Origin of the sequence: Roseomonas mucosa ATCC BAA-692 (genome assembly GCF_000622225.1) — a bacterium.
GTDB lineage: Bacteria > Pseudomonadota > Alphaproteobacteria > Acetobacterales > Acetobacteraceae > Roseomonas > Roseomonas mucosa.
Window position 1 is genome coordinate 1 of the sequence record NZ_JHWD01000018.1, and the last position, 55,572, is coordinate 55,572.

52 protein-coding genes and 1 tRNA gene (1 of these 53 only partly in view) are annotated in these 55,572 nt (G+C 69.3%); 23 read left to right on the forward strand and 30 right to left on the reverse strand.

Annotated features, from left to right (window positions below; genetic code table 11):
* Positions 1-317: 317 nt before the first annotated feature.
* The 6 genes from BT98_RS24620 to BT98_RS0115470 form a co-directional block, all read right to left on the reverse strand.
* Positions 318-1,520 (reverse strand): fatty acid desaturase, encoded by a 1,203-nt coding sequence (locus BT98_RS24620; RefSeq protein ID WP_019462965.1) that lies wholly within the window; start codon positions 1,518-1,520, stop codon positions 318-320.
* Positions 1,521-2,164: 644 nt separating this feature from the next.
* Positions 2,165-3,664: a Na+/H+ antiporter NhaA gene (gene nhaA / locus BT98_RS24625; RefSeq protein ID WP_019462964.1), complete on the reverse strand. Its 1,500-nt coding sequence runs from the start codon at positions 3,662-3,664 to the stop codon at positions 2,165-2,167.
* 345 nt (positions 3,665-4,009) lie between these two features.
* Positions 4,010-5,677, reverse strand: coding sequence for an ABC1 kinase family protein (locus BT98_RS0115455; RefSeq protein ID WP_019462963.1), 1,668 nt, complete (start codon positions 5,675-5,677; stop codon positions 4,010-4,012).
* Between the two features lie 53 nt (positions 5,678-5,730).
* Positions 5,731-6,441 carry a DNA polymerase III subunit epsilon gene (dnaQ, locus tag BT98_RS0115460; RefSeq protein ID WP_019462962.1) on the reverse strand — a complete coding sequence of 237 codons (711 nt, stop codon included), beginning with the start codon at positions 6,439-6,441 and terminating at the stop codon, positions 5,731-5,733.
* A gap of 10 nt (positions 6,442-6,451) precedes the next feature.
* Entirely contained in the window at positions 6,452-7,090 is a 639-nt protein-coding gene (gene coaE / locus BT98_RS0115465; protein WP_019462961.1) for a dephospho-CoA kinase, read from the reverse strand.
* A gap of 179 nt (positions 7,091-7,269) precedes the next feature.
* The gene (locus BT98_RS0115470; protein ID WP_019462960.1) at positions 7,270-8,115 is read right to left on the reverse strand and encodes a shikimate dehydrogenase; all 846 of its coding nucleotides are present in this window, start codon (positions 8,113-8,115) and stop codon (positions 7,270-7,272) included.
* Positions 8,116-8,425: 310 nt separating this feature from the next.
* Here BT98_RS0115470 and gshB point away from each other — a divergent pair, with 310 nt between their 5' ends.
* A complete protein-coding gene (gshB, locus tag BT98_RS0115475) occupies positions 8,426-9,379 on the forward strand; it encodes a glutathione synthase (protein ID WP_019462959.1) in 954 nt (317 codons plus the stop codon).
* A gap of 55 nt (positions 9,380-9,434) precedes the next feature.
* Here the strand turns inward: gshB and BT98_RS0115480 are convergent, their stop codons facing one another.
* Positions 9,435-10,430 (reverse strand): aldo/keto reductase, encoded by a 996-nt coding sequence (locus BT98_RS0115480; RefSeq protein ID WP_019462958.1) that lies wholly within the window; start codon positions 10,428-10,430, stop codon positions 9,435-9,437.
* A gap of 132 nt (positions 10,431-10,562) precedes the next feature.
* Here BT98_RS0115480 and BT98_RS0115485 point away from each other — a divergent pair, with 132 nt between their 5' ends.
* Positions 10,563-11,471, forward strand: a complete 909-nt coding sequence (locus tag BT98_RS0115485; protein ID WP_019462957.1) for a LysR family transcriptional regulator — start codon at positions 10,563-10,565, stop codon at positions 11,469-11,471.
* 9 nt (positions 11,472-11,480) lie between these two features.
* Here the strand turns inward: BT98_RS0115485 and BT98_RS0115490 are convergent, their stop codons facing one another.
* Complete coding sequence (locus BT98_RS0115490) at positions 11,481-11,690, reverse strand: hypervirulence associated TUDOR domain-containing protein (RefSeq protein ID WP_019462956.1); 210 nt, start codon at positions 11,688-11,690, stop codon at positions 11,481-11,483.
* Positions 11,691-11,918: 228 nt separating this feature from the next.
* Here BT98_RS0115490 and BT98_RS0115495 point away from each other — a divergent pair, with 228 nt between their 5' ends.
* Entirely contained in the window at positions 11,919-12,551 is a 633-nt protein-coding gene (locus BT98_RS0115495) for an LbetaH domain-containing protein (RefSeq protein ID WP_019462955.1), read from the forward strand.
* A gap of 406 nt (positions 12,552-12,957) precedes the next feature.
* Here the strand turns inward: BT98_RS0115495 and BT98_RS0115500 are convergent, their stop codons facing one another.
* Both BT98_RS0115500 and BT98_RS0115505 read right to left on the reverse strand, forming a co-directional pair.
* Complete coding sequence (locus tag BT98_RS0115500; protein ID WP_019460449.1) at positions 12,958-14,307, reverse strand: glutamate--cysteine ligase; 1,350 nt, start codon at positions 14,305-14,307, stop codon at positions 12,958-12,960.
* A gap of 37 nt (positions 14,308-14,344) precedes the next feature.
* A complete protein-coding gene (locus tag BT98_RS0115505; RefSeq protein ID WP_019460450.1) occupies positions 14,345-15,094 on the reverse strand; it encodes a 16S rRNA (uracil(1498)-N(3))-methyltransferase in 750 nt (249 codons plus the stop codon).
* 28 nt (positions 15,095-15,122) lie between these two features.
* On the opposite strand from BT98_RS0115505, the gene ubiA reads away from it, so the two are divergent.
* On the forward strand, positions 15,123-16,022 hold the full coding sequence (ubiA, locus tag BT98_RS0115510; RefSeq protein WP_019460451.1) for a 4-hydroxybenzoate octaprenyltransferase: 900 nt from the start codon (positions 15,123-15,125) through the stop codon (positions 16,020-16,022).
* A gap of 58 nt (positions 16,023-16,080) precedes the next feature.
* Positions 16,081-16,833: a class I SAM-dependent methyltransferase gene (locus BT98_RS24630; protein WP_019460452.1), complete on the forward strand. Its 753-nt coding sequence runs from the start codon at positions 16,081-16,083 to the stop codon at positions 16,831-16,833.
* Here the strand turns inward: BT98_RS24630 and BT98_RS0115520 are convergent.
* From BT98_RS0115520 to cyoA, 7 genes are all read right to left on the reverse strand, one after another.
* Complete coding sequence (locus BT98_RS0115520) at positions 16,751-17,284, reverse strand: response regulator transcription factor (protein WP_019460453.1); 534 nt, start codon at positions 17,282-17,284, stop codon at positions 16,751-16,753. The genes BT98_RS24630 and BT98_RS0115520 overlap by 83 nt on opposite strands.
* Positions 17,274-18,608 (reverse strand): ATP-binding protein, encoded by a 1,335-nt coding sequence (locus BT98_RS0115525; protein WP_019460454.1) that lies wholly within the window; start codon positions 18,606-18,608, stop codon positions 17,274-17,276. Before BT98_RS0115525 ends, BT98_RS0115520 begins: the two co-directional genes overlap by 11 nt.
* Positions 18,609-18,773: 165 nt before the next feature.
* Positions 18,774-19,568: an SURF1 family protein gene (locus BT98_RS0115530; protein ID WP_019460455.1), complete on the reverse strand. Its 795-nt coding sequence runs from the start codon at positions 19,566-19,568 to the stop codon at positions 18,774-18,776.
* A gap of 9 nt (positions 19,569-19,577) precedes the next feature.
* Positions 19,578-19,991 (reverse strand): cytochrome o ubiquinol oxidase subunit IV, encoded by a 414-nt coding sequence (gene cyoD / locus BT98_RS0115535; protein ID WP_019460456.1) that lies wholly within the window; start codon positions 19,989-19,991, stop codon positions 19,578-19,580.
* Entirely contained in the window at positions 19,988-20,620 is a 633-nt protein-coding gene (gene cyoC, locus BT98_RS0115540; RefSeq protein ID WP_019460457.1) for a cytochrome o ubiquinol oxidase subunit III, read from the reverse strand. The genes cyoD and cyoC overlap by 4 nt, the downstream gene beginning before the upstream one ends.
* A 7-nt stretch (positions 20,621-20,627) precedes the next feature.
* Positions 20,628-22,601: a cytochrome o ubiquinol oxidase subunit I gene (gene cyoB, locus BT98_RS0115545; RefSeq protein WP_410528001.1), complete on the reverse strand. Its 1,974-nt coding sequence runs from the start codon at positions 22,599-22,601 to the stop codon at positions 20,628-20,630.
* Between the two features lie 181 nt (positions 22,602-22,782).
* Positions 22,783-23,865, reverse strand: coding sequence for a ubiquinol oxidase subunit II (cyoA, locus tag BT98_RS0115550; protein WP_019460459.1), 1,083 nt, complete (start codon positions 23,863-23,865; stop codon positions 22,783-22,785).
* A 232-nt stretch (positions 23,866-24,097) separates the two neighbouring features.
* Here cyoA and BT98_RS0115555 point away from each other — a divergent pair, with 232 nt between their 5' ends.
* Entirely contained in the window at positions 24,098-25,438 is a 1,341-nt protein-coding gene (locus tag BT98_RS0115555) for an MFS transporter (RefSeq protein ID WP_026033075.1), read from the forward strand.
* A 200-nt stretch (positions 25,439-25,638) separates the two neighbouring features.
* Here BT98_RS0115555 and BT98_RS0115560 read toward each other — a convergent pair.
* Positions 25,639-25,714: transfer RNA gene (locus BT98_RS0115560), tRNA-Ala, on the reverse strand.
* A gap of 148 nt (positions 25,715-25,862) precedes the next feature.
* On the opposite strand from BT98_RS0115560, the gene BT98_RS0115565 reads away from it, so the two are divergent.
* From BT98_RS0115565 to BT98_RS0115580, 4 genes are all read left to right on the forward strand, one after another.
* A complete protein-coding gene (locus BT98_RS0115565) occupies positions 25,863-26,153 on the forward strand; it encodes a YggT family protein (protein WP_019460461.1) in 291 nt (96 codons plus the stop codon).
* 60 nt (positions 26,154-26,213) lie between these two features.
* Positions 26,214-26,540: a DUF167 domain-containing protein gene (locus BT98_RS0115570; protein WP_051004763.1), complete on the forward strand. Its 327-nt coding sequence runs from the start codon at positions 26,214-26,216 to the stop codon at positions 26,538-26,540.
* On the forward strand, positions 26,537-27,382 hold the full coding sequence (gene folD, locus BT98_RS0115575; protein ID WP_026033077.1) for a bifunctional methylenetetrahydrofolate dehydrogenase/methenyltetrahydrofolate cyclohydrolase FolD: 846 nt from the start codon (positions 26,537-26,539) through the stop codon (positions 27,380-27,382). The genes BT98_RS0115570 and folD overlap by 4 nt, the downstream gene beginning before the upstream one ends.
* Positions 27,383-27,528: 146 nt before the next feature.
* The gene (locus BT98_RS0115580) at positions 27,529-27,786 is read left to right on the forward strand and encodes a hypothetical protein (protein WP_019460464.1); all 258 of its coding nucleotides are present in this window, start codon (positions 27,529-27,531) and stop codon (positions 27,784-27,786) included.
* Between the two features lie 36 nt (positions 27,787-27,822).
* On the opposite strand, the gene BT98_RS0115585 is transcribed toward BT98_RS0115580, so the two are convergent.
* Complete coding sequence (locus BT98_RS0115585) at positions 27,823-29,058, reverse strand: argininosuccinate synthase (protein ID WP_019460465.1); 1,236 nt, start codon at positions 29,056-29,058, stop codon at positions 27,823-27,825.
* An 86-nt stretch (positions 29,059-29,144) separates the two neighbouring features.
* A complete protein-coding gene (locus BT98_RS28455; RefSeq protein ID WP_081798617.1) occupies positions 29,145-29,702 on the reverse strand; it encodes a transposase in 558 nt (185 codons plus the stop codon).
* 327 nt (positions 29,703-30,029) lie between these two features.
* Between BT98_RS28455 and BT98_RS26685 the strand changes: the two genes are divergently transcribed.
* On the forward strand, positions 30,030-32,099 hold the full coding sequence (locus tag BT98_RS26685) for an ATP-binding protein (protein ID WP_157223133.1): 2,070 nt from the start codon (positions 30,030-30,032) through the stop codon (positions 32,097-32,099).
* A gap of 177 nt (positions 32,100-32,276) precedes the next feature.
* On the opposite strand, the gene BT98_RS24635 is transcribed toward BT98_RS26685, so the two are convergent.
* Positions 32,277-33,224, reverse strand: a complete 948-nt coding sequence (locus BT98_RS24635) for a LysR family transcriptional regulator (RefSeq protein ID WP_051544287.1) — start codon at positions 33,222-33,224, stop codon at positions 32,277-32,279.
* 115 nt (positions 33,225-33,339) lie between these two features.
* On the opposite strand from BT98_RS24635, the gene BT98_RS28460 reads away from it, so the two are divergent.
* Positions 33,340-34,299 (forward strand): DMT family transporter, encoded by a 960-nt coding sequence (locus BT98_RS28460; protein WP_208852658.1) that lies wholly within the window; start codon positions 33,340-33,342, stop codon positions 34,297-34,299.
* A gap of 118 nt (positions 34,300-34,417) precedes the next feature.
* On the opposite strand, the gene BT98_RS0115610 is transcribed toward BT98_RS28460, so the two are convergent.
* A complete protein-coding gene (locus BT98_RS0115610; RefSeq protein WP_027297268.1) occupies positions 34,418-35,464 on the reverse strand; it encodes a Bug family tripartite tricarboxylate transporter substrate binding protein in 1,047 nt (348 codons plus the stop codon).
* A gap of 228 nt (positions 35,465-35,692) precedes the next feature.
* On the opposite strand from BT98_RS0115610, the gene BT98_RS0115615 reads away from it, so the two are divergent.
* Entirely contained in the window at positions 35,693-37,024 is a 1,332-nt protein-coding gene (locus BT98_RS0115615) for an esterase-like activity of phytase family protein (protein ID WP_027297269.1), read from the forward strand.
* Between the two features lie 105 nt (positions 37,025-37,129).
* Here BT98_RS0115615 and BT98_RS26215 read toward each other — a convergent pair whose 3' ends face one another.
* Positions 37,130-37,714: an NADPH-dependent FMN reductase gene (locus tag BT98_RS26215; RefSeq protein ID WP_202801255.1), complete on the reverse strand. Its 585-nt coding sequence runs from the start codon at positions 37,712-37,714 to the stop codon at positions 37,130-37,132.
* 56 nt (positions 37,715-37,770) lie between these two features.
* Between BT98_RS26215 and BT98_RS0115625 the strand changes: the two genes are divergently transcribed.
* Both BT98_RS0115625 and BT98_RS0115630 read left to right on the forward strand, forming a co-directional pair.
* The gene (locus tag BT98_RS0115625) at positions 37,771-38,232 is read left to right on the forward strand and encodes a MarR family winged helix-turn-helix transcriptional regulator (RefSeq protein ID WP_027297270.1); all 462 of its coding nucleotides are present in this window, start codon (positions 37,771-37,773) and stop codon (positions 38,230-38,232) included.
* 281 nt (positions 38,233-38,513) lie between these two features.
* Positions 38,514-38,993 carry a glutathione peroxidase gene (locus tag BT98_RS0115630; RefSeq protein ID WP_027297271.1) on the forward strand — a complete coding sequence of 160 codons (480 nt, stop codon included), beginning with the start codon at positions 38,514-38,516 and terminating at the stop codon, positions 38,991-38,993.
* Positions 38,994-39,230: 237 nt separating this feature from the next.
* Here the strand turns inward: BT98_RS0115630 and BT98_RS0115635 are convergent, their stop codons facing one another.
* The 6 genes from BT98_RS0115635 to BT98_RS0115660 all read right to left on the reverse strand — a co-directional run bounded on the left by BT98_RS0115635 (position 39,231) and on the right by BT98_RS0115660 (position 44,321).
* Positions 39,231-39,602 carry a carboxymuconolactone decarboxylase family protein gene (locus tag BT98_RS0115635; protein WP_226945993.1) on the reverse strand — a complete coding sequence of 124 codons (372 nt, stop codon included), beginning with the start codon at positions 39,600-39,602 and terminating at the stop codon, positions 39,231-39,233.
* Complete coding sequence (locus BT98_RS0115640; RefSeq protein WP_027297272.1) at positions 39,565-39,990, reverse strand: MerR family transcriptional regulator; 426 nt, start codon at positions 39,988-39,990, stop codon at positions 39,565-39,567. The genes BT98_RS0115635 and BT98_RS0115640 overlap by 38 nt, the downstream gene beginning before the upstream one ends.
* A gap of 127 nt (positions 39,991-40,117) precedes the next feature.
* Positions 40,118-40,420 carry a putative quinol monooxygenase gene (locus BT98_RS0115645; RefSeq protein WP_019462337.1) on the reverse strand — a complete coding sequence of 101 codons (303 nt, stop codon included), beginning with the start codon at positions 40,418-40,420 and terminating at the stop codon, positions 40,118-40,120.
* A gap of 95 nt (positions 40,421-40,515) precedes the next feature.
* Positions 40,516-41,088, reverse strand: a complete 573-nt coding sequence (locus tag BT98_RS0115650; RefSeq protein WP_019462338.1) for a hypothetical protein — start codon at positions 41,086-41,088, stop codon at positions 40,516-40,518.
* Positions 41,085-42,857 carry a transglycosylase domain-containing protein gene (locus tag BT98_RS0115655; RefSeq protein ID WP_019462339.1) on the reverse strand — a complete coding sequence of 591 codons (1,773 nt, stop codon included), beginning with the start codon at positions 42,855-42,857 and terminating at the stop codon, positions 41,085-41,087. The genes BT98_RS0115650 and BT98_RS0115655 overlap by 4 nt, the downstream gene beginning before the upstream one ends.
* Positions 42,858-43,049: 192 nt before the next feature.
* Positions 43,050-44,321 carry a methyltransferase gene (locus tag BT98_RS0115660; RefSeq protein ID WP_019462340.1) on the reverse strand — a complete coding sequence of 424 codons (1,272 nt, stop codon included), beginning with the start codon at positions 44,319-44,321 and terminating at the stop codon, positions 43,050-43,052.
* A gap of 327 nt (positions 44,322-44,648) precedes the next feature.
* Between BT98_RS0115660 and BT98_RS0115665 the strand changes: the two genes are divergently transcribed.
* From BT98_RS0115665 to BT98_RS0115675, 3 genes are all read left to right on the forward strand, one after another.
* Positions 44,649-45,179, forward strand: coding sequence for an invasion associated locus B family protein (locus tag BT98_RS0115665; RefSeq protein WP_026033422.1), 531 nt, complete (start codon positions 44,649-44,651; stop codon positions 45,177-45,179).
* Complete coding sequence (rlmN, locus tag BT98_RS0115670; protein WP_019462342.1) at positions 45,176-46,396, forward strand: 23S rRNA (adenine(2503)-C(2))-methyltransferase RlmN; 1,221 nt, start codon at positions 45,176-45,178, stop codon at positions 46,394-46,396. The genes BT98_RS0115665 and rlmN overlap by 4 nt, the downstream gene beginning before the upstream one ends.
* A 171-nt stretch (positions 46,397-46,567) precedes the next feature.
* Positions 46,568-47,449 (forward strand): NAD-dependent protein deacetylase, encoded by an 882-nt coding sequence (locus BT98_RS0115675; RefSeq protein ID WP_079253488.1) that lies wholly within the window; start codon positions 46,568-46,570, stop codon positions 47,447-47,449.
* Positions 47,450-47,818: 369 nt separating this feature from the next.
* On the opposite strand, the gene lhpI is transcribed toward BT98_RS0115675, so the two are convergent.
* Positions 47,819-48,751 (reverse strand): bifunctional Delta(1)-pyrroline-2-carboxylate/Delta(1)-piperideine-2-carboxylate reductase, encoded by a 933-nt coding sequence (gene lhpI / locus BT98_RS0115680; RefSeq protein ID WP_019462344.1) that lies wholly within the window; start codon positions 48,749-48,751, stop codon positions 47,819-47,821.
* Positions 48,752-49,031: 280 nt separating this feature from the next.
* Between lhpI and BT98_RS0115685 the strand changes: the two genes are divergently transcribed.
* The 5 genes from BT98_RS0115685 to BT98_RS0115705 form a co-directional block, all read left to right on the forward strand.
* Positions 49,032-50,054: an amino acid ABC transporter substrate-binding protein gene (locus BT98_RS0115685; protein WP_019462345.1), complete on the forward strand. Its 1,023-nt coding sequence runs from the start codon at positions 49,032-49,034 to the stop codon at positions 50,052-50,054.
* Positions 50,055-50,149: 95 nt separating this feature from the next.
* Positions 50,150-51,352: an amino acid ABC transporter permease gene (locus tag BT98_RS0115690; protein ID WP_026033426.1), complete on the forward strand. Its 1,203-nt coding sequence runs from the start codon at positions 50,150-50,152 to the stop codon at positions 51,350-51,352.
* A gap of 16 nt (positions 51,353-51,368) precedes the next feature.
* Positions 51,369-52,502 (forward strand): amino acid ABC transporter permease, encoded by a 1,134-nt coding sequence (locus BT98_RS0115695; RefSeq protein WP_019462347.1) that lies wholly within the window; start codon positions 51,369-51,371, stop codon positions 52,500-52,502.
* Positions 52,503-52,524: 22 nt separating this feature from the next.
* Complete coding sequence (locus tag BT98_RS0115700; protein ID WP_019462348.1) at positions 52,525-53,319, forward strand: amino acid ABC transporter ATP-binding protein; 795 nt, start codon at positions 52,525-52,527, stop codon at positions 53,317-53,319.
* A 482-nt stretch (positions 53,320-53,801) separates the two neighbouring features.
* A protein-coding gene (locus tag BT98_RS0115705; protein WP_369699837.1) for a potassium transporter Kup crosses the window boundary here: on the forward strand, positions 53,802-55,572 show its 5' portion. The gene runs 125 nt beyond the window's last position; only the first 1,771 of its 1,896 coding nucleotides appear in the window; its start codon is at positions 53,802-53,804; its stop codon lies off the right edge, out of view.

The window sequence follows — 55,572 nt, forward strand, 5'->3', positions numbered from 1 at the left end:
GTGATGGCCGCTGTTCTGCGGGACGATCCCTGGGGACAGGTGGAGACGCGGGGCTCCCGAGGCGGCGGAAAACACCTTTTCCGCCCTGGTGGCGCCCGCAGTCGCCGGAGAGCCAGGCTCTCCGGCGCGACCCGGCCGTTGGCGAGCGCCAGCGAACCGGATCAAGGACCCGCCGCGCCCCGGCGGATCGTGCGGCCCGGGGGGCCGGCGCACTGCGCCGACGGCGGAGCCTTGCCCCCCGGAAAGCGGAAGGGCAGCCCTGATGCCCGGCTGGCGGAAGGATGCGGGGCAGGCCTGTCCGGGGAATATGGTGCCGCTCAATGCACCAGACCCGGAGGGGTGGCGGCGAGGGTGGCGAGGTTGCTGTCCACGGCGCGGATCAGGCCCCAGTTCTCGGTGTAGCCGACAGGGAAGCCGGGGGAGCCGGCATCGGAATCCTGCTGCCGCGCATGGGCGTAGCTGGTCCACTTGCGGTTGGCCGGGCGGCGATGATGGAAGTCATGGCAAGGGGCGTCGCCGACCAGCACGAAGGCGCGGGAGAAGACCGTGACGGTCAGCATGTTGGCCCACCACAGCGCCCAGGCCAGGATGCCGCGCAGGGTGTTGGCGCGGGCGTCCGGCGGCATGGCGCCGGGGAAGACGCCGGTGGTGGAGGCGCAGACGAAGGCCTTGCCGCGGGCGGCGATCAGCTCTGGCTCGGGGAAGCGGTGCTCGCAGAGGATGCGGAAGACGGTCGCGATCTGCAGCAGCACGGTGAGCGGCAGGACCCAGGCCACCAGGAACTCGGTCATCGTGCCGGTCGCGGCGGCCAGGGCGAAGGCGGCGAGGTAGGCCGAGCGGCTCATCCAGTTGTGCTGCCGGTCCTGGCCGAACATGGCGGCCTTGACGCGGCGGCGCAGGAAGCGGGCGTGGAAGAGCGGCGAGACGAGGTTGGTGACCACCCGGCGCCACAGCTCGCGCTTGCTCACCCCCGGCTCCAGCCGGCAGACGCCGAAGACGAAGCCGGTGAACTCGTCCTCGTCGGTCAGCATCTTGTTGGCGCTGTGGTGCAGCATGTGCTCGCGCTGGTAGTCCTCGAAGCGCGCGAAGAGCAGCAGGCTGGAGACCAGGCGGCCGATGGCGCGGTTGCGCTCCCGCGTCGGGAAGACGGTGCCGTGCGAGCAGTGGTGGAAGACCACGACCTGATAGAGGCCGAGGCCGGAGGCGGTGGTGGTCAGCCCCACGAGGAGCAGCAGGCAGGCCAGCCAGAGCGGCATCGTCACGGCGATGGCGGCGGCACTCAGGCCCGCGCCACCGAGCATGGCCAGCAGGCCGCCCGCGACGAAGGCGATGGGGGAGCGCTCGGGCGTTTCCTCGCCGGGGGCCGGCTTGGCGGTGATCAGCGTCAGCAAAGGCTGTAGGAAGGCCGGAAGACGGGCCGCCATGTGGGCGCGTGGGTCATCGCGCAGGAAGGTGGCGGACTCCAGGCTCTGTGCGAGTCGGGAACGGTCCAGGGTCTGTCGGTTGGGGAGGAAGGACATGGTCTTTTTTCCTTTTCATGCTCTCAGTGGCGATCACCCGTTCCAGTGCAGCGAAACGGGAATGAACATTTCGTTGCGAGCAAAATAGATACTATTAACAATATTAAGGAGCATCTGCCTTGCGACAAACTACTCCTAATTGATTTGCTCGCAGTAGTAGCTCTTATTGCGTGTGCTATTTTCTGCAATACTATTTTTGCTCTGCAGAAGCGGTAATGTCCGGCCGGGTGCAGCCGATCCCGATCTTTCGAGCGTGCAACCGCCGCGAAAGGTGATCTGCCTTATGGTGAGCATGCTTCGCAATCGAATGGGAGGCGGTGATGGAAAAGGATCCATCCTCCGGCCAGCCTTGCTTTCGACGGAAGGAAGAGACGAACTCGCCTCATGGTTGTAGCCGATTTGGGGCAACCCCCGGCGGACTGGCCATGCAGGGGCGGAACCGGCCGGCCGCTGCCGCGCCAAGGGGCCGGGCGGATGAGAGCCGCGCAGGTGCCTGAGGCAAGACGCCGGACCTTGCATCATCGGGGCTGCCGGCAGGAGCGATCGTCCGGATCACGCCGTGTGAAGCGGCGGGCCGGAGCGGATGCACGCCCCAGCGCATATCCGCCTCAGGGCGCTCCGTTCCGGGCTCCCGGCGGAGGGTATCAGCCCGGCGTGTGTTCGTTCTGCTGCGTGCCGGCCCCCCGGACCCTCCGCCTGCGAGGGGCCTTCGCCCGGCCGGGCTCTTCCGCTCGATCGGGATTCTCCCCGGCACCGGTATCCTTGCCGGAGGCCAGGGCCCAGCGGAGCGTGACATAGCCGAGCAGGCCCGCCACCACGGAAGAGGCGAGGACGGCGATCCGGGCCAGTTCCTCGTGCCGGGTGCCGCCGAAGGCGAGGTGCGAGATAAAGAGCGAAACGGTGAAGCCGATGCCGGCCAGGATGCCCAGGGCGGCGATCATGCCCCAGCTCGTCGCTTCCGGCAGGCGGGCAAGGCCTGCGCGACAGGCCAGCCAGGTGGCGCCGAGGAAGCCCACCGGCTTGCCCAGGAGCAGGCCCGCCACGATGCCCAGGGCGACGGGGCTGGCCACGGCGTCGCGCAGCAGGTCGGGCGAGATGGCGATCCCGGCATTGGACAGGGCGAAGAGCGGCAGGACCACGAAGGTGATCCAGGGATTGGCGATGGCCAGGACGCGCTCGGCGGCTTCATAGGTCGCGTCCGAAAGCTCGCTGAGCGTGCCGAGGGCGCGGGCGGCGTCCTCGTGGCCCTCCTGCTTCCTTTCCTGCGAGTCGGATTCCATCTGGCGACGGGCCCGGCGGAAGAGGCGCAGGGGGTGGCGCACCTTGTGGGCGAAGCTGCCGGACGAGACGCGGGGGACGGTGGGCACCAGGAACCCCAGCGCGACCCCGGCCAGGGTGGCGTGGACATGGGCCTGCTGCATCAGGAACCAGACGACCAGGCCGAGCAGCACATAGGGAACACTGGAGATGACGCCGGTCCGGATCAGGCCCAGCACGGCGCCATAGGCGAGCAGCGCGCCCAGCAGCGGCCAGAACTGGACGTCCGGCGTGTAGGCGAAGGCGATGACCAGCAGCCCTCCGACATCGTCCACCGCGGAGAAGGCCATCAGCAGGACGCGCAGGATGCGGGGCATGCTGTGCCCGGCGAAGCCGAGAATGCCCAGGGCGAAGGCGGTGTCCATGGTGACGGGGATGCCCCAGCCCCCCTGCCCCTCCCCGCCCAGGTTGAAGGCGAGGTAGATGAGCACGGGCACGAGCAGGCCGCCGACGGCGCCGAAGAAGGGAAAGGCGGCGGTGGCGCGCTCCGAGAGCAGGCCCTTGGTCAACTCCCTCTTCACCTCGACGCCGATGCCGAAGAAGAAGATCGGCAGCAGCGCCTCGTTTGCCCATTCGGCGAGGCTGTAGCGGAGCTCCGCCCCGCCGAAGGAGAGGGCAAGCGGCGTTTGCCAAAAGGCGGCATAGGCCTCGGCCCAGGGAGAGTTCATCGCCAGGATGGCGACGGCCGTGGCGATCAGCAGCGGGCCGCCGGCGACTTCCGGGGCGAAGAAGAGTGGCGCGATGTTCTGGAAGTAGTGATGTGCGAAGCGGGAGTAATGCGCGCGTGCCCGCAGCTTTCCGTGCAGGCGGGGCGGAATTTTGGGCAACCGGGCTTCCTTCCTCCATCTGCCGCCACCCCGGCCAGGGCGGATGCCTGCCGGCAAGGATGTCCAGGGTGCAACGACCCGGCCCGGCCAAGGTTCAGTGCGGCACCTCATGGAGGGATGCGGGCAGCGGCCTGCGCCTCCTGATTGCGTGGCGCCGTCCCGGGGGGACAAGGCTCCACCTGCAGCCGGGGATCGGGCCGCGGGACAACGGCATCCACCGGAACCCACGAAAGCCCGGGGTCCGGGGACCGGCTTCGGTCCGCGGCGGAGGGGGGGTCCGGCGGGAAAGGCGGCGCCTCTCCCCCGGCGGCCAGCCACGGAGAGCGACGCCCACAGCGGATCGTGTCAGTTCCGCTGGCGGCTGAGGATCACCAGCCAGACGATGCCGCCGATGGTGGCGGCGATGCCCAGCAGCACGAAGAGGGGCACGCCCAGCCAGCGCGGGCCGTGCTGGCCCAGAAGGGGGGCGAGGCCGATGGCGAAGGCGCCGGTGACGACGGCGACGGCGACCTGCAGGGCCGCATGCTCGATGCGGCGGCCGAGCTTCTCCAGCTGGACGACCTCCAGCCGGGCGGAGAAGCGGCCGTACTGCATCCGGCGCAGCACGGTGCGGAGGATGCCCGGCATGTCCTGCGCCAGGCCCTGCATCTCCAGCAGCGCCGCTTCCGTGCGGTTGCGGAGCGCGCGGGGCGTGTAGCGCTGGCGCATCACCTGTTCGACCATCGGGCGCATGGAGCCGACGAGGTCGAAGCCCGGCTCCATGCGGCGGACCACGCCCTCGGCGGTGACCAGGGCCTTGAAGCCCTGGGCGAGGTCGGCGGGCAGGGCCAGGCCGTGGTCGCGCATCAGGCCCATGAAGTCCGGGATGGCCTGGCTGAGCAGGAGCGGGCCGGTGCTGTGGCGGGCGACGAAGGCATCGGCGGCCTCGGCCACCGCGACGGGGTCCACCTCCGGCTGGCCGGCCCAGTCGAGCAGGACGTCGCTGACGCCGGCCGACTTGCCGCGGGCCAGGGCGGCGATGAGGGTCAGCACCTGGTCCCGGCGGCGGAGCGAAAGGCGGCCGATCGTGCCGAAGTCCAGCAGGGCGATGCGGTTGCCGCTCTGGCAGAGGACGTTGCCCGGGTGCGGGTCGGCGTGGAAGAGCCCGTCCACCAGGGTCATGCGGAAGAAGGCCTCGGCGCCCCGGTGCGCCAGGATGGCGGTGTTCATCCCGGCCGCCTCCAGCGTCGCGCGGTCGCGCGGGTGCTGGCCCTCCAGGTGGTCCTCCACCAGCAGCCTTTCGGTGGTGTATTCCCAGTGGATGCGGGGGAAGACGATTTCCGGCCGGTCCGCGAAGCCGGCGGCGATGGCCTCGGCGTTGCGGCCCTCGTTGACGAGATCCAGCTCCTCCCGCATGGCGCCCAGGAGCTGGCGCAGGATGTCGCGGGCACGGTAGCGGGCGAGTTCGGGCCATTCGGCTTCCAGCATCCCGGTCAGGTGGGACAGGAGGCGCAGGTCGGCCTCCACCAGCGGGCGCAGGCCGGGACGGCGGATCTTGACCACCACCTCCTGCCCGTCGCGCAGCGTGGCGCGGTGGACCTGGGCGATGGAGGCGGAGGCGAGCGGCAGGGGTTCGAAGCGGGCGAAGACCTCCTCCGGCGGGGCGCCCAGGTCATCCTCGACCTGGGGGCGCAGGGCCTCGAAGGGCAAGGCGGGGACGTGGCTATGGAGCCGTTCCAGCTCCTCGATCCAGTCGGGCGGCAGCAGGTCGGCGCGGGAGGCCAGGACCTGGCCGAGCTTGATGAAGGTGGGGCCCAGCTCCTCCAGCGCGCGGCGCACGCGGGCGGGGAGCGAGAGGAGGCGGGCCTCCGCATCGGGCGGTTCCTGGCGCAGGCCCAGCTGGCGCAGCAGGCCGCGCAGGCCGCGCAGGCCGGAACGCTGCACGAAGTCGTCCAGCCCGAAGCGGACCAGCACCGTGCCGATCTGCTGCAGGCGGCGGCGGTCCCGCGCGGCGACGAGGGCGGTCTGGAGCATCTAGAACAGGCCGCGCCGGTGGCGGGCGTGGCCGGAGGCCCGGGCGGACAGGGTCACGGGGTGCCGGGGGAGGTGCTCGGGGCGGCGCCCGTCGCCGCCCAGGGATTCTCCTTGAACCGTGCCATGAAGGCGGCGTGGCGCTCCAGCTCCCCGGGCGACGGGACGATGGGGCGGGGCTGGCGCGGGCCGGCGGGGCCGGTGGAGGCGACCAGCACGGGGCCCGTGGCCTGGGCCGCCAGGGCGAGGCCCGGCTGCTTGCCGCCCATCAGCTCCAGATAGACCTGGGAAAGCAGCTTCACGTCCAGGAGCGCGTTGTGCGAGGTGCGCATCGAGTTGTCGACGGCGAAGCGCCGGCACAGCGCATCCAGGCTGTTGGGCAGGCCGGGGAAGCGCGCCTTGGCGATGGCCAGCGTGTCCACCATGCGGCGGCGGTCGATCACCGGCGCGCCGCAGCGGCGGAACTCGTGGTCCAGGAAGTTGAAGTCGAAGGGCGCGTTGTGCGCCACCACCGGATCGTCGGCCAGGAAGTCCAGCAGATCCGGCAGGATGGCGTCGAAGAGCGGCTTGCCGGCCAGCATCTCGCGCGTGAAGCCGTGGATGCGGGCGGCTTCCTCCGGCACGTCGCGCTGCGGGTCGATCAGCCGGTGGAACTCGCGGCCGGTGGGCATGAAGTTCACCACCTCGATGGCCGCGACTTCCAGCACCCGGTCGCCGGTGGCGGGGTCGAGGCCGGTGGTCTCGGTGTCCAGGATCAGGGCTCGCATGGCCCTGCCCCTAGCACAGAGTGGCGGCGGGTGGCAGCGGCCGTGCCTCCGGCCCTGCGTAGCGGTGCACCAGGGCGCGCACCGCCCGCTGGGCGGCATGGCGCGACAGGCCGGTATGGATGACGTGGTCGGCCAGGCGGCGCTTCTCGGCATCCGGCATCTGGCGGGCGAGGATGGCGGCGAGGCGTTCCGGCGTCATGCCCCGGCGGCGGAGCACGCGGGCGCGCTGCACGGCGGCCGGGGCGGAAACGACGACGACCGTGTCCACGCGCCGCTGCCCGCCGCCTTCCAGCAGCAAGGGGATGTCCAGCACCGCGAGGCGGCGGCCGGCGCGGCGGGCGCGGGCCAGGAAGCGGCGCTCCTCGTCGCGGACCAGCGGGTGGATGATGCGCTCCAGCCGGTTCAGCGCCGCGTCATCGCCGATCACCGCCCGGCGCAGGGCCTCCCGGTCCACCCGCCGGCCGCCGGGCAGGTCGCGCACCGTGCCGGGAAAGGCGGCCTCGATCGCGGCCAGGGCGCGCCCGCCCGGCCCCTGGAGGCGGTGGACCGTGGCATCGGCGTCGAAGACCGGCACGCCCAGGCGGCGAAAGGCAAGGGCGGCGGTGGACTTGCCCATGCCGATGCTGCCGGTCAGGCCCAGGACCTTCATGCGGACTGCCCTCCGCGCCCGGGGCGGCGGGGGCGGATCGTGGTGGCGGAGCGCGAGTCCCGGCTGGCGTGCATGGCCCACCCTAGGTGGCATCGCCCCGTAAGCCTGGGAAGCCGCCGAGACGATTTGTGGCAGGGGCGGGGAAATGTGACGCGGGGATGTTCCGGGCGGACGCCGGATCAGCGCGGCGGGATATCCGCCGCGACATGGGCGCGGAGGGCGGCATCGACCTCCGGCATCACGCCGAACCAGGCCGCGAAGCCCGGCCGGCCTTGGTGAAGCAACATGCCGAGCCCGTCCACGGCGCGCAGCCCGCGCGCCCGGGCGGCGGCCAGCAGGGGCGTTTCCAGCGGCACATAGACGATGTCGCAGACCACCGCCGTATCCGGCAGGGGCGAGAGGTCGATCTCCAGCGGCGGCTGACCCCGCATGCCGAGCGGCGTGGTGTTCACCAGCAGGGCGGTTTCCGCCAGCGGCGGGGCGGCGGCGACCTCGATGCGGCCCTCGCCGGGGCGTTCCAGGTCGCGCGCCAGCTTCTCCGCCCGCCAGGTGGCGCGGTTGACCAGCACGACGCGGGGGCAGCCGGCCTTCAGCAGGGCCGCGGCGATGGCGCGCGCCGCGCCGCCGGCGCCGAGCAGGGTGACGGTGCCGTCCGTGGCGCGCCAGCCGGGCGCCTGTTCCTCCATGCTGGCGAGGAAGCCCCAGCCATCGGTGTTGGAGCCGATGATCAGCCCGCCCTGGAAGACCAGCGTGTTGACCGCCCCGGCGCGGTGCGCGGTGTCGTCCACCTCGTCGCAGCAGGCGAAGGCGGCTTCCTTGTGCGGGATGGTGACATTGGCGCCGGCGAAGCCCGCCAGGGTCAGGGCGCGGGCGACTTCCGGCAGGCGGCCGGGTTCCACCGGCAGGGGGATATAGGTGCCGTCGATGCCGTAGCGTTCCAGCCAGAAGCCGTGCAGGCGGGGCGAGCGGGAATGCGAGACGGGCCAGCCGAACACGCCGGCGACCTTCGACCTGCCGGTCAGCATGGGCTGCGCCTCTTCCGCCGCGTCATCGCTGCTGGTCCTTCCTCCTGGTGCGGCGCCTTTCTTGGCACGCCACGTAGCGAATTCCGAATCCCCGCTCCGGGATCGATGGGGTGGCGGGAGGGCCGCCCGCCCCCTGCTAGGGAGCCCCGGCGGGGGCCTGAGGGAGCTGCCTTTCCGGGGAGGCTCCTCCCTGACGGGGCTGGGCCGGAGCGGATGCGGGACGAAACCCCTCTGGCATTGCCGGCCCGGGAATGCGACCAAGATCGCATCCCGGACGGACTTCCCCAACGGGCTTCAGGGAATGGAAGGCATGACGCGCACGCTGAAGGTCGCGGTCCAGATGGACCCGATCGGCTCCATCGACATCAAGGGCGACAGCACCTTCGCCCTGATGCTGGAGGCCCAGAGCCGGGGGCACCGGCTCTGGCACTACCACCCGCGCGACCTGGCGATGCATGCGGGGCGGGTGATGGCCTGGGCGCAGCCGGTGGAGGTACGCCGCGAGGCCGGCAACCACGCCACGCTGGGCCCGGACGAGGAGATCGACCTCGGCGACATGGACGTGGTGCTGATGCGCCAGGACCCGCCCTTCGACATGGCCTACATCACCGCCACGCACCTGCTCCAGCACATCCATCCGCGGACGCTGGTGGTGAACGACCCCTTCGAGGTGCGGAACGCGCCGGAGAAGCTCTACGTCCTGCAATACACGGACCTGATGCCGGAAACGCTGGTCACCTCCGACCGGCGCCGCATCCTGAAGTTCCGCGAGGCGCATGGCGACATCATCCTCAAGCCGCTCTACGGCAATGGCGGCGCGGGGGTGTTCCATGTGCGGCCGGACGACCCGAACCTCGCCTCGCTGCTGGAGATGTTCACCGAGCGGTCGCGTGAGCCGCTGATGGTGCAGAAATACGTCCCCGCCGTGCGCAAGGGCGACAAGCGCATCATCCTGGTGGATGGTGAGGTGGGCGGCGCGATCAACCGCGTGCCGGCGGAGGGCGAGAGCCGTTCCAACATGCATGTCGGCGGCAAGGCGGTGCAGACAACGCTGACGGAGCGGGAACGCGAGATCTGCGCGCGCATCGGGCCGGACCTGCGGGCGCGCGGGCTGATCTTCGTGGGCATCGATGTGATCGGCGACTACCTGACCGAGATCAACGTGACCTCCCCCACCGGGCTGCAGGAGGTGGCGCGCTTCGACAATGTCTTCCTGGAGAAGCAGATCTGGGAAGCGATCGAGGCGCGCGTGACGCCGCGCTGAGGTGGGCGTGGGGAGAGGCCGGGTCCCCTCCCCACGGACCCCGAAGCGCCCTGTGTCAGCCGCGTTCGCTGTCCAGCGTGGCCATCTGCTTCGGGTCGTAGCGTTCGCCCGCGGCGGCGCCCTTCGGCACGGCACGCCCGATGGCGGCGAGGTCCTCCGGCGTCAACGTGACGTCGAGCGCGCCGAGGGCCTCGTCCAGGCGGTCGCGGCGGCGGGCGCCGACAAGGGGGACGATGTCCTCGCCCTGGGCGGCAACCCAGGCGATGGCGATCTGGGCGACGCTGGCGCCCTTCGCCGCCGCGATGCGGCGCAGTTCCTCCACCAGGGCCAGGTTGCGCTCCACATTGCCCTGCTGGAAGCGCGGGCTGTGGCCGCGGAAGTCGCCGGCGCCGGACTGCCCTGCCTGCCAGTGGCCGCTGATCAACCCGCGCGACAGGACGCCATAGGCGGTGATGCCAATGCCGAGTTCGCGGCAGGTGGGGAGGATGCTGTCCTCGATGCCGCGGGAGATCAGCGAGTACTCGATCTGCAGGTCGCAGATCGGGTGCACGGCGGCGGCGCGGCGGATGGTGTCGGGGCCGACCTCGGACAGGCCGATCTGGCGGACATAGCCGGCCTGCACCATCTCGGCGACGGCGCCGATCGTGTCCTCGATCGGGACCTCCGGATCGAGGCGCGCGGGGCGGTAGATGTCGATGTAGTCCACGCCAAGGCGTTGCAGCGAGTAAGACAGGAAGTTCCTCACCGCCGCCGGACGGGCGTCGTAGCCGGTCCAGTTCAGGGCGGGATCGCGCAGGGCGCCGAACTTCACGCTGATCAATACGTCCTCGCGCCGGCGGGTGCGGAGCGCCTCGCCGATCAGCATCTCGTTATGGCCAACGCCGTAGAAATCGCCGGTGTCGAGCAGGTCTATGCCGGCATCCAGGGCGGCATGGATGGTGGCGATGCTCTCGGTGCGGTCCGCCGGGCCATACATGCCGGACATGCCCATGCAGCCGAGGCCGAGGGCGGAGACGCGCGGGCCTGCCGCGCCGAGTTGGCGGTTCTGCATGATGACTTCTCCTGTCTGCCAATCTTCCCGACGCCGCGATGCGCTGCTTTCCGGGCTGACGGGGAGTATGGGGCGGCGCGGCTCGTGCGATAATCCGGCCTTCTCCGCACGGGTTGTTTGGATTTTTGCACAATGGCCGGTCCCGATCTTGCCGATCTCGATGCCTTCGCCGCGGTGGCACGGACGCGCAGCTTCCGGCGGGCGGCCGGGCTGCGCGGGGTATCCGCATCCTCGCTGAGCGAGGCGGTGCGCCGGCTGGAAGCCGTGCTGGGGGTCAGGCTGCTGAACCGCACCACCCGCAGCGTGACGCCGACCGAGGCAGGGGAGCGGCTGCTGGAACGGCTGGGACCGGCCCTGGGCGAGGTCGCGGCGGCGGTGGATGCGGTGAACAGCTTCCGCGACAGCCCGGCGGGGACGCTGCGGCTCAACGTGCCGACGGTGGTGGCGCGGATGATCCTGCCGCCGCTGCTGGAAGCCTTCCTGCGCCGGCATCCGGGCATCCGCATGGAGGTGGTGAGCGACGACAGCTTCATCGACGTGCTGGCCGCCGGCTTCGATGCCGGCGTGCGCTACGACGAAAGGCTGGAGCGCGACATGATCGCCGTGCCCATCGGGCCGCGCGTGCAGCGCTTCGTGGCGGCGGCCTCGCCGGACTACCTGGCGGCGCGGGGCGTCCCACGGCATCCGCGCGACCTGCTCGGGCATGACTGCATCCGGCACCGCTTTTCCAGCGGGATGGTCGCCGTCTGGGAGTTCGAGAAGGACGGGCGCGTGGTGAAGATCGCGCCCGAGGGAAGGCTGGTGGCGGGCAATGCCGAACTGGAGATCTTCCTCGCGGCGCGGGGCTTCGGGGTGGTCAAGCTGTTCGAGGAGTATCTGGCGCCCCACTTGGCTTCCGGTACGCTGGTCCCGGTGCTGGAGGACTGGTCGCAGCGCTTTTCCGGGCCCTTCCTCTATTATCCGGCACGCCGCCACATGCCCGCGCCACTGCGCGCCTTCGTGGATTTCCTGCGGCAGCGGGACAGGCCCGATAGCGCGTGAGGCGCGGCGTCACTCCTTGCGCAGGGCTTCCGGCTTGTGCGCCGCCTTGCCGCCGCTCTTGTCGCTCTTCACCAGGAACTGCGGGTCCTCCGGCGAGGCCCTGACCTTGTGGGCCTTGATCTGCGTGTCGCCGGTCAACTTCTTCTCCACCGTACCGTGGCTGGTGCCGCCGGAGCTTTCCCAGCGTACATGGTCGCCGGGCTTGAGGGACTTGGTCATTCCTGCTCCTCCATCCTTGCCGATGGGCCGGCACGGGTCTGCACGGTCCCTGCAAACGAACGCCTGGTTCCGGTGGGCGTTCGCTCCGGCACGCGATCGTGCGCCCCCATTCCGCGCCGAGAGGGCGGTGGGTTGTCACGAGAATGTCTTCCCGCACTGCCGGCGGAAATGGCAACAGCGCCGCCCTTTTCCACGGAGGCACGGATGGGCGCGACAGGCGGGCGACACATGGACCCGGCGACGGCCACGAAGCGGCTGGGCGAGGCCCCGGCCATCGATCCCAGCGCCAGCCTGCGCGACACGCGCCTCGGCCGGTACTGTGAGGTCGGGGCGCGGACGAAGCTCGCGGAGTGCGTCTTCGGCGACTACAGCTACGTCGCGAACGACAGCGACATCATCTATGCCACGCTCGGGCGCTTCTGCTCCATCGCCGCGCAGGTGCGGATCAACCCCGGCAACCACCCGCTGGAACGCGTGGCGCTGAACCACTTCACCTACCGCTCCGCCGCCTATGGCCTCGGCGACGATGACGCGGATTTCTTCGCGTGGCGGCGGGACCACCACGTCACGCTCGGCCATGACGTGTGGATCGGGCATGGCGCGGTGGTGCTGCCAGGTCTGCGCATCGGCAACGGCGCCGCCATCGGCGCGGGCGCGGTGGTGACGAAGGATGTGCCACCCTTCGCCATCGTGGTCGGGGTGCCGGGGCGCGTGCTGCGCTTCCGCTTCCCGCCGACGGTGATCGCGGCGCTGGAACGCATCGCCTGGTGGGACTGGCCGCACGAGGTCCTGGGCGAGCGGCTCGGCGATTTCCGCTCGCTCGGCGCGGAGGAATTCTGCCGGCGCTACGATCCGGCATAGGGCCTGGCCCTTTCCTGGCACTGCCGCTCCTGGTGCCGCGCTTCGTGTCCACCCCCGGGGGAGAGGCGCCGCCTCTCCGCCCGGCCCCCCTCTCCGCCGGGGACCGAAGCCGGTCCCCGGACCCCGGGCCTGAGCTGGCTCTGCGTGGTGGCCGTCAGCCTGCGGCCTGATCCCCGGGAGCAGGTGGAAAGGCGGGGCTCCCGAAAAGAAGAAAACACCTGTCCGCTCTCATGGCACCGGCAGTCCGCCGGAGAGCCTGGCTCTCCGGCGCGATCCGGCATCAGCAAGCGCCAACGACCGGGAGGTCCAGGACCCTCAGGGTCCTGGCGGATAGGGGGTCCGGGGGAAAGGCAGCGCCTTTCACCCGGGACAGAGCAACGCCAGACGCTGGCGCGCAACCCGCGTTTCAGACGGCGCCCTCGGCGAAGATGCGCGAGACGTCGCCCTGCCAGGGGCCACGGGCGCGGACCAGCCAGCGGTCGGCCTGGGTCTGGCCGGTTTCCGCGATCTCCTCGACCGGGGCGAGGAACTTTTCTTCTCCGAGGCCACGCGCCGCCAGCCCGTCGCGGGCGATGCGAACCACGTCGCGCGCCACGTCGCGCAGCGGGCGGCCGCCGATCTCGGCGCGCAGGCCGAGCTTCGGGACCTCGGTCCGCAACCGGCGCATCTCCCCGACGCTCCAGCCGCGCACCAGTTCGAGCCCGGCCTTCTGCGCCGCGTCGTCGTAGAGCAGGCCGGTCCAGAAGGCGGGATGGGCCACGATCATCGCCGGGCTGCCGACATCGGCGCCGCGCATCTCCAGGAAGCGCTTGAGGCGGACATCGGTGAAGACGGTGGTGACGTGATCCGCCCAGTCGCCCATGGTGGCATGGACATCCGGGTGGCCCGGCAGGCCGTGGCGGATGAAGTCGCGGAAGCTGGTGCTGGTGGCGTCCACGAAGGCGCCTTCGCGCATCACGAAGTACATCGGCACGTCGAGAACGTATTCGGCGAAGCGCTCGAAGCCGAAGCCTTCCTCGAAGACCACCGAGGGGATGCCGGTACGGTCGGGGTCGGTGCGGGTCCAGACCTCGCCGCGCAGGGTCAGGTAGTCGGTCGCCCTGCCCTCGCGGAACGGGGAATTGGCCCAGAGGGCGGTGGAGAGGGGCTGCAGCGCCAGGGAGAGGCGCAGCTTCTCCACCATGTCGGCCTCGTCGCCGAAGTCGAGGTTGCTCTGCACGGTGCAGGTGCGGAGCATCATGTCCAGGCCGAGCTCGCCCACGCGCGGCATGTACTGGCGCATGATGGCGTAGCGTTGCTTGGGCATCCAGGGCATGGCGTCACGGGCCGCCAGCGGGTGGAAGCCGACGGGCAGGAAGGCGGTGCCGAGGGGGCCGGCGACCTCGCGCAGCTCCGACAGGTGCGAGTCCAGCTCGGCCGCGGTGGCATGCAGGTCCGCCAGCGGGGCGCCGGAAAGCTCGGTCTGCCCGCCCGGCTCCAGCGAGACGGAGGCATTGTCCTTCACCAGGCCGATGGGGTTGCCGCGATCGAGGATGGGCTCCCAGCCCCGGGCGGCCAGCCCTTCCAGGATGGCGCGGATGCCGCCGGGATGCTCGTCATAGGTGGGGGGACGCAGGTCGTCGCGGCGGAAGCCGAACTTCTCGTGCTCGGTGCCGATGCGCCAGTCCTGGCGCGGCTTGGAACCCTCCGCGAACCAGTCGGCGAGCTGCCGCACGGAGTGGATCGGCGTGGGATCGGCCTCGCCGGGATTGGACATGCTTCGCTTGCCTATGCGCTCTCGGGCACGCGTGCCCTCAGTTACGACCCTCGGCCCAGTCGCCGCAGAGAGACTGCAGCACCGCGAGCCCCGAGATTGCCGCCGTCTCGGCCCGCAGGATCCGCGGGCCGAGGGCAACCGGCACAACAAAGGGACGCCGCCGCACTGCGTCAAGCTCCGCCGGCGCGAAGCCGCCCTCCGGCCCGACCAGCCAGCCGGGACCGGAGGCGGGAGAGGCTTGCCGGAGGGTCTCCGCCAGGGGCGGCGCGGCCCCGCGTTCCGCCCCCAGGAAGAGCGGGGCGACGGGGTCCTGGCGCGCCCAGAGGTCGAGGGCCGTGTGCAGCGGCAGAGGGTCGGCGATCTCCGGCACGTCCAGGCGCTCGCACTGCTCGGCGGCCTCGCGGGCGATCAGGCCCAGGCGGTCGCGGTTCACCTTGTCGGCCACGCAGCGGGTGGTGAGGACGGGCCGGATGGCCGCGACGCCGAGTTCGGTCGCCTTCTCCACCGTCCATTCCATCGCGTCGCGCTTCAGCAGGGCGATGAGGAGGATGGGGCCGGCGGGGGGCGGCTGCGGGCGCAGGCGGCGGCGCAGGACGAAGCGGGCGCTGTCCTTGCGGAGCGCGGCGATGCTCGCCTCGAACTCCCCGTCCCGGCCGTTGAACAGGAGGACCGCGTCCCCCACGCCCCGGCGCAGCACGGAGCCCAGGTAGCGGCCCTGGCCGGGCAGGGAATCGGCCTCGGTATCCTCGGCCAGCGGGGCATCGATGAAGAGACGTGGGATGGACATGGCGCTTCAGGCAGGGAGAGTAGCACGCATGGCCGCCTATACCGATATCCGGGCCGAGGGCTGGGTCGCCCGCCTGCCCGCCGCCGCCCGCCCCTATGCGTTGCTCGCCCGGCTGGACCGGCCGATCGGCTCCTGGCTGCTGTTCCTGCCGGGGCTCTGGGCCTTCGCGGCCGTGGCACCGGGCTGGGTGGAGGGAATCCGCCTGGCCCTGTTGTTCGCCATCGGCGCGGTGGCGATGCGCGGGGCGGGCTGCGTGGTGAACGACCTGTGGGACCGCGACATCGACCGGAAGGTGGAGCGCACCGCCGGGCGGCCGCTGGCCTCCGGCGCGGTGACGCCGCGGCAGGCCCTGGCCTGGCTGGCGGTGCTGTGCCTCGTGGGGTTCGCGGTGCTGCTGCAGTTGAACGGCTTGGCCATCCTGCTGGGCGTGCTGTCGCTGGTGCCGATCGCGCTCTATCCGCTGGCCAAGCGGGTGACGGGCTGGCCGCAGGCGATGCTGGGCTTCGTCTTCTCCTGGGCGGCGCCGACCGGCTGGGCGGCCGCGACGGGAACGCTGCCAATGGCCGCCTTCGCGCTGTGGCTCGCCGCCTTCTTCTGGATCCTGGGCTATGACACGATCTATGCCCACCAGGACCGGGAGGACGATGCGATCGTCGGCATCGGTTCCTCTGCCCTGATGCTGGGCGAACGGACGCGGCCCTTCCTGGTGGGGTGCTACGGGCTGGTGCTGGTGCTGCTGGTGGCCACGGGGCTGCTGGCGGGGCTGCGCTGGCCCTTCCTGCTCGCCATGGCACTGCCGGCGGTGCTGCTGGCGCGGCAGGTGCTGACGCTGCGGCTGGACGATCCGGGGCATTGCCTGACCCTGTTCAAGTCGAACCGCGAGGTCGGGCTGGCCATCGCCCTGGCCTTCCTGCTCGGCCGGCCCTAAGGGGACAGCCCCCGGGGGGATGTCATCCCGGAGGATGACTCCGGAAGGGGCGATCGGAATGCCGGCGATGGACAAGCCCCTGGCGGAGGATTTCATCCGCGCGCAGACCGTCCCCGCCCGCCCGGCCCTGGTGCCGGAGGTGGAGCTGTATCTCGCCACCGAGATCACGCCGATCTGGAAGGCGACCGAGACCTGGCTGGAGGCGGAAGGGGTGGAGCCGCCCTTCTGGGCCTTCGCCTGGCCGGGCAGCCAGGCCCTGGCGCGGCTGGTGCTGGACGAGCCCGCCCGCGTGGCGGGGCGCCGGGTGCTGGACTTCGCCGCCGGGGGTGGGCTGGCCGCCATCGCCTGCCACCGGGCCGGGGCGACGTCGGTGGAGGCGGCGGAGCTCGACCCCCTGGCCTGCGCCGCCATCCGGCTGAACGCGCGGCACAACGGGGCGGATTCGGTGCGCGACGTCTGCGGCGACGTGGTGGGGGCACCCGGGCGCTGGGATGTCATCCTGGCGGGCGATGTCTGCTACGAGGCGCCGATGACCCGGCACATCCTGCCCTGGCTGCGCGGCCTCGCCGCGGGCGGGGCGGAGGTCTGGCTGGCCGATCCGGGCCGGGCCTACCTGCCGCGCGAGGCCCTGGCGCCCGGGCCGCGCTACACCGTGCCAGTGACGCGGGAGCTGGAGGACCGCGACACGCGGGAGGTCACGGTCTGGCGCGTGCTGCCGCCGGAACAGGCTACTCGACCTGCCGCTTCTCCAGCTTCCGAGCCAGGGTGCGGCGGTGGAGGCCGAGGCGGCGGGCGGATTCGGAAACGTTGAAGCCGGTTTCCGCCAGGGTCTGGTGGATGCGTTCCCATTCCAGGGTCTTGATCGAGGTCGGGCGCTGGCTGAGCGGCGTGGTCACGTTGCCGGCGGCCTTGCCGAAGGCTTCCTCGATGTCGTCGGTGTTGGAGGGCTTGGCGAGGTAGTGGCAGGCGCCGAGCTTGATGGCCTCCACCGCCGTGGCGATGCTGGCGAAGCCGGTGAGGACCACGATCAGCATCGCCGGGTCGTGGTCGTGCAGGGTCTGGACACAGGCGAGGCCCGAGGCGCCGGAGAGCTTCAGGTCCACCACCGCGTAATGCGGCGTGCGGGCCTGGAGAAGCTCCTCCATCTCCTCCGGCCCGGCCGCGACCAGGACCTCGTAGCCACGGCGCTCGAAGGAGCGGCGCAGGGTGCGGGAGAAGCTGGCATCGTCCTCGACGATCAGCAGGAGCCGCTCATCGGGCATCGTCGTCTCCTTCCAGGGCCTCGCCGATGGCGATGGCGCCCAGGGGCAGGGTCAGGGTGACGGTGGCCCCCCGCCCCGGCCGGTTGCGGGCGGTGACGGTGCCGCCCAGCTTGCGCGCGACATTGACCACGAGGAAGAGGCCCAGCCCGCCGCCGGTGCGGCCCTTGGTGGAGCGGTAGGGGCTGCCGAACTCGGCCAGCATCCCCGGCGCGAAGCCCGGGCCGTCGTCGCTCACCTCCAGCAGCAGGTCGTCGCCGTCGCGCGAGGCGGCGAGGTGCACGGCGGGCGAGGGCGCCTCCTGGGCATTGACCAGGAGGTTGGCCAGGACCTGCTTCAGCGCCGGGTCGGCCACGATCGGGATGTCCTCCACCAATTCGTTGCGGAAGGTGAGGCCGAAGCTGGGATGGGCAAGCTCCCATTCGTGGAGGAAATCCTCCAGGAAGGCACCGATGGTGGTGAGCGCCGGGTCCTCCCCCCTCGCCTCCCCGGCGGAAAGGAGGATGCCGCCGATGATCGACTTGCAGCGGTCGATGGCGGCCTGCATCTCGTCGATCTCGCCCTGCAGGTCCTGCATCTCCCGCAGCGCGGGCATGCGCTGCCAGTCGCCCAGGATGACGGAGACGGTGGCCAGCGGCGTGCTGAGCTCATGCGCCGCGCCGGAGGCGAGCAGGCCCATGCGGATGATGTGCTCCTCCTCCACCGCCTGCTGCCGCATATGGGCGAGGTGCGCATCCCTGTCCCGAAGGTTGCCGCTGATGCGGGTGGTGAAGACCATCAGCAGCACGGCGACCAGGATGAAGCAGACCAGCAGCCCGTAGAGATGCAGGGTGAAGAGGTCCGCGCCCAGGCTCTCCGGCAGGAGCAGCGGGCGGTAGTCCAGCGTCAGGCCGAGGAAGCAGGCGATGGCGATGGCCACCACGGCCCAGGCGCCATGCTGTCCCAGCAGCACCGCCGCCAGGGTGACCTGGAGCAGGTAGAGCGAGACGAAGGGGTTGGTCATCCCGCCGCTGAGATAGAGCTGCACCGTCAGGGCGGCCACGTCGAAGGCCAGGACCAGGAAGAGCTCCAGCCCCCCGACGGGGGTGCGCAGGCGCAGGCGGAGCAGGCTGAGGAGGTTGAGCCCGATCAGCGCGGCCACCACCAGGGCCATCTGCCGCAGCGGCAGGTCGATGCCCAGCCCGTAGCGCACGGTGCCGATGGTCAGCACCTGCCCCACCACCGCCACCCAGCGGAGCTGGACGAGCTGGAGCATGTTCTTGCTGCCGGCCTCGTCCCGCGACAGCGGGGGCTGGGCCGGGGCGAGCGGACCGCGGGAGGCCTGCATCAGGCGTTCCGCCTCGGGCCGGGTCCTCCGGCCGCGCCGGGCGGGCGGGCGCTCCGCTGTGCTCGGGGATGGCATCCGCCTCTCCTACCCCCGGGCGGCCTGTCCCGGCGAGGGGGACTCGTCGGGGCGCGGGTCAGCCTTGCGGCATGAGGCGGGCGAAGGCGGTCAGGCCTGTCGCCGGGCCCGCCATTCCTCCCGGGCGACATAGGCGGTGGCGGCGGCCACCATCAGCGCCAGGGCATACCAAGTGATTGCATAGACCAGATGGTTGTTCGGGAAGCTGATCACCGTCAGCCCGCCGACCGGCAGCCCACCCGGGTTGGGAACGGCGTCAGCATCGATGAAATAGGGAGCGACCGGTCCGGGGAGCCCCCGGACGGCGGCGATGGCGGCCACGTCGCGGGAGTACCACCGCCCCTCGGCCGGGCGGTTGCTGCGCAGGAAGCTGCCCCCGGGCTCGGTGACGCGGAGCAGGCCCGTGACGGTGACGGGACCGGCCACCTGCCCTTCCGCACGGCTGGCCGGATCGCGCCGGTCGCCGGGGACGAAGCCGCGGTTGACCAGCACGGTGAAGCCTGCCTCGTCGCGCAAAGGGGTGAGCACCCAGAAGCCCGCGCCCAGGTTGGTATTGGCCTGGACCAGCGTTTCGCGGTCGTGGAGGAAGCGGCCCATGACCCGGACGTGGCGGTATTCGTCCCGCGCGGCGGTGACGCCCGGCCAGGCATCCACCCCGGGCGGGGCGGCGGGCGGGGCATGGACGCGGCTCTCGACGCGCTGGATCAGGTCGAGCTTCCAGGCGCGGCGCTCGACCTGCCAGGTGCCCAGCGCCACCAGCCCGGCAAAGGCCAGCAGCGCCAGGAAGCCCAGAAGAAACAGGCGGGCCGGGGAATGCGGGCGCCAGCCCTCCCCGGCCCATTCCGGATCGTGGCCCTTGAGTTCAGGCCCCGTGGATGGAGGCAAGGCCAGGCCTCAGGGCATGTTGCTCATGTCGTGGGCGTTCATGGGCATCATGTTCGCGTTCAGGTGGTACATGACCCAGAGCGAGCCCGAGAGGGTGATGACGACCAGCACGATCGTGAAGATCAGCGCCAGCATGGTCCAGCCGCCCTCGGAGCGGGAGTTCATGTGCAGGAAGTAGACCATGTGCACGACGACCTGGATCGCCCCCAGCCCCATGACCGTCATGGCGGTCACCCGCGGATCGGCGATGACATCGCCCATCACCAGCCAGAAGGGAATGGCGGTGAGGATGACCGACAGGATGAAGCCCGTCAGATACCCGCCATAGGTGCCGTGATAGCCGCCGTCGTGATGGTCGTCGTGGCCATGGCCGTCAGGGCCATGGTCGTGACCGGGCTGGTGCGCGGTTGCGTGCGAGCTCATTGCAGCACCCCGAGGAGATAGACGAAGGAGAAGACGCCGATCCAGATGACGTCCAGGAAGTGCCAGAACAGGCTGAGGCACATCAGGCGGCGCTGGTTCGCCTGGTGCAGCCCGAAGCGGGCGACCTGCACCATGAGGGTGATCAGCCAGATGATGCCCACCGTCACGTGCAGGCCGTGCGTGCCGACCAGCGTGAAGAAGGAGGACAGGAAGGCGCTGCGCTGCGGCCCCGCCCCTTCCGAGATCAGGTGGTGGAACTCGTAGAGCTCCAGCCCGAGGAAGGTGGCGCCGAACAGGCCGGTGACGAACAGCCAGAACAGCACCGCGCCCTTCCGCTGCTTCATCATCGCCAGCATGGCGAAGCCATAGGTGATGGACGAGAACAGCAGCATCGCGGTGTTCAGCGCCACCAGTGGCAGGTCGAACAGCTCCTGCGGCGTGGGGCCGGCGGCGAAGCTGCGGCCCAGCACGCCATAGGTGGCGAAGAGCACCGCGAAGATGAGGCAGTCGCTCATCAGGTAGATCCAGAAGCCCAGCATGGTGCTGTTCTCCGGATGCGCGTGATCGTCGTCCAGAACGTAGAAGGGGACGTTCGCGTCCACGGCGGGATTGTAGGAATGCGTGCTCATGCGCCGCTCACTCCCCCGCCGCCATGGCGGCCGCGCGGGCCTGTTCCGTCCGCGCCACCACATCCGCGGGGATGTAGAAGTCGCGCTTGTAGTTGAAGGTATGGGCGATCGCGGTGACAAGGATCGCCACGAAGCTCAGCGCCGCCAGCCACCACATGTACCAGACCATCGCGAAGCCGAAGACCAGCGACAGGCCGGCCAGGATGATGCCCGCGCCGGTGCCCTTGGGCATGTGGATCGGGCGGTAGCCCCCCTGCGGGTACTGGTGGCCGCGCTGCTTCATGTCCCACCACGCATCGTGGTTGTGGATCACCGGGGTGAAGGCGAAGTTGTACTCCGGCGGGGGCGAGGAGGTCGCCCATTCCAGGGTACGGCCGTTCCAGGGATCGCCGGTCACGTCGCGCAGCTGGTCGCGCTTCATGAAGCTCACCACCAGCTGGATGATGAAGCTCAGGATGCCGAGCGCGATCAGGAAGGCGCCGAAGGCGGCGATGATGAACCAGATCTGCAGCGAGGGGTCGTCGAAGTGGTTGATGCGGCGGGTCACGCCCATCAGCCCCAGGACGTAGAGCGGCATGAAGGCGAAGTAGAAGCCGATCAGCCAGAACCAGAAGGACATCTTGCCCCAGAAGGGATCGAGCTTGAAGCCGAAGGCCTTGGGGAACCAGTAGGTGATGCCCGCGAGCATGCCGAAGACCACGCCGCCGATGATGACGTTGTGGAAGTGGGCGATCAGGAACAGGGTGTTGTGGAACTGGAAGTCGGCCGGCGGGATGGCGAGCATCACGCCGGACATGCCGCCGATGGTGAAGGTCACCATGAAGCCGACGGTCCACATCATCGGCACCTCGAACCGGATGCGGCCGCGGTACATGGTGAAGAGCCAGTTGAACAGCTTGGCACCCGTCGGGATCGAGATGATCATCGTCGTGATGCCGAAGAAGGAGTTCACGCTGGCGCCGGAGCCCATGGTGAAGAAGTGGTGCAGCCAGACCAGGTAGGACAGGATGGTGATCACCACCGTGGCGTAGACCATGGAGGTGTAGCCGAAGAGGCGCTTCGAGCAGAAGGTGGAGACCACCTCCGAGAACACGCCGAAGGCCGGCAGGATCAGGATGTAGACCTCCGGATGGCCCCAGATCCAGATCAGGTTGACGTACATCATGGGGTTGCCGCCGAGATCGGCGGTGAAGAAGTTCGTCCCCACGTAGCGGTCGAGCGAGAGCAGGACCAGCACGGCGGTCAGCACCGGGAAGGCCGCGACGATCAGCACGTTGGTGCAGAGCGCGGTCCAGGTGAAGACGGGCAGCTTCATCATGGTCATGCCCGGCGCGCGCATCTTCACGATGGTCGCGATCAGGTTGACGCCCGATAGCAAGGTGCCGATGCCCGCGATCTGCAAGGCCCATATGTAGTAGTCGACCCCGACTCCGGGATTGGCCTCGTAGCCGGAGAGCGGCGGATAGGCGAGCCAGCCGGTCTGGGCGAATTCGCCGATGAACAGCGACATCATGACCAGCACGGCGCCGGCCGTGGTCATCCAGAAGCTGAAGTTGTTCAGGAAGGGGAAGGCCACGTCGCGGGCGCCGATCTGCAGCGGCACCACGAAGTTCATCAGGCCCGTCACCAGCGGCATGGCCATGAAGAAGATCATGATCACGCCATGGGCGGTGAAGACCTGGTCGTAGTGGTGCGGCGGCAGATAGCCCTCGGACCCGTTGAAGGCGATGGCCTGCTGGGTCCGCATCATGACGGCGTCGGCGAAGCCGCGCAGCAGCATGATGATGGCCAGGATCACGTACATGATCCCGATCTTCTTGTGGTCCACCGAGGTGAACCACTCCTTCCAGAGATAGCCCCAGAGCCGGAAATAGGTGAGCGCGCCGAGCACCGCGAGGCCGCCGATGGCCACGCCGATGAAGGTCACGATCAGGATCGGCTCGTGGTACGGGATCGATTCGAGCGAGAGCCGCCCGAACACGAGTGTCGCGAGGTCCGTGTTGGAGGACATTGGGTCTACTCTATCACTTCGTGATCGAGGGCCGGACCCTGGAAGGGCCGGCCGGTTTCACGGGCCACCGGGGCTCCCCTACGGGAGGAGGAGCGGCTACCCGGCGGGATGGGTCGGCCGCCGGCGGAGGGCCGGCGGCGGGCGGAGGAGGTCAATTCGCGATCTCGGCCTGCGCGCGGCCATAGGGGTCGGCGGGGGTGCAGAGAGCCATCACGTAGCGCTGGCGGGGCGCGTTGCGGTCTTCGGCCCGGGCCTCCGCCACTTCGCCGCCCGTGCGGGACGCCGCCGGACGGCTGCCCACGTTGAAGGTGCCTGCCGGGCCGAGCCCGCCATTGGCGTCGATGCGCATCATCTGGCTCTGGCACATCCGGCTGGTATCGACGCAGCGGTCCAGGATGGCGGCGAAGAGCTCGGGATCGACGGTGCGGAAGCGGCGCACCGGCTCCTTCTGGCTGGGGCGCTCCAGCTGCAGGTAGGCGGCGCGGGTCAGATCCTCGTTCGAGGTCTTGGCCTCCACCACCCAGCGGCCGAATTCCTCCTGGCTCATGCCCTTGAACTGGAAGTGCATGTCGGAGAAGCCGGCGCCGCTGTAGTTCGCCGAGAAGCCCTGGTAGCTGCCGGGCGCGTTGATCACCGCGTGCAGCTTCGTCTCCATGCCGGGCATGGAGTAGATCTGTCCCGCCAGGGCCGGGATGGAGAAGGAGTTCATCAGGGCCGAGGAGGTGATCCGGAAGTTGATCGGCACGTCCACCGGGGCGGCCACCTCGTTGACCGTGGCGATCCCCTGCTCCGGGTAGATGAACAGCCACTTCCAGTCGAGGGACACGACCTGGATCTCCAGGGGCTTCATGTTCTCCGTCACCGGCCGCTCGGCATCGATGCGTGAAAGCGGGCGATAGGGGTCGAGCAGGTGGGTGCCGACCCAGGTCACGGCGCCCAGGGCGATGATGATCGTCAGGGGCGCCGCCCAGATGACCACTTCCAGGGGCGTGGAATGATACCATTCCGGATCGTACTTCGCCTTGCTGTTCGAGGCGCGGTAACGCCATGCGAAGACCAGGGTCAGCACGATCACCGGAACGATGATCAACAGCATCAGGACGGTGGAGATCACGATCAGGTCACGCTGCTGGACAGCGATGTCACCCGATGGATTCAGGACCACCATTTTGCAGCCGGACAGCAGCGCGGCCAGCGCCACCAGAGGCAGGGTACGCAGGATCTTGGAGGGCATGCCACTCGATCGTGAAACTATGGTGCGATGCACAGCTTCTACGGAAGGACGGGCGCCGGAGGGATTGGACATTTTGTCCAATGGACGGCACCTCGCCTTGTATGCTGTGCTCTGCGATGATGCCTATAGTCTTTGGATCGAATCGGCAATCTTTCTGTGGCGAGGGCTATTCTGGCCGCCGGAAGGATGCCGGAGCTTCCAGGCGGGCGGGTCGGAACGGGGAGGGTAGAATTTGATAGCGGTCACCGAAAGGCGTGGCATCCCGAACTCAACGGAACTGGAGCGGGACGCTCGGCGCGTTCACAAGGACGATCACGCGGTCTCCCCGGCACAGATCGCGCTCGGTGTCGTCATCGGGCGCATGTCGGAATTCTTCGACTTCTTCACCTATGCCCTCGCGTCGGTGCTGGTCTTTCCGCGATTCTTCTTTCCGAACACCGATCCCACCTCGGCGATGCTGGCCTCCTTCGCCATCTTCTCCCTGGCCTTCATTGCCCGGCCGATCGGCTCCTTCATCTTCATGGCCGTGGATCGTGCCTATGGCCGCGGCGTAAAGCTGACCATCGCCCTCTTCCTGCTGGGTGGCGCTACCGCCGCGATCAGCTTCCTGCCCAGCTATGCCGACAAGGGCGTCGCGGCCGTGGTGTTGCTGGGGGTGTTCCGTTTCTGCCAGGGCTTGGCGCTGGGTGGCGCCTGGGATGGGCTGGCCTCGCTCCTGTCGCTCAACGCACCGCAGAACAGGCGCGGCTGGTATGCGATGATGCCCCAGCTGGGTGCACCCCTGGGCTTCATCCTGGCCGGCGCGCTTGTTGCCTTCCTGGTCGCCACCCTGCCGGAGGCCGATTTTCAGGAGTGGGGCTGGCGTTATCCCTTCTTCGTGGCCTTTGCCATCAATGTTGTCGCCCTCTTCGCCCGCCTTCGACTCGTGGCCACGCGGGAATTCTCCTCGTTGCTGGAACGAGAGGAACTGGAGCCCGTTCGGGTCACCGAGATGCTGCGGGCGAACGGCCGCAACGTGCTGATCGGTGCCTTCGTGCCGCTGGACTGCTTTGCGCTGTTCCACCTGGTGACGGTCTTCCCGCTGGCCTGGATCGTGCTGCACACGGACCGCGATGCGGGGAACTTCATCCTGATACAGATGCTGGGGGCGCTCATCTGCGTGCTCACCGTGATCATCTCCGGCCTTCTGGCCGATCGGATCGGGCGACGGAAGCTGCTCGTGATCGGCTCACTGCTGATCGGCGCCTTCAGCTTCGCCGCGCCGTTCCTGCTGGGCGGCGGCCGGAGCGGCGAGGAGACCTTCGTGTTGCTGGGCTTCGGCCTGCTGGGCCTGGCCTTCGGGCAGGCCAGCGGTGCCGTGGCCTCGAACTTCGAGCGCCGCTACCGCTACACGGGCTCGGCCATCACCTCGGACATCGCTTGGCTGATCGGCGCCGGATTCGCGCCCTTGGTGGTGCTGGCCCTGTCCAATTGGTTTGGCTTGGCGGCTGTGGGCGCTTACCTGTTGTCCGGCGCGGTCTGCACCGTGGTCGCCCTGGCGACCAACCGCCAGTTCGAGACGCGCGACCGATAGGCCAGGACAGGCCCACTCAACCTGGAGACTGGCCTCCAGGCATCTGCTGACTTGGGAACCCCTGGGAGCTTTGTTCTCCCGGGGGTTCTTTTCGGTCCGGGGCCGCGCTTCGAAAAAAGCAGTCGGGACGAAGAACCGCAGGCAGCCATGACAGCCAGCGAACAGAACCGCGAAAGCTAAGGGGAGACGCGAAGCGGGAATGGTGGAGCTGAGGGGAATCGAACCCCTGACCTCCTCATTGCGAACGAGGCGCTCTCCCATCTGAGCTACAGCCCCATGCCCGCTAAGGCGAGGCGGCTTATCCATCACGTCACGGCCGCCGTCAAGCACCTCTCGCGCTTGCTCCGCGTGCGCGGGCCCCATACACCCTGCCTCGGCACCTCGGCGCTGGCCGATACGCACATCAACACCGGGAAGGCGACCTATGGCGGCATTGTTCTGGCTCGTGGATCAGATCATCGGGATTTACATCTGGGTCCTGATCGCCGCAGCCGTCTTCAGCATGCTGACCGCCTTCGGCGTCCTCGACACGCGGAACCGGCTGGTCTGGACGATCGGCGATTTCCTCTACCGGATCACCGAGCCTGCCCTGGCGCCGATCCGGCGCTTCCTGCCGAGCCTGGGGGGGATCGATATCTCTCCGGTCATCCTGATCCTGGTCCTGCAGGCGCTGCGGATCTTCATCGCCACCACGCTCTGGCGCCTGGCCTTCTAGCCTCATGGGCGTACCTGCGCATGAGGCGGCGCCGGTGCCCGGGAGTCGGGAGCAGGTGGCGTGAGCGGCGGCCGTACCCTCTTCCCCCTTGCCTGGCGGGTGGTGCCGGAGGGTTTGGAGCTGCGGGTGCGGGCGCAGCCCAAAGCACGGAGACCTGGCATCACCGGGGTGGTGGAAGGAGCGGACGGGCCACGTCTGCGGGTCGCCGTCTCCCCGGCACCGGAGGACGGCCGCGCGACCCGGGCGGTGGTGGAGGCGCTGGCCGAGGCGCTGCGGGTGCCGCCCTCGGCCATCACCTTGCTGGCGGGCGCGGCCTCGCGCGAGAAGACCTTCCGAATCCAGGGCGAGGCGGAGGGCCTCGCCGCAGTATTGGAGCAATGGGCATGAGTGCCACGATCCTCGACGGCAAGGCGCTGGCGGCACGCCGGCGCGCGGCGCTGGCGGAGCGGGTGGCCGGGCTTGGCTTCCGCCCCGGCCTGCGCGTGGTGCGGGTGGGCGAGGATCCGGCCAGCGGCGTCTATGTGCGCAACAAGGACCGGGCGGCGAAGGAGGCAGGCTTCGACAGCGCCACGCTGCAACTGCCGGAGGGCACGACCGAGGCGGAGCTGCTGGCGCTGGTGCGGCGGCTCAACGACGACCCGGCGGTGGACGGAATCCTGGTGCAGCTTCCCCTGCCCGCTCATATCCGCACGGATGCCGTGCTGGATGCGGTCGACCCGGGCAAGGACGTGGACGGGTTCCATCCGGTGAACCAGGGGGCGTTGGCGCTGGGGCGGCCGGGGCTGGTGCCCTGCACGCCGCGGGGCGTGATGCTGCTGCTGGAGGAGGCGAAGGTTTCCCTGAGCGGGGCGCGGGCGGTGGTGGTCGGGCGCAGCACCATAGTGGGCAAGCCGGTGGCGGCGCTGCTGCTGGCGGCCAATGCCACGGTGACGGTGGCGCATTCGCGGACCCGCGACCTGGCGAGCGAGTGCCGGCGGGCGGAGATCATCGTCGCGGCGGTGGGCCGGGCGGGGCTGGTGCGCGGCGACTGGGTGGCCAACGAGGCCACGGTGATCGATGTCGGCATCAACCGCGGGGCGGATGGCAGGCTGGTGGGCGATGTCGCCTTCGGCGAGGTGGTGGACCATGCCGGGGCGATCACGCCGGTGCCGGGCGGCGTCGGGCCGATGACCATTGCCTGTCTGCTGGAGAACACGGTGCAGGCGGCGCTGGGCCGGCGGGGCGCCTGACCGGCGGCTGCCGAGGACGGGACTGAGCCCTCGGCCTTGCGCCGGAGTGGCATGCGGGCGGGGGCATTCATGCTTTGTTAAGCGTGGGGACGTAGGAGCAGGGCACCGCCAGGAGGGCAGACCGAGATCCTTCGAGGGGGTCAGCCTTGCCCGATTCCGCCTGTCGTTCGCAGCACCAGTTCCCGTTGCAGGAGCGGCGACCGGCGTGGCGGTCGCCGCGCCGGGCGTGGCGGCTGCTGATGGTGGCGATCGTCTTCGCCTGGCTGCCGGACAGGAGCTGGAAGCTGGCGGCCTTGGCGGGGCTGGTGGCGATGCCGGCGGTGAGATGGGGGGTGGTGCTGCTGGCCCAGAGATGGGTGCGGCGGCTGGGGCCTTCGGACCCGGATGGGTGGCAGGGGTGGTGAAGGGGGCGGCCCGGGATGGGTGCCCCCTGCCCCATGTCAGAGGGCGCCGCCCTTGCGGCCGGCCATGGCGCCGAGGCGCAGGCGGAGCGCGTTCAGCTTGATGAAGCCCTGGGCGTCGAACTGGTCGTAGGCGCCCTGGTCCTCTTCGAAGGTCACATGCTTCATCGAGTAGAGGCTGTTGGGCGAGCGGCGGCCGGTGACGATGGTGTTGCCCTTGTAGAGCTTGAGGCGGACCTCGCCGCTGACGCTGTGCTGGGACTGGTCCACCAGCGCCTGGAGCATGCGGCGTTCCGGCGAGAACCAGAAGCCGTTGTAGACCAGCTCGGCATAGCGGGGCATCAGGCTGTCCTTGAGGTGGGCGGCCTCGCGGTCCAGGGTGATGCTCTCCATCGCGCGGTGCGCCACGTAGAGGATGGTGCCGCCCGGGGTCTCGTAGCAGCCGCGGGACTTCATGCCGACGAAGCGGTTTTCCACGAGGTCGAGGCGGCCGATGCCGTTCTCCTTGCCGAGCGCGTTCAGCTTCGTGAGCATCGCGGCCGGGGAGAGGGCCTCGCCGTTGATGGCGACGGGGTTGCCCTGGTCGAAGGTGATGGTGATTTCCGTCACCTTGTCCGGGGCGTCCATGGGGCTGATGGTGCGCTGCCAGACGACCTCGGGGGGCTCGTCCCAGGGCTCCTCCAGGACCTTGCCCTCGCTCGACGAGTGCAGGAGGTTGGCGTCCACGCTGAAGGGGGCCTCGCCGCGCTTGTCCTTGGCGATGGGGATCTGGTGCTGCTCGGCGAACTCGATGAGCTTCGTGCGGCTGGTGAGGTCCCATTCGCGCCAGGGGGCGATGACCTTCACGTCCGGCTTGAGGGCGTAGTAGGCGATCTCGAACCGGACCTGGTCGTTGCCCTTGCCGGTGGCGCCGTGGGAGACGGCGTCGGCGCCCATCTGTTCCGCGATCTCGATCTGGCGCTTGGCGATCAGGGGGCGGGCGATGGAGGTGCCGAGGAGGTACATGCCCTCGTAGAGTGCGTTCATGCGGAACATCGGGAAGACGAAGTTGCGGACGAATTCCTCACGGAGGTCGTCCATGAAGATGTTCTCTTCCTTGATGCCCAGGAGCTTTGCCTTGTCGCGGGCCGGGCCGAGCTCCTCACCCTGTCCCAGATCGGCGGTGAAGGTGATGACCTCCGCCCCATAGGTCGTCTGGAGCCATTTCAGGATGACCGAGGTGTCGAGGCCGCCCGAATAGGCCAGCACAACCTTCTTCACGTCCTTCACACGCATTTCGCCGCCGGTCCTTGCTGAATGGGAATGCGAGGGCCGGTTTAGGCCCGTGCGGTGCGGCGGGGCAAGGCCGTGCGGGGCGCGGTTCATGGCCAGGAGAGGCGCACGGAGCGGGGGATGCGGCGGCGGCCACCGGCGGTGCGTGCGACGGCCATCAGGGAACGGAGGTTTTCGTGCGTCAGCGGCAGGGTGCGGAGCAGGCGGGCGACGGTTTCGGACAAAAGGGGATCGGGGAGCAGCCAGGGGGGTGCGGGGAGCGCGGCGCGGAGGCCGAGGCGGCGGATCAGGATGAGGAGGGGCATGCCGCCGAGGCGCGCGGCGAGGCGGGCGGCGCGGCAGATGGCGTGTTGCAGCAGGCGGAGGGGGGGGGAGGGGGGTGCATCCGCCAGAGCGCGGAGGAGGCGGTGCCAGAGGCCGGCATGGGTGAGGCGGCGGAAGAAGCGGGCGACGGTGTCGGGGCGGCCGTAGTGCGACGGGAGGGAAGCCCAAGGGGCGCCGGGGGTGGTGGCGTGGTGGAAGATGGCCTCCATCCGCGTGCGGAGGGAGGCGGTGCGGCGGCCCTGGGGGGCGAGAGGGGGGAGGTGCGGGGCCAGGGCGGTCCAGGCGGGGTCGGAGAGGGTGGGGGGATGGGGTGGGGTGCGCATAGCGTCTCCGATAGAAGGAAAGGACGATATAGGAAATATTTCCTTGCGACAAGATGTTTCTTTACTTTTTGCCCGCTTTCCACTAAATCCAGTAATCAAATATCAACACACCAAGAATTCAAATAAAAAATTCAAACTCAAAAATCAACGCCAACAGAATCGTCGCAAAATATTTCTCAGTAAACCAGGAATTACTCTCAAAGAAACTGCGGCTATTATGATTTACACGAAAAATCCACTTGCACGACAAACAATGCCATATGTTTGCAATTCCGATTTGATGCTGCTCATATAGACACACATGGCATTTTAAGAACGGAGCCACCTTTGACTGACGTCAGTCCAGATTTTGTGGGAAGAGTAGAGCGACTTTCTCTGCGCTCGACCGCGGATAATGCCCTGCTTCCTTTATTCGAAGCCGTCAGTAACTCTCTTCACGCCGTGGACGACCGCTTTGGAAAAGAAGTTAGCACACGATCAGTAATAAAGGTAGAAGTCATCAGAGCAGATTTTGCGGACGAGAAAAGTCCCGTTAACGGATTTATAGTTGAAGATAACGGAATTGGTCTGGATCGCAAAAATTTTGAATCTTTCAGACGTTTAGATAGTCGGCATAAAAAAATTAGAGGCGGAAAGGGTATTGGCCGCCTTGGCTGGCTTAAAGTTTTTCAAAATATTGAAATAGACTCATGCTACACTGAAGACGGAAACCAACATCGGCGCTCTTTTGACTTTCGCCTATCAGAAAGCAATCAAATTGTTGACCACGCGCCGCGCTCGGGGTGCCCAGTCGGTGGCGGGACACGAGTGTCGATGCGTGAATTCACGCCGAATTTCTCAGGCAAGTGCCCTGTCGATCCAGAAACAATTCTGCAAAAACTTGCACAACATTTCCTTAATGCCCTGGTAGCTGAAAATCCTATAGTCATACAAGTAATCGACGGCCCATTAAAACATAACTTGACTGATTATGTTTTAGAGCACGTAAAGATGAATAATCTTGATCCACTGAATATCAAGCCAGACCCATTGGATGAGGATGTGGAGTTTCTTATTCGCCATTTACGCATCTCAAAAAAATTCAGGCCGACAAAAGGTTTTAATCGTTTACTTATGTTTGGAAACGATCGATCCGCAAACGAGAGAAACATTGATAGTGCCATTGGCCTAGAAATGCTTGATGGCGAAGAAATTTATATCGGCTGCATATCGAGCAAATATCTCGATCAACACGTCAATTCCGAAAGAACGGGATTTACTCTTTCAGAGGATGAACTGACAGAGATTCGTCGTAAAATCATCCCAAAAGTCAACGAATTTCTTGGCGATCAAGTTAAGGAAATAAAAGAACAGAAAAGAAAGAGGGCTCAGGGGATAATCAACGATTTTCCTCAATTTCTTTTTATTAGGGATGAGATTGAATCGTTCATTGATGGGCTGAAGCCATCAATAAAAAGTACAGAAGATGTTTTCCTCGAAATGGCTCGGAAACGCTACCGTCGCCAAGGAACAATTCGTAGTTTAGGAGAAGAAATTACCAAAAAAGGATCTATGTCTGAAAAAATTGAAGAAGCAGTCAGCAGATATCGAAGCATGATAGGAGAAGATCAAAGGGGGGTTCTGGCAGAGTATGTATTACGACGCAAAGGAGTTCTAGATCTCTTCGATAGTCTACAAGAATGGAGAGACGCGGCAACAGAAAAGCGGCACCGAGAGGCAGCACTCCACAGCTTGATCTGTCCTATGGGCGTTGATAGTGCTGACATGGAGTTTGAACAGCACAACCTCTGGATGGTTGACGATCGTTTGGCTTTCTTTGCCTACTTTAATTCGGATAAAAGATTGTCATCCTATACAGATATAGATTCCGCTGAACGACCGGACATTGCATTCTTTTACGACACCTGCTTCGCATGGCGCGGAGAGGGGGAAGCGAGCAATACTGTAGTATTAGTCGAGTTCAAAATCCCGGGACGAGACAACTATAATGGAAATGACAACCCAGTTCGGCAGGTAAATGAATATGTGCAAAAACTTAGAAGCGGTAGTCTAGTAAGTGCAAAGGGGCGCTTACCATCTCCAAGGCTAAGGGATGCTGCATACCATTGCTACATCATCGCTGATATTACCCCCTCTTTTGAACGCGAAATCACAATGCTTCCTTTTACTGAGACACCAGATGGAGAAGGTTTATTTGGCTACATCGGAAACGGAGGAAGAAAAATTTACGTTGAAATTATACCATATAGTAAACTTTTGAGAGATGCCAAACTTCGTCAGGGCATCTTCTTCCAAAAACTTGGTTTAACTGATTTTGATAGAAAAGCGAAAATGCCAGAAGAGGAAATAGAGAAATTAATCCCGTTGGCAATGGAGGAAACGGAAAGTACTGAGTGATATCAGTCGCAATATTTTTTGTTCAAAAGCGTCCCATATTTAGCTGACTATGGGAGGTCCAGGAACCTCAGGTTCCTGGCGGATGGGGGTTCGGGGGCAAGGCGGAGCCTTCCCCCGAGGACGGCGCGAAGCCGGAACACCCCCTCCCCTCCCCCCAAGCGCAACACTCCCCCAGCCTTAATCCAGCGGATCGAACGGAAACCCCATCGGCAGCAGGGCGCCGCGATGGGCGGCGATGGTGCTGTCCAGGAAGGCGACGGCGGCGCGGAGGCGCGGGCTGCGGCGCAGGTCCTCGTGGAAGAGGAGCCAGAGGGGGAGCGGCGTCATGGCGCGGGGGGCAGGCAGGCGGCGCAGGCCAGGGTCGGATTCGCCGGAGAAGCAGGAGAGGAGGGTGGCGCCGAGGCCGGTGCGGGCGGCCTCCTGCAAGGCGTGCATGGAGTTGGCGCGGAGGGCGATGCGTTCCGGCGGGACGAGGTCGGCCAAATGGCGGTGGATGGCGGCGTGGCTGACGCTGTCGCCATAGGCGAGGAAGGGCTGGTCCTCGAAGGGGCGGGGGTCGTGGGCGGCGGCGTAGAAGGCGAAGGCGAGGCTGCCGAGGCGGCGGGCGACGAGGCCGGGGGTGTCGGGGCGGGAAAGGCGGAGGGCGAGGTCGGCCTCTCTCCGTGAGAGGTCGAAGGCGCGGGCGTCGCCGACGAGCTCGACCTGGAGGCCGGGGTTCTGGGCCAGGAAGGGGGCGAGGCTGGGGGCGAGGAGCGACGTGGCGAGGTGGGGGGTGGTGGTGAGGCGGATGGTGCCGGTGAGGCCGGTGGGGGCGCCGTCGAGGCGGCGGAGGAGGCCGGTGACCTCCGCCTCCATGCGGACAGCGGCGGCGAGGAGCTGTTCGCCGGTGGGGGTGGGGGTGAAGCCGTCCGGGGTGCGGGTGAAGAGGGGAGTGTCGAGGTCGCGTTCGAGGGAGTCGAGGCGGCGGGCGATGGTGGTGTGATCGACGCCGAGGCTGCGGGCGGCGGCGGAGAGGGTGCCGCCGCGGCGCAGGGCCAGGAGGGTGCGGAGGCGGTCCCAGTCCGTGAGGGCGCGGTCGGGGCCGGGCGCGTGGGCAGGCGTGGCTGTGCGTTTCTGCGCGGGCATTGTGGGAAGGAGCGCGTTTCCTGTGCGGCTGTCCACGGGCATGTTGCGTGGGTGTGTGAGACAGCAATGGAGCGGTCCGATGGTGCGGGTGCCGGTTTGGTTACGGGGCGGGGCGATGCTGGCGGGGACGGCGGTGGCCTGGGGCGGGATGTTCGCGGTGACGAAGCCGCTGATGGGGATGGTGGACCCGTTCACGCTGACGCTGCTGCGGTACGGGGTGACGGCGCCGGTGTTCCTGGCGCTGCTGGTGCTGGTGGAGGGGGTGGGGGCGCTGCGGCTGGAGGGGCGCGGGTGGCGGCTGTGGTGGCTGGGGACGCTGGGTTTCGCGGGGTTCGGGGTGCTGGCCTTCCTGGGGCTGCGGGTGGCGCAGCCGGAGCATGCGGCGGTGATCCCGGCGACGATGCCTTTGATCGCGGTGGCGGTGGCGGCGTGGCGGGCGCGGCGGCGGCCTTCGGGGCGGGTGCTGCTGGCGGTGGCGCTGGGGCTGGCGGGGGTGGTGCTGGTGGTGACGCGCGGGGCGCCGCTGGAGCTGGTGCGCGGCGGGGCCGGGCGCGGGGAGGCGCTGGTGTTCCTGGGGGCGTCGCTGTGGGTGTTCTACACGCTGGGGGCGGCGGCGTTCCCGGGGTGGTCGGGGCTGCGGTACACGGCTTTGAGCTGTGCGCTGGGGGTGCTGAGCATCGCGGCGCTGGATGTGCTGGCCTTTGCCGGGGGCTGGGCGCGGTGGCCTGGGGGCGTGGTGCTGGCGGGGGCCTGGCCGGAGCTGGGGTATCTGATCGGCGTGGCCTCGGTGCTGGGGGTGCTTGGGTGGAATGCCGGGATGCGGGCGATGGGCGCGGCGCGGGGGGTGTTGTTCATCAACCTCGTGCCGGTGACGGCCTTTGCGATCGCGGTCGTGGGCGGGCGCGTGCCGGTGGGGGCGGAGCTGGCGGGCGTGGCGCTGGTGATCGCGGCGCTGGTGCTGAACAGTTTCGCGGGGGTGCGGGATGCCGGGGCGGTGCCGCGGGAGGCGGTGGTGCCGGTGGCGGCGGGTTGTGGGGTGCGGGAGGCGGTGCCGCTGCGGGTGGCGGGGCGGTAGGGGTTCCTGCCCCGGCTTTCGGCCCCGATCTCCTGTCCTGGCCTCCTGCCCTGGCCCCCTGCCCTGGCCCCGGCGATGGGGCCGCCGCCCGGGTGGGACCGGGCGGCGGTGGAGGCGGTCAGCCGGCGCTGGTGATGTTGTTGGCCTTGACCACCTGGCCCCAGCGGGCGTGGTCGCTGCGGACGAGCTTGTCGAAGCTCTCGGGCGTGCCGCCGCCGGGTTCGTCGCCCTGGCTGGTGATGCGGTCGCGCACGGTGGGGTCGGAGAGGGCCTCGTTGAGGGCGGCGTTGACCCTGGCCACGACCTCGGGCGGGGTGCCACGGGGGCCGGAGATGCCGATCCAGGAGCTGACGATGAAGTCGTCGAGGCCCTGCTCCTTCGCCGTCGCGGCGTCGGGGAAGGCGGGGACGCGGTTTTCGCTGGTGACCATGATGGCGCGGATCTGGTTGGCCTTGACGAAGGGCGCGACCACGGAGGCGGCGTCGAACATCATGGGGAAGCGGCCGGCGATGAAGTCCTGCATGGCGGGGCCGGAGCCACGGTAGGGGATGCTCTGCATGGCGGGCAGGCCGGCGCGGGCGCGGAAGAGTTCCGAGGTGCAGTGGGAAAGGCTGCCGGCGGAGGCGATGCCGTAGTCGGGGATGTCCTTCTGGGCTTTCACCCAGGCCACGAATTCCTGGATGTTGCGGGCGGGGACGGAGGGGTGGACGCAGAGGACCATGGCCGAGCGGAGGGCGAGGCCGATGTTCACCATCTCCAGCGGGTTGACGGTCATGTTGGGGAAGGTGTGGGGGTTGATGGCCATGGGGGAGGAGTTGGAGGCCATCAGGGTGTAGCCGTCGGGCTTGGCGCGCATGACCACCTCGGTGGCGAGGTTGCCGCCGGCGCCGCCGCGGTTCTCGATCACCAGGGTCTGGCCGAGGGCCTTGCCGATGCCGGGCTGGACGATGCGGGCGGCGAAGTCGGTCTGGCCGCCGGGCGGGAAGCCGACCATCAGGGTGACGGGGCGGGTCGGCCAGTTGGGCTGGGATGACGCGGACTGGGCGTGGGCGAGGCGCGGGGTGGCCAGGGGGGCTGCGAAGGGGGTGGCCAGGGCGGCGAGGCCCAGGGCGCGTTCAAGGGCGCGGCCGAGCGCGGCGCGGCGCGAGAGGTCTTGGGATGACATGCGCGGTTCTGTCTTTCTGTCCTGGACGGGGCCGGCGGGTCCGGCCTTGTTCGCGGCCGCCTGATTCGGCGGGGCGGTGCCGGTGCATCATTACGAAATCTGCATGAAACGTCCATGCGGTTCCGGCAGGTGGGCGGCGGAATGGAAACGTCACGGGAGCGTCATACGCAGGGGTGCGGGGAGCGGTTACATCCGCCGGCGCCTGAGATCACAGAATCCGGAGTTCGGATGCGCCGCCTTCTGCTTGCCGCCACCTGCCTGGCCCTGCCCTGCCTGGCGGGCGGCTTTCCGTTCCTGAACGCGGCGCGTGCCGCGGAGCCGCAGATCACCATCCTGGACGACCATGATCCGGGCATGAAGCTCGGGACTGTGCGCTTTCCGGGCGGCAAGACGCTGGAGCTGACGGTGGGGATCGGTTCCGCTGCCTATCGCCGGCCGGGGGATGCGGCGGACATCGTCTATACGATGTCCGACCGGGGACCGAACTTCACCTGCGCGGAAGGGGTGAAGATCACCGGGCTGGCGATCGGGAAGCTCTGCGCGCCGGACGAGAAGGGGCGGGTCTATCCGGTGCCGTCCTACAGCCCGACGATCTACGGGGTGATGCTGGACCCGGCGGCGAAGCGCTTCCGGGTCTTCGAGGCGATCGCGATCAAGGGGCAGGACGGGCAGCCGGTCACGGGGCTGACGAACCCCCTGCCCGGCCGCACCGAGACGCCGATCGATGCCGAGGGGAAGAAGCTGGATTTCAACCCCTCCGCGCTGGATGCGGAGGGGCTGTTCCGGGCGCCGGACGGGAGCTTCTGGATCGGCGAGGAGAATGCGCCCTCCATCGTGCATATCGGCGCGGATGGGCGGGTGCTGCGGCGCTATGTCCCGGCGGGCGGGACCAAGGGGGAGCTGGCGGGGGCGCGGTACGAGGTGGCGGACACGCTGCCGGCGATCCTGGCGAAGCGGCAGTCCAACCGGGGGATCGAGAGCCTGACCGGCACGCCGGATGGCAGCGCGCTGTACGCCATGGTGCAGAACCCGCTGACCAACCCGGATGCGGCGGCCTTCCGCAAGGCGAAGAACACGCGGCTGCTGCGCTTCGACCCGGCGACGGGGAAGGTGACGGGCGAGTGGGTGTACCAGCTGGAGGACCCGCGTTCCTTCCGGCTGGACCCTTCGGAGAACCAGTCGGCGCCGCGGATCAGCGAGATGACCTGGCTGGGGCCGGACCGGCTGCTGGTGCTGGAGCGGACGGACGGCACGACGAAGCTGTTCGAGGTGAAGCTGAACGACGGCGCCACCGATATCGCCGGCAGCAAGTGGGACGACCCGCAGACGCGGCCGACGCTGGAGCAGGGCAACGACCTGTCCGGAACGGGCGTCACGCCGCTGCGCAAGCGGCTGGTGCTGGATACCGCCGACCACAAGGACCTGCCGGTGAAGCTGGAGGGGATGGCGGTGCTGCCCGACGACACGCTGCTGCTGGTGAACGACGACGATTTCGGCATCAGCGGAGAGCGCACGCGGATCGTGCTGGTGCGCGGGCTGGGTCTGAACGCCGGGAAGTGAGGCGGCGGTTGCTGCCTGGAGTTTGGCGCCGCGCTTCGTGGCCGGCCCTGGGGGAGGCTCCGCCTGCCCCGGTCCGGTGAGCCCTTCGGGGAGCGGAGCCGGGGCCTAGGGAGACGGGGGAGTCCCGGTTTCGGCAAGGGCGGCGGCCAGTTCGGCGAAGGCCTGCCGGATGGGGGTGGCTTGGCCGCCGAGATCGGCTTCCGGGTCGATCGGGGCACCCCGGATCACCGATTCGGGCAGGGTGATGCCGGGCATCGCCGGGACCACGCGCATCTTCAGCCCTTCCGCGACCTGCCGGAGCTGGGCGGCGCATTTGCCGCCGCCATGGCCGCCATAGCTGACGATCACCAGGGGCTTGCCGCGCCATTCGGCGTGAAGGTGGTCGATGGCGTTCTTGAGCGGGGCGGGGTAGCCCCAGTTGTACTGCGGCGTGACGAAGACGAAGGCATCGGCGCCGGCGATCTTCGCGCTCCAGGCCCGCGTGTGCGGCTGGAGGTAGGCGCCGAGGGCGGGGATGCCGGGTTCGTCGTCCATGGGCAGGGGCCAGTCGGTGAGGTCCACCAGCTCGCAACCGAGGCCGGCGGAGGCTTCGGCGATGCCGGCAACCCAGCGGGCGATCGTGGGGCAGAGCCGGCTGGCCCGCGTGCTGCCCATGATCAGCAGGATTTTCGGGGTTGCTGGTGCGCCCACGGGATTCTCGTGTATCATGCACGGAGTTCTACGTTGCTTCCGGATGGCCGTAAACCGTGCATGATACACATGATCTCGATCTGCTCGCAGGGGCGCTGATCGATCTGGTGGGCGCCCTGAACAGCCCGCGCCAGGACGAGGTGCTGTTGCGGGAGGCAGGGGTCACGCTCGACCGGGCGCTGTTTCCCCTGCTGGTGCGGATCGCGCGGGCCGGGTCGGTTGGCATCGTCGAGCTGGCCGGGCAGGCGGGCCGCGACCATTCGACGATCAGCCGGCAGGTCGCCAGGCTGGAACGGCTCGGCCTCGTGGCCCGGCAGGCGGCCGCCGGCGACCAGCGGGTCCGCGAGGCGCGCATCACGGAGGCGGGGGAACGGCTCATCGCCGCGATCACCGGGGCGCGGCGGCGGCTCCTCGGCCGGCTCCTCGCGAACTGGAGCGCGCAGGAGCGCCGGTCGGTGGCGCAACTCAACCGGCGGCTGGCGGATGCGATGAAGGCGGCCCTGCCTCCGCCGGGGTGATGGGGGGCGCGGCATTCCGGCCGGTTGTTTCCCCGGGGCCGGTCCATGGATCAGGCCTCGCCCGGATCGTCCTCCGGTGGGTTCCTCGCAGGCAGCCCCCCTGCCCCGGCCGATGCTTCCGGGAGTTTCACCGGCTGTCCCCTTCGGAGCGTTTCCGCTGAAAGGTTTTCCTGGGGAGTTCCCCTGGGTGGTTCCCCTGGGTGGTTCCCCTGGGTGGTTCCCTCTGGGCAGGACGGGCGGAAGCCCTACCTTGCGCGGCGATGCGAGGCAGGAGGGATGGCATGGCCGGGATCAACGGGTTTTCCGCCAGGACACTGCGGGGGGAGGAGGTTCCCCTGGCGGATTATGCGGGGCAGGTGCTGCTGATCGTGAACACCGCGAGCAAATGCGGCTTCACCCCGCAGTATGCGGGGCTGGAGGCATTGTACCGGGCCTATTCGGGGCGGGGCTTCGCGGTGCTGGGCTTTCCCTGCAACCAGTTCGGCGGCCAGGAGCCGGGCGGCGAGGCGGAGATCGCGACGTTCTGCTCCACCACCTATGACGTCACCTTTCCGGTCTTCGCCAAGGTGGAGGTGAACGGGCCGGGGGCGCATCCGCTGTTCCAGTGGCTCAAGGGCGCGCGGAAGGGCGTGCTGGGCACCGAGGCGATCAAGTGGAACTTCACCAAGTTCCTGGTGGACCGGGAGGGGACGGTGGTGGACCGCTTCGCGCCGACGACGAAGCCCGCCGAGCTGGAGAAGCGGATCGAGGCGCTGCTGTAGCGGGGCTTCGCGGGGGGGCCGGGCGCCTCGCCCGGGGAGGCCGGGGAATGTGCCGGAGGGGTGGGGGACGGCTGGCCATCCCCCTTCCGCGGGCCGCATCCTCCCACCCGGGCACGGGACATCGCCTCCCCCCCCGAGGTGGCGGCCGCCGCAGCCTGGCGGACCGCATCCTCGCACGGGGGTATGGGGGGCCATCGCCCCAGGCCCGGAAGGCCGTTGGCGCTGCCCCGGCGAAGGTCAGCCGGCGCGTGCCGCGAAGACCTCCCGGGCCGCGGACAGTCCGTTCAGGGCGGCGGGGAAGCCGGCATAGACCGCCATCTGCATGATGATCTCGACGATCTCGTCCTGGCTCAGCCCCACGTTCAGCGCCGCCTGGATGTGCACCCGCAGCTGCGGCCCCGCGTTTCCCAGGGCGGTCAGCGCGGCGACGGTCGCGACCTCGCGGCTCCGGAGATCGAGCCCGGGGCGGGAGTAGATGTCCCCGAAGGGGAACTCGAGCAGGTAGCGCGCGAAGTCCGGCGCGATGCCGGCCAACGAGTCGATGACGGCCTGTCCGGCATGGCCGTCGATGTCAGCCAGGGCGCGCAGGCCCCGTTCGTAGCGGCTCATGGCCTCCGGGGGGTTTGGCGTCATCGGCTTTCTCCATCCTGGAACGACCGCCGTAGCCGGCGATCTTGCTGTCGAGGACGGACAGGCACGCCTGAAGCTCGGCCAGTTGCCGCCGGACATGCTGGCGATGCCGCCGGAGGAGGTCTTCCCGTTCCGGCTCGCTCGCGACGCCCTGCGACCGCAGCGTGGCATACCGGACCATCTCCCGGACCGGCATGCCGGTCCGCCGCAGGCGCCCGACGAAGTCGATCCAGGGCAGGATCGAGGCGTCGTAGTCCCGCTGCTTCGACGAATCCCGCGATGCCCGCGGCAGCAACCCGATCCGCTCGTAATAGCGCAGTGTATGGGCCGTCAGCCCGGTGCGCCTGGACAGGTCGCCGATCTTCATGCTGTGCCTTGTCCTTCCTGACGCCACGGTTGCTACGACTTCGAGCGCACTCGAAGTCAAGGCGGCTTTTTCCCCGCCTGCACCGGGGACGTGCCACGCGGGGCGCCGGGGGCCGCGCCGGAAGGGTTCAGCCGGCGTCCTGCCGGAAGAAGCGGACGGTCTTGCCGGTGATGAGGTCCGGCACGCCGTCGCGGAAGGGCAGGTAGTGCGGCATGGTCAGATGCGTCTCGAAGGCGGCGCGGCTGTCATAGACCTCGTGCAGCACGGCGAGGGTCTCGTCCTCCTCCGGGAGGAGGAGGTCGAACTGGTGGCAGCCGGGCTCGTCGGCGACGGAGCCCCGGGCATCGGCGCGGGCGAGCTCGATGAAGCGGGCGCGGCCCTCTGGCTTCAGGCGGAACTCGGCGAGCACGACGAAGCGGGTCTGCGGCATGGCGGTGTTCTCCCTGGGGCGGTCCGGGCCTGTCACGATGAGGCGGCCGGGATGAGGCGCTTCGCGGGGCGGGGGGTCAATCGCGGGCCGTCCCGTCAGCCCGCGCGCGTGGGCAGTTGGAGGACGCTGCCTTCCACCGTCACTCCGGCCGCCCGCAGCGCATCCTGCCGCGCCGCATCGACCGGGAAGCCGGGCGTGAGCCGGGTGCCGCGCAGGCGCAGCACGGGGGGGCTCCCCGCCGGCATGTCCTGCATCAGCGCCAGCAGGGCGGCGTCCAGGGCCGGACGCCGGACCCGGAGCTCGGCCGGTTCCCCCTCGGCCTCCAGGGTGAGCTTGCGGCCCGCGGCGAGGCCCAGCAGCGGCAGCAGGTCCTGCAGGTAGGCGCTGGCGCGGAGGGGCACTTCCTGCTCGCTGCGGGTCAGGGCCAGGAGGCTGCGCATCAGCCGGTCGTATTCCTCGGCCGCCTCCAGGGCGCGGGCGATCTGCCGGCTGCCGCGCTCGGTGGGCGGGATGACGCGCGCCGCCGATTCGAGGTTCATCAGCAGGACCATGGCGAGGTTGTTCGCCGCGTGGCGCACGGGGCTGAACAGGAAGGAGAGCTCGGCCAGAGGGGGGGAGCCGGAGGTCTCTCCGGGGAGGTTCTCCGGGGGGGGTGTCTCCGGCTTCATCGCGGGATCTCCTCGAGGATCTCATGGAAGAGGCGGGCCGGCAGGGTGCCGCCCTGGACGTCGTTCATCGGCGTGGCGTCGTCGTTGCCGAGCCAGACCCCGATCACGGTGCGGCCGGAGAAGCCGATGAACCAGGCGTCGCGGGAATCCTGGGTGGTGCCGGTCTTGCCGCCCACCAGGCGGCCGGGGACGGCGGCGGCGCGGGCGGTGCCGCGCGCCACGACGCTCTCCAGCGCGCGGCGGATGGCATAGGCCTGGTCCACCGTCATCACGCGCGCCGGGTCGGGCGGCGGCAGGGAGCGCAGGGTGTTGCCGCCGCGGGCGGCGGCGAGGCCGAACGGTTCCACGTGCAACCCTCCATTGGCGAAAGCGGCGTAGGCGGACACAAGTTCCAGCAGGGATGCCTGCCCCGTGCCAAGGGCCAGGGTGGCGTCCTGCGGGAAGGGGCCGGCGAGGCCCAGGCGTTGCGCCACCGCGATCGCCGGCTTCGGCCCGCCGGCGCGGAGCAGGGTGCGGACCGCCGCGGTGTTGACGCTGTGGACCAGCATATCCTCCAGCGTGATCTCGCCCCGGCTGGCCCAGTGGCCGTTGCCGGGGGACCAGTTGCCCAGGGTCAGGGGCGCGTCGGAGACGGTGGTGGAGATGTCCATGCCTGCTTCCAGCGCCGCCAGGACGACGAAGGGCTTGAAGGCGGAGCCCGGCTGGCGGCGCGCGTCCACGGCGCGGTTGAACTGGCTGGTGCGGTAGGCGCGGCCGCCGACCATGGCGCGCACGGCGCCGGTGGGGGCATCCAGCACCAGCACGGCGCCGTCGCCCACCCCGGCCGCCGCGCCGGGGCCGGCGAGGAGGGCGTTGAGGCGGGCTTCCGCCACGGCCTGGATGCGGGCGTCGAGGGTGGTGCGCAGGACGAGGTCGGCGCTTTCCGGGAAGCGGCGGCCCAGCTCGTCCTGCACCCAGTCGGCGAACCAGCCGGCGTTGCGGCCCGGGCGCGGCGGCAGGGCGATGCGGGTGGCCTCGCGCTCCGCCTGTTCCGGGGTGATGGCGCCGGTCTCGGCCATGGCGCGCAGCACGTCCTTCGCGCGGCGGATCGCGGCCTCCGGATCGGTGCGGGGGTTGAGGCGGGAGGGGGCCTTGGGCAGCCCGGCCAGCATCGCCGCCTGCCACAGGTTCAGGCGGCGGGCGGAGATGCCGAAATAGGCCCGCGCCGCCGCGTCCACGCCATAGACGCCGGAGCCCAGATAGACGCGGTTCAGGTAGATCTCCAGCAGCTCGGTCTTGGTGAAGCGGCGTTCCAGCCAGAGGGCCATCAGCACCTCCTGCGCCTTGCGGCGGAAGGAGCGGTCGGGGCTGAGGAAGAGGTTCTTGGCGAGCTGCTGGGTCAGGGTGGAGCCGCCCTGCACCACATGCCCCGCGCGCAGGTTGGCCCAGGCGGCGCGCAGCAGGCCCACCGGGTCGATGCCGGGATGGCTGAGGAAGCGGCGGTCCTCGATGGCCATCAGCGCCTGCGGCATGGCGGCGGGCATCTCCCTCAGGCGCAGGGCCTCGCCATAGAGGTCGCCCTGGGTGGCGATCACGCGGCCGTCCATGGCCTCCAGCGTCAGGGAGGGGCGGCGGGTGGCGGAGAGGGCCTTTTCCGGCGCCGGCAGGTCCCAGACCAGGGCGAGGAGGAGCAGGGCCGCGCCGATCGCGGCCCAGATGGAGAGCACCAGGCCGCGGCGCAGCCAGCGCCAGCCGCCGCGGCCGGGTTGTGCCCGCCGAGGGGATGGCATGGCCGGCGGGGGGCGGCCCGCGCCTTGCCGGATGCCGTCCCTGGTCTCCCCCTTGGTCCCTCCCCTGGTCCCTGCCCTGGGGCGCGGGGGCGGCAGCCCGGCCGGATCGGGGGCTCTCCTCACGGGGTGGCCGTCACCGGGGTTGCCTCACCGGGCCCCGGAGGGGCGGCGGGGCCCCTGCCCCGGGATGCGTCACCCGCCACCCGGGCGGGGCGCGGCGAGGAGGAGGCGGTTCAGCGGCTCCATCACCCCGCGCAGCGCGGCGAGGTCGCGGGCCACCTGTTCACGGGAGGCGCCGCCCGCTGCCACGGCCTCGGCGATCTCGCCCAGGCTGCGCCGGCCGTCCACGCGGGCCAGGATCGCCGGGGCGAGGCGCGGCAGGGCGAGGTTCATGCGCACGCCGTCGAAGTTCACCGGCAGCACGCCCTGGGGGGCCACGGCGCGGGCCAGGGCGGCGCCGTCCATCTCCCGCAGCACGGGGACCGAATCGGGGTTGTCCCAGTCGGGCTCCGGCGCCGGGTCGCGGGTGCAGTAGGCGATGTGGATGCCCATGTTGCCCGCCACCGCCTCCGCCAGGGCGGCGCGGCCGATGGGGCCGAGCCCGGCGGCGCGTTCGCGCAGGCGCGGGTCGGGCAGGTAGCGGTCGGGGTCGTAGCGCAGGGGCTCCACGAGGCAGCGCAGGCGCAGGCCAGCGGCTTCGATCAGGGCGGCGAGCTGCGGCACGGTATAGGCCACGTCGCGCGGGTTCAGCAGCAGGTCGTAGAGGCCGGCGTCGCCGCCCTCCGTGTGGTCGGTGATCCAGGGGTTGCGGCGGAGCCAGGCGGTCTCGGGCGCCTGCTTCCAGAGGCGCTTGCCGATCTCCAGCCGTGTCGCCGGGGCTTCCTCGGGCGGGGTGAGGAGGCGCAGCGCGTCCTGGAGCATGTAGACGCCGGTGCGGCCATGCGGGGCATAGACCATGAGGCCGATGCCGCCGCCGGGGGCGAGCGAGGCGGCGAGGTTGCGCAGGCCCTGCAGCGGGTCGGGCAGGTGGTGCAGCACGCCGCAGCAGTCGATGTAGTCGAAGAGGCCGAGCTGGGGGTCGGGCAGGTCGAGGATCGAGCCCTCGGTGAAGCGGATGTTGCCGAGGCCACGCCTTTCCGCCCGGGCCTGCGCCACCTTGCGCGCGGCGGCGGAGCGGTCGAGCCAGACCACCTCGCCCGGGCGGCCGGCGCGGGCGAGGTGCTGGGCCAGCATGATGGTGCCGTCGCCCGAGCCGCCGCCGGCCATCAGCGCGCGCAGCGGCTGCGACTCCGGGCGGCGGGCGCCGAAGATCCAGTGGTCCACTTCCCGCAGGTGGGAGGGGCTGCCGATGATCAGGCGCTTGGCCTCGTCCGCCGGGTTGCGGGCGGGATAGGGGTAGCTGTCGTACTGGGCGGCGAGCTGGCGGTCGCGCTCGTCCTGCTCGGGTAGGGGCTGGCCGGTCATGCGCGCATCCTGCATGGGCCGGGCTGATAAGGCGATGTGGCCGGGGCGCCAAGCGGGGATGCCCGCCGGGGATGCCCGCCGGGATGCCCGCTGGGGGCAGTGCCGGCCGGGCTGGGCGGGATGACTGGGCGGAGCGTCGCCGGGAGGCACGCGGCGCGGGCGGGCGAGGCCGCTGGGCACTACCCGGATGCGGGGCGGGAAGCGTGCCGGGAGGCGGGGGCGGCGCCGTTCCTTGCCGCCGTCCGGACCGGCCCGGCTGCGGAACATGGCTGATCCGGTCATCTCCGCGGTTGAACCGGGTGGCTCCGGGGCCTTATCTGCGCCGCCATGAAGCGATTGCTCCCTGTTCTCGCCCTCGCGCTCGTCTCCCTCGCCCAGGTGCCGGAGGCCTCAGCGCAGAATCGTGCCGCCGGCGGTCCGCAGCGCCTCGGCAGCTTCGGCAGCTGGACGGCCGCGACCCACCAGGAGAGTGGCGGCAAGGTCTGCTATGCCTTCACCCGCGCGGCAAAGAGCGAGGGCGGCGGCAGCCGGCAGAACGTCATGCTGACGGTGACGCAGCGGCCGCAGGGGCGCGACCAGGTGGCGGCCTCGCTGGGCTATGCCTTCCGCCGGGAGAACAACCGCGATGCCGAGATCACCGGCGCGGTCGGCTCCAACGAGCTGCGTTTCTACGGGGTGCAGAACAATGCCTTCGCCCAGGAGGGTTCCGCCGCCGTGGCCGCCTTCAAGGCGGGCCGCGATCTCGTGATCAAGGGGCCCGGGCCGCAGGGCAAGGGCGCCACCACCGATACCTTCTCCCTCAGCGGCTTCTCCGCGGCCTATGAGGCGATCTCCAAGGAATGTCCCCCCCGCCGATGAGCGACGCCGCCCTCCGGACCCGCCCCGATGCCGCGAACCCCGCCGAGCTGACCGAGGCCGAGGCCGCGCGCATCCTCGCCAAGTCGGCGATCTTCGCCCCGCCCCCGGCCACGCTGCCGGATGGGCGGCGCGACCTCGTCGGCCTGTCGCGGGCGGAGCTGGAGGCGGAGATGGTGGCGATGGGCGAGAAGCCCTTCCGCGCCCGGCAGCTCTGGCACTGGATCTATCACCAGGGCGTGCGTGACTTCGCGCAGATGCCGACCATCGCGCGGCCGATGCAGCAGCGGCTGGCGGAGCGGTTCGCCGTGGGGCGGCCGGACGTGGCCACCGAGCAGCTTTCCAAGGATGGCACGCGCAAGTGGCTGTTCCGCTTCCGCGACGCGCAGCAGGTGGAGACGGTCTATATCCCCGACGGGCAGGAGGATCGCGGCGCCGTCTGCATCTCCACCCAGGTCGGCTGCACGCTGTCCTGCCGGTTCTGCCACACGGGCACGCAGAAGCTGGTGCGCAACCTGGGCGCCGCCGAGATCGTCGGCCAGTTCATGGCGGCGCGCGACAGCTATGGCGAGTGGCCCTCCCCCAAGGACGGCACGCCGCGCCACCTGAGCAACATCGTCGTGATGGGGATGGGCGAGCCGCTCTACAACTACGAGAATGTCGCCAAGGCGCTGACCATCGTGATGGACAACGAGGGGATCGGCCTGTCGCGGCGGCGGATCACCCTGTCCACCTCCGGCGTCGTGCCGATGATGGACCGCTGCGGGCGGGAGCTGAATGTCGGCCTCGCCGTCAGCCTGCACGCGGTGACGGACGAGCTGCGCGACGAGATCGTGCCGCTGAACCGGAAGTATCCGATCGCCGAGCTGATGGCCGCCTGCCGGCGCTATCCCTCCGCCTCCAACGCCCGCCGGATCACCTTCGAATACGTGATGCTGGACGGGGTGAACGACAGCGAGGCCGAGGCGCGGGAGCTGGTGCGGCTGCTGCACGGCATTCCGGCCAAGGTGAACCTGATCCCGTTCAATCCCTGGCCGGGCAGCGCCTACGGGACCTCGAAGCCCGAGGTGGTGCGGCGTTTCGCCCAGATCGTCAGCGATGCGGGGTATTCGGCCCCGATCCGCCGGCCGCGCGGGCGCGACATCCTGGCCGCCTGTGGGCAGTTGAAGACCGAGTCCGAGCGGCAGCGGCGGCCCGTGGCGACCGAAACGGTGGGGTGAGGCCCCGGAGGATATGGCAGGGGCGGTCGCCACTCCTGCCCTGATGTCCGGCGCCGTGCCCCTTTCCCGGCGGGCGGCCACGAGGCGCGATGCAGCGATGGCCGGGAACCACGGCCGCCATGCGCAGGGACGGGCGGCGATCGGGGGATGGCGTTCCTATATCCCTCCGGCATGACGGATGTCGCGACGCCGCCCCCGGCCCCTCCCCCAGCGCCTGCCCTGGACGCTCCCCTTTCCATCGCCCCTGCCTATCCAGGCGGATTGGCGGGATTCGTGGCGCGGCACCCGCGCCTTTTCGTGCTGTCCGGTGCCGGATGCAGCACCGGGTCGGGCATTCCCGACTACCGTGACGCGGAGGGGCAGTGGAAACGTGCCCAGCCGGTGACCCTGCAGGCCTTCCTGGGCAGCGAGGCCACGCGCCGCCGCTACTGGGCGCGGGGCATGGTCGGCTGGCGCTTCTTCCGGCAGGTGCGGCCCAACCGGGCGCATGCGGCGCTGGCGCGGCTGGAGGAGCGGGGACGATGCGAGCTGCTGCTGACCCAGAACGTCGACCGGCTGCACCAGGCGGCGGGCAGCCGGCGGGTGATCGACCTGCACGGGCGGCTCGATGTGGTGCGCTGCCTGGGCTGCGGCCATGAGATGCCGCGCGAGGCGATGCAGGAGGAGCTGGTGCGGCGCAACCCGGACTGGGCCGGGCTCGGCGCCGGGATCGCGCCGGATGGGGATGCCGACCTGGAGGGGCGGGATTTCGGGCGCTTCGTCGTGCCGGACTGTCCGGTCTGCGGCGGGCTGCTGAAGCCGGATGTGGTGTTCTTCGGCGAGAACGTGCCGCGGGAACGGGTGGAGGAAGCCTATCGGGCGCTGGAACGCGCCGATGCCATGCTGGTCGTGGGGTCCTCGCTGATGGTCTATTCCGGTTTCCGCTTCGTCCAGGCGGCGGCCAAGGCCGGCAAGCCGCTGGCGGCGGTGAACCTGGGCCGCACCCGGGCGGACGGGATGCTGGCGCTGAAGGTGGAACAGAGCTGCGAGGAGGCCCTGGCCTTCCTGCTCTGATCCCTGGGGGACGGCTTTGCGTCCGGCGTTGCGCTGTCCCGGGGGAAAGGCGCCGCCTTTCCCCCGCCCCCCTATCCGCCAGGACCCTGCGGGCCCTGGACCCATTTTCGTTGGCTCTCGCTGACGCCGGATCGCGCCGGAGAGCCTGACTCTCCGGCGGACTGCCGGCGCCACCCGCGCGGACAGGGTCTTCTTCTTCTCGGGAACCCCGCGCCTCCACCTGTTCCCTGGGATCAGGCTGCAGAACAACGGCCACCAGGGGTGCCAACTCCCCGGGTCCAGGGCACGCAGTGTCCTGGCGGAGAGGGGGTCCGGGGCGAGAGGCAGAGCCTCTCCCCCGGCGCGGTTGACCATGAAGCGCGACGCGGTTCAGCCGGCGCGTTGGTAGGCCAGGGCGGCGGCGGCGAGGTCCTCGCCAGCCCAGCCGACGGATTTGAAGACGGTGACCTCGTCCGGCGATTCGCGCCCCCGGCTTTCGCCCCGGCAGAGCTGGGCCAGGTCGGCGGCGATGCCGGCCTCGGTGATGGCGCCCTCGGCGATGGCCTGGACCACGTCGCCGGCCTCGGCCAGGGCACCGGGGCGGGTGTCCACCACGAGGCGGGCGCGGGCCAGGAGGGCGCCGTCGCTCTCGCGCATGGTGGGGCGGAAGGCGCCGACGAGGTCCACATGGGTGCCGGGGCGGATGGCGGCGCCGGTGACCAGCGGCGTGGCCGAGAGGGTGGCGCAGGCGACGATGTCGGCCGAGGCGGGGTCCGGCCGGATCACCGATTCGGCGGGCAGGCCTTCGGCACGCAGGTGGCGGGCCAGGGCCTGGGCGTTTTCGGGGCGGCGCGACCAGATGGCGATGCGTTCGAGCGGAAAGGCGCTGGCGTAGCAGGCAGCCAGGGCCTCGGCGACGCGGCCGCTGCCCAGGACGAGCAGGTGGCGGCTGCCGGGGCGGGCCAGGAAGCGGGCGGCGAGGACGCTGCTGGCCGCCGTGCGGCGGTCGGTCAGGGCGCCGCCGTCGAGCAGGGCCAGGGCCTCGCCGGTGCGGCCGTCGGAGAGGAGGTAGGAGGACTGGACGGCGGGCAGGCCGGCGGCGGCGTTCGCCGGCATGACATGCACGATCTTGACCCCCGTGAAGCGGTCTGCCCACCAGGCGGGCATCAGCAGGAGCGATCCGGTGGCATCCGGGCCGTTCGGCAAGGAGTGGTGATGGCGCAGCGGGGCGTCGCAGCCGAGGCGGAAGACCTCCTCCAGCGCGGCGATCAGTTCCGGCCAGGGAAGCAGCCGGTCCACTTCCGTTTTCGGGATGATGCGCATGGTGGTGGCCTTCCACGGGCTGGGGTTCGGGCGGGCCTGTTCCAGTTCATGGCACGGCCCTTGCTGTCTGCACTGCGTTCTTATGGCGCGGATTCGGGCAGAGGCCGATGCGAAGGCGGGATTTGCGCCGCCCGAAACTCAAGGGTATCGATTTATGCAGGGCTGCCAGACCGGAATGTAGGAACCCGGGATGGCGGCCCACCGTGCCGGGCAACGGGGCGGGATCTGTGGAATTCATTTTTGGAGAGTTCAGGGAATGCGGCCTTTTCGGCTTGCCGTCATGCTCGGATCCCTTGGCGCCCTGGCGCTCGGGGCCTTTGCGACGCCGGCTGCGGCACAGCAGGCACCCGCCGCTCCGTCCGGGGCGACGCTGGATGCGATCAAGTCCCGAGGCAGCCTCGTCTGCGGGGTGAACACCGGGCTGGCGGGTTTCGCCCAGCCGGACAGCCAGGGCGTGTGGCGCGGCTTCGACGTGGACTACTGCAAGGCGGTGGCGGCGGCGATCTTCGGCGATGCGAGCAAGGTGCGCTACGTGCCGACCACGGCGCAGAACCGCTTCACCGCGCTGCAGTCGGGCGAGGTGGACATGCTGGCGCGCAACACGACCTGGACGCTGTCGCGCGACACCAGCCTGGGCTTCGATTTCGCGGCCACGACCTTCTATGACGGCCAGGGCTTCATGGTGAAGACGTCCACCGGCGTGAAGAGCGCCAAGGAGCTGGACGGCGCCACGATCTGCGTGCAGCCGGGCACCACCACGGAGCAGAACCTGACCGACTGGGCGCGGGCCAGCAACGTCAAGTTCACCCCGGTGGTGATCGAGCGGCTGGAGGAGCTGGTGAGCGCCTTCGTGGCCGGGCGCTGCGATGCCTATACGACGGACGCCTCGGGGCTGGCGGCGACCCGTTCCACCCAGCCGAAGCCGGACGACTACGTGATCCTGCCGGAGCTGATCAGCAAGGAGCCGCTGGCGCCGGCGGTGCGGCAGGGCGACCCGGGCTTTGCCGACCTCGTGCGCTGGACGCATTTCGCGCTGGTGACGGCGGAGGAGCTGGGTATCGATTCCAAGAACGTGGATTCGATGGCCAGCAGCCCGAACCCGGACATCCAGCGCTTCGTCGGCAAGAACGGCGACCTGGGCAAGATGCTGGGCGTGTCGAACGACTGGGCGGTGAAGGTCATCAAGGCCGTGGGCAACTATGGCGAGGTGTTCGACCGCAACCTGAAGCCGATCGGCCTGCCGCGCGGCAAGAACGCGCTGTGGAACAAGGACGGGCTGCAATACGCGCCGCCGATGCGCTGAGCCTGACCTGAACGCCGCGGGCCGGTCCTGGCCCGCGGCCCTTTCCTCCGGGACGCGGCCCGCAGAAGGCCGGACAGATGCAAGGGGCTTTCCCGATGTCGCAAAGCTCGACGGACCCGCGCCACATGAAGGCGCCCCCGAAGAAAGCCTTTCGCCTGAGCTGGCGGGACGAGCGGGTGCGCTCCATCGTCTGGCAGGTGCTGATCGTGGGGCTGGTGGTGGCCGTCGTCTGGTGGCTGGCCAGCAACACCGCGCGCAACCTGGAGGTGAGGCGCATCGCCACGGGCTTCGGCTTCCTGTGGCGGGAGGCGGGGCTGCCGATCGGCGAGCACCTGATCGAGTATTCGCCCACCAGCACCTATTTCCGCGCCCTGGCGGTGGGCGTGCTGAACACGCTGAAGGTGGCGGTGGTGGGCGTGATCCTGGCCACGGTCTTCGGCACGCTGGTGGGCATCGCGCGGCTGTCGAGGAACTGGCTGCTGGGCAAGATCGCGGCGGTCTATGTCGAGGTGGTGCGCGACGTGCCGCTGCTGCTGCAACTGCTGTTCTGGTACACGATCATGCAGAGCCTGCCGGTGCCGCGGCAGTCGCTGCACCCGGTGGAAGGCGTGTTCCTGAGCAACCGCGGGCTGAAGCTGCCCTGGATCGAGTGGACGGACGCGCACAACTGGGCGCTGCTGGGCCTGGTCGCGGGGGCGGTCGCCACCTGGTTCTATGCGCGTTCCGCGCGGGCCAAGCAGATGCAGGACGGGCAGCCGCGGCGGGTCTGGCCGGCGGGGCTGGCGCTGATCCTCGGCCTGCCCATCCTGATCTGGGCGGTGCTGGGCGCGCCCTTCACACCGGACATCCCGGCGCTGCGCGGCTTCAACTTCCAGGGCGGGCTGACGGTGAGCCCGGAGTACTTCGCGCTGCTGCTGGGGCTGGTGATGTACACCTCGGCCTTCATCGCCGAGATCGTGCGCGCGGGCATCACCTCGGTGCCGCAGGGGCAGTGGGAGGCGGCGCAGGCGCTGGGGCTGCGGCCGGGGACGATGCTGCGGCAGGTCATCCTGCCGCAGGCGCTGCGGGTGATCATCCCGCCGATGACCAGCCAGTACCTGAACCTGACGAAGAACTCCTCGCTGGCGGTGGCCATCGGCTACCAGGACATCGTGTCCATCGCCAACACGGTGCTGAACCAGACGGGGCAGGCGATCGAGGGCATCGCCATCATCATGCTGGTCTACCTGACCATCAGCCTGAGCATCAGCCTGTTCATGAACTGGTACAACACGCGCATCGCGCTGGTGGAACGCTGAGAGAGGGAGCGGCAGCATGAGCGACATCACCCTCAACACCGCCGCCGCCGGATCGCCCGAGGCGGTGCCGCGCCAGCCGCCCACCACGGTGGTGGGGCCGGTGGCCTGGCTGCGGACGAACCTGTTCTCCTCCTGGTGGTCCACCGCGGTCACGCTGGCGCTGATCTACCTGATCGTGCGCTGGGCGATCGGCTTCGTGGACTGGGCCTTCGTCAACGCCGTCTGGTCGGTGCCGGACAACCAGACCCAGGCCTGCCGCGCGGTGCAGGGCACGGGCGCCTGCTGGGCGGTGATCACGGAGAAGTACCGCTTCATCCTCTTCGCCACCTATCCCTATGACGAGCAGTGGCGGCCGGCGCTGGTCTGCCTGCTGTTCATCGGGCTCTACATCGTTTCCGCCATGCGGCGCTTCTGGCGCTGGGAGCTGGCGGTGGTGTGGGTGGTGACGCTGGCGGTCATCGCGCTGCTGATGTGGGGGGGCGTGCCCGGCCTCACCTATGTGCCGCAGGAGCGCTGGGGCGGGCTGCCGATCACGCTGATCCTGTCCACCTTCGGCATCGCGGTGGCCTTTCCGCTGTCGATCCTGGTGGCGCTGGGACGGCGTTCCTCGATGCCGGCGATCCGGCTGCTCTGCATCGTCTATGTCGAGCTGATCCGCGGCGTGCCGCTGATCTCGCTGCTGTTCATGGCGAGCGTGATGTTTCCGCTGTTCCTGCCCGAGGGGATGAACATCGACAAGCTGCTGCGCGCGCAGATCGCCATCATCCTCTTCGCCGCCGCCTATCTGGCGGAGGTGGTGCGCGGCGGGCTGCAGGCGCTGGGCAAGGGGCAGTACGAGGCGGCGGACGCGCTGGGGCTGAGCTACTGGAAGAAGACCGGGCTGATCGTGCTGCCGCAGGCGCTGCGGCTGGTGATCCCGCCGCTGGTGAACACCTTCATCGGCTTCTTCAAGGACACGTCGCTGGTGCTGATCATCGGCATCTTCGACCTGCTGACCGCGGCCAAGACGGCGATCGTGGAGCCTGCCTGGCAGGGCTTCGGCATCGAGGTCTACATCATGGTGGCGCTCATCTACTTCTGCTTCTGCTTCGCCATGTCGCGCTACAGCCAGAATCTCGAGGCCGAGCTGAACCGGCACCGCCGGCGCTGAGCCCTTTCCGGAGAACGACACCATGAGCGCAACGCTGAGCCCGGAATCGCATGTCGCCTCCGCCGTGCGGGCGGGGACGGCGCCGGCGATCCTGCTGGAGAACGTCAACAAGTGGTACGGCACGATGCATGTGCTGCGCGACGTGAACCTGCAGGTCGCGACCGGCGAGCGGGTGGTGGTGTGCGGGCCCTCGGGCTCGGGCAAGTCCACCATGATCCGCTGCATCAACCGGCTGGAGCAGCACCAGCAGGGCCGCATCCTGGTGGACGGGGTGGAGCTGACGGACGACATCCGCGCGCTGGATGCCATCCGGCGCGAGGTCGGGATGGTGTTCCAGAGCTTCAACCTCTTCCCGCACCTGACGATCCTGCAGAACTGCACCCTGGCGCCGATCTGGGTACGCAAGATGCCCAAGGCGCAGGCCGAGGAAGAGGCGATGGAGTACCTGCGCAAGGTCAAGATCCCCGACCAGGCGAACAAGTACCCCGGCCAGCTTTCCGGCGGGCAGCAGCAGCGCGTGGCGATCGCCCGGGCGCTGTGCATGAAGCCCAAGATCATGCTGTTCGACGAGCCGACCTCGGCGCTCGATCCGGAGATGATCAAGGAGGTGCTGGACACCATGGTCAGCCTGGCGGAAAGCGGCATGACCATGATCTGCGTGACGCACGAGATGGGCTTCGCCCGCACCGTGGCCGACCGGGTGGTGTTCATGGACCGGGGCGAGGTGGTCGAATCCGGCACGCCGGAGGAGATGTTCAACAACCCCCGCACCGACCGCCTGCGCGCGTTCCTGTCGCAGATCCTGCGCGGACACTGATCGCCCGGGAGACGGCGCGCTTCGGGGGCAGGGCTCCGCCTCGCCCCCGAACCCCCACTTCGCCAGGATCCTGCGGGCCCTGGACCCGATGATCTGGCGCTCGCTGACGCCGGATCGCGCCGGAGAGCCAAGCTCCCCGGCGACCATGGCGCCGCCAGCGCGGACATGGTTGTTTTCCTTTTCCGGGGGCCCCGCCGATCCACCTCCTCCCAGGGATCGGGCCGCAGGCCGACCTCGCCACCCGGCACCAACTCAAGGCGGGGTCTGGGGGAATACCATTCCCCCAGCGGAGGGGGCCGGGGGAGGCGGCGCCTCCACCGGAGCCGGACACACGAGCGCGACGCCACCGCCCGGGAAGCCGGCGCGCACAGGAAGTTCAGCGGCGGGCGGGGGATCGGCCTCGCACGGTCCGGAGAGGCGCCGGGGGGCGGGCCTTGCGGGCGTCTCCGCGTCCAGCGTATGCCTTGGGGCTCCACTGGAACATTCCGGACATCGTGACACCGACCACGTCCAGCAGTGAATCCCGCCCTCTGAGCGTCGGCCTTGTGGTAGGGGTGCTCGGCGTCGTTTTCGGCGATATCGGCACAAGCCCGCTCTACGCGCTACGGGCCGCGCTCGTGCACTTCGCCTCCGATGGGCTGGAGCGCTGGGAGATCCTGGGGGTCCTCAGCCTGATCGTCTGGTCGATCATCATCGTCGTGACGGTGAAGTACGTGTTGATCGTGCTGCGGGCGGACAACCGGGGCGAGGGCGGCATCCTGGCGCTGATGGCGCTGGCGCAGCGGGCGGTGGGCACGGAGCGGGGGCGCCACATCGTGGCGCTGATCGGCATCGCGGGCGCCTGCCTGTTCTTCGGCGACGGGATCATCACCCCGGCCATCTCCGTGCTTTCGGCGGTGGAGGGGCTGAAGGTGATCTCGCCCACCTTCGGGGAAATCGTGGTGCCGGTCTCACTGGCAGTGCTGATCGGGCTGTTCCTGGTCCAGTACCGCGGCACGCATGCCATGGGGCGGATCTTCGGCCCGGTGATGGTGCTGTGGTTCGGGCTGATCGGGCTGCTGGGGCTGGTCGAGATCCTGCGCGAGCCGGGGGTGCTGGAGGCGCTGTCGCCGCACCATGCCATCCAGTTCTGCATCGCCTACCGGCTGGCGGCCTTCATCGCGCTGGGCTCGGTGGTGCTGGCGGTGACGGGGGCGGAGGCGCTCTATGCCGATATGGGGCATTTCGGGAAGCGGCCGATCCGGCTGGCCTGGCTGTACTTCGTGCTGCCCTCGCTGATCCTGAACTACCTGGGCCAGGGGGCGCTGGTGCTGAACAACACCGAGGCGCTGGAGAATCCCTTCTTCCTGCTGGCGCCGGACTGGATGCGCCTGCCGATGGTGGTGCTGGCGACGCTGGCCACGATCATCGCCAGTCAGGCAATGATCTCGGGCGCCTTTTCCATCGCGCGGCAATGCGTGCAGCTGGGGCTGCTGCCGCGGCTGGTGGTGAAGCACACCAGCGAGACGGAAGAGGGGCAGATCTACGTGCCCCAGGTGAATTTCTCGCTGCTGGCGGGCGTGGTGGTGCTGGTGGTGGCCTTCCGCAACTCGGACAGCCTGGCGGCGGCCTATGGCATCGCGGTGACGGGCACCTTCCTGGCGACCTCCTGCCTCGCGGGCATCGTGTTCCACCGGAACTTCCGCTGGTCCTGGCCGCTGGTGGTGGCGGTGTTCCTGCCGCTCTTCCTGCTGGACCTCGCCTTCTTCATCTCCAACGTGCTGAAGGTGCCCGATGGCGGCTGGGTGCCGCTGCTGCTGGGGGCGGCGCTCTATACGCAGATGCTGACCTGGCGGCGCGGGCGGGAGCTGCTGTTCCGGCGCTTCCAGCAGGACAGCCTGCCGCTGAAGTCCTTTCTGGCGCGGCTGCCGCAGTCGCGCACCATCCGGGTGCCGGGAATCGCCATCTTCATGACCGGGCAGGCGGACTACGTGCCCAATGCGCTGCTGCACAACCTGAAGCACAACAAGGTGCTGCACGAGCGGATCGTGTTCGTGACGGTGCTGAACGAGGATGTGCCGCAGGTGCGCAACCGGGGCTCGGCGGAGGAGCTGGGGCCGGGGATCTATCGCGTGCTGCTGCGCTACGGCTTCCTGGAGAGCCCGAACATCCCGCGCGACCTGGAGATGATGCACGAGACGATGGGCGTGCCCTTCGAGCCGATGCAGGCCTCCTACTTCCTGGGGCGCGAGACGGTGGTGGCGGCCTCCGTGC

Bases quoted from the DNA above. Each gene is read 5' to 3' on its own strand.
- lhpI (WP_019462344.1), bottom strand. From the start codon at position 48,751: ATGCGCATCATCCCGAAAACGGAAGTGGACCGGCTGCTTCCCTGGCCG.
- BT98_RS0115645 (WP_019462337.1), bottom strand. From the start codon at position 40,420: ATGCCGCAGACCCGCTTCGTCGTGCTCGCCGAGTTCCGCCTGAAGCCA.
- BT98_RS0115565 (WP_019460461.1), top strand. From the start codon at position 25,863: ATGGCGGCATTGTTCTGGCTCGTGGATCAGATCATCGGGATTTACATC.
- BT98_RS0115615 (WP_027297269.1), top strand. From the start codon at position 35,693: ATGCGCCGCCTTCTGCTTGCCGCCACCTGCCTGGCCCTGCCCTGCCTG.
- ubiA (WP_019460451.1), top strand. From the start codon at position 15,123: ATGGCCGCCTATACCGATATCCGGGCCGAGGGCTGGGTCGCCCGCCTG.
- dnaQ (WP_019462962.1), bottom strand. From the start codon at position 6,441: ATGCGAGCCCTGATCCTGGACACCGAGACCACCGGCCTCGACCCCGCC.
- BT98_RS0115635 (WP_226945993.1), bottom strand. From the start codon at position 39,602: ATGAGCCGCTACGAACGGGGCCTGCGCGCCCTGGCTGACATCGACGGC.
- BT98_RS0115470 (WP_019462960.1), bottom strand. From the start codon at position 8,115: ATGCTGACCGGCAGGTCGAAGGTCGCCGGCGTGTTCGGCTGGCCCGTC.
- BT98_RS0115490 (WP_019462956.1), bottom strand. From the start codon at position 11,690: ATGACCAAGTCCCTCAAGCCCGGCGACCATGTACGCTGGGAAAGCTCC.
- BT98_RS24635 (WP_051544287.1), bottom strand. From the start codon at position 33,224: ATGCCCGCGCAGAAACGCACAGCCACGCCTGCCCACGCGCCCGGCCCC.
- folD (WP_026033077.1), top strand. From the start codon at position 26,537: ATGAGTGCCACGATCCTCGACGGCAAGGCGCTGGCGGCACGCCGGCGC.
- BT98_RS0115665 (WP_026033422.1), top strand. From the start codon at position 44,649: ATGAAGCGATTGCTCCCTGTTCTCGCCCTCGCGCTCGTCTCCCTCGCC.
- BT98_RS28460 (WP_208852658.1), top strand. From the start codon at position 33,340: ATGCTGGCGGGGACGGCGGTGGCCTGGGGCGGGATGTTCGCGGTGACG.
- BT98_RS0115610 (WP_027297268.1), bottom strand. From the start codon at position 35,464: ATGTCATCCCAAGACCTCTCGCGCCGCGCCGCGCTCGGCCGCGCCCTT.
- cyoC (WP_019460457.1), bottom strand. From the start codon at position 20,620: ATGAGCACGCATTCCTACAATCCCGCCGTGGACGCGAACGTCCCCTTC.
- BT98_RS24630 (WP_019460452.1), top strand. From the start codon at position 16,081: ATGCCGGCGATGGACAAGCCCCTGGCGGAGGATTTCATCCGCGCGCAG.
- BT98_RS0115655 (WP_019462339.1), bottom strand. From the start codon at position 42,857: ATGCCATCCCCTCGGCGGGCACAACCCGGCCGCGGCGGCTGGCGCTGG.
- cyoA (WP_019460459.1), bottom strand. From the start codon at position 23,865: ATGCCCTCCAAGATCCTGCGTACCCTGCCTCTGGTGGCGCTGGCCGCG.
- cyoD (WP_019460456.1), bottom strand. From the start codon at position 19,991: ATGAGCTCGCACGCAACCGCGCACCAGCCCGGTCACGACCATGGCCCT.
- BT98_RS0115455 (WP_019462963.1), bottom strand. From the start codon at position 5,677: ATGCTCCAGACCGCCCTCGTCGCCGCGCGGGACCGCCGCCGCCTGCAG.
- BT98_RS0115650 (WP_019462338.1), bottom strand. From the start codon at position 41,088: ATGAAGCCGGAGACACCCCCCCCGGAGAACCTCCCCGGAGAGACCTCC.
- gshB (WP_019462959.1), top strand. From the start codon at position 8,426: ATGACGCGCACGCTGAAGGTCGCGGTCCAGATGGACCCGATCGGCTCC.
- BT98_RS0115700 (WP_019462348.1), top strand. From the start codon at position 52,525: ATGAGCGCAACGCTGAGCCCGGAATCGCATGTCGCCTCCGCCGTGCGG.
- BT98_RS0115480 (WP_019462958.1), bottom strand. From the start codon at position 10,430: ATGCAGAACCGCCAACTCGGCGCGGCAGGCCCGCGCGTCTCCGCCCTC.
- BT98_RS24620 (WP_019462965.1), bottom strand. From the start codon at position 1,520: ATGTCCTTCCTCCCCAACCGACAGACCCTGGACCGTTCCCGACTCGCA.
- BT98_RS0115640 (WP_027297272.1), bottom strand. From the start codon at position 39,990: ATGAAGATCGGCGACCTGTCCAGGCGCACCGGGCTGACGGCCCATACA.
- BT98_RS0115695 (WP_019462347.1), top strand. From the start codon at position 51,369: ATGAGCGACATCACCCTCAACACCGCCGCCGCCGGATCGCCCGAGGCG.
- rlmN (WP_019462342.1), top strand. From the start codon at position 45,176: ATGAGCGACGCCGCCCTCCGGACCCGCCCCGATGCCGCGAACCCCGCC.
- BT98_RS0115660 (WP_019462340.1), bottom strand. From the start codon at position 44,321: ATGACCGGCCAGCCCCTACCCGAGCAGGACGAGCGCGACCGCCAGCTC.
- BT98_RS0115630 (WP_027297271.1), top strand. From the start codon at position 38,514: ATGGCCGGGATCAACGGGTTTTCCGCCAGGACACTGCGGGGGGAGGAG.
- BT98_RS0115505 (WP_019460450.1), bottom strand. From the start codon at position 15,094: ATGTCCATCCCACGTCTCTTCATCGATGCCCCGCTGGCCGAGGATACC.
- BT98_RS0115690 (WP_026033426.1), top strand. From the start codon at position 50,150: ATGTCGCAAAGCTCGACGGACCCGCGCCACATGAAGGCGCCCCCGAAG.
- BT98_RS0115485 (WP_019462957.1), top strand. From the start codon at position 10,563: ATGGCCGGTCCCGATCTTGCCGATCTCGATGCCTTCGCCGCGGTGGCA.
- BT98_RS0115520 (WP_019460453.1), bottom strand. From the start codon at position 17,284: ATGCCCGATGAGCGGCTCCTGCTGATCGTCGAGGACGATGCCAGCTTC.
- BT98_RS28455 (WP_081798617.1), bottom strand. From the start codon at position 29,702: ATGCGCACCCCACCCCATCCCCCCACCCTCTCCGACCCCGCCTGGACC.
- BT98_RS0115500 (WP_019460449.1), bottom strand. From the start codon at position 14,307: ATGTCCAATCCCGGCGAGGCCGATCCCACGCCGATCCACTCCGTGCGG.
- BT98_RS0115685 (WP_019462345.1), top strand. From the start codon at position 49,032: ATGCTCGGATCCCTTGGCGCCCTGGCGCTCGGGGCCTTTGCGACGCCG.
- coaE (WP_019462961.1), bottom strand. From the start codon at position 7,090: ATGAAGGTCCTGGGCCTGACCGGCAGCATCGGCATGGGCAAGTCCACC.
- BT98_RS0115495 (WP_019462955.1), top strand. From the start codon at position 11,919: ATGGACCCGGCGACGGCCACGAAGCGGCTGGGCGAGGCCCCGGCCATC.
- BT98_RS0115675 (WP_079253488.1), top strand. From the start codon at position 46,568: ATGACGGATGTCGCGACGCCGCCCCCGGCCCCTCCCCCAGCGCCTGCC.
- BT98_RS0115585 (WP_019460465.1), bottom strand. From the start codon at position 29,058: ATGCGTGTGAAGGACGTGAAGAAGGTTGTGCTGGCCTATTCGGGCGGC.
- BT98_RS0115525 (WP_019460454.1), bottom strand. From the start codon at position 18,608: ATGCAGGCCTCCCGCGGTCCGCTCGCCCCGGCCCAGCCCCCGCTGTCG.